Here is a 57671-nt window from a genome sequence, read left to right on the forward strand (position 1 = left end):
CACTCTCTTGGTGTTTGACGGAGTATTTCTACTCCTTCATCCAATAAGTGCGAGCTAAAAATTGCTTCGCGAATTCAGTCCTCTAAACCCGCTTAAATCTTCAGCGCCCGCTCTTATCGGTCGTCGATAAATTTTTAAAGAACTTTCTTGATTTCTCAAGCGCAGAATTGCTATTTTACAGAACTGAAAATTCTTGTCAACTGAAACAGGAAAATTCAATGTAAAAATTTGTTTCTGCATCTCGAACAGCGTCGCGCGCTGCTCAATGAGTGATGAATTCTACATAGTTTTTCGAAATTGTCCAATCGAAGGTTGGTAACCTTTCGTTAAACGTCAACGCTTTTGGGCTTTTTTGTTAACGGGATGGATAATTCACTGTAATATTCGTAGAGACTTTAAATTGGTGCCTTTTTTACATAGTTATATGGCTGTACACAATTCCCGTTGGTTTTTTCTGGCAATTGCCTGCCTAATTAATCTTTTCTCCGGATCGTTATTTACCTGGAGCGTATTTGCCGGTCCGAAGGCTGTTCAGTTGTCAGCACTTACGGGGGCAGATTTAACAGCGGTTGATTTAGCCATTACATTTGCTGTCTGCAATCTTATGGGGCCTATCCCTATGATCTTGAGCGGTTTTGTAAACGACAGAGTCGGACCGGCTTGGCTGTTAATCGGAGGAGGCTTAGTTGTCGGAGCATCTTTGTATGCTGCGGGAGTTTCAGCATCCATAACTTCCCTTGTTTTGTCTTATGGAGTCTTTTTCGGCATCGGTATGGGCGTTGTTTATGGCTCATTAATTAATACCAGCGTTAAGCTTTTTCCTGAAAGACGGGCGTTTGCAGCCGGGGCAGTTACTGCAGCTTATGGTTTTTGTTCCGTCATACTTCCACATATTGCATACCGAATGATTGAGTCTTCAGGAGTGGAGCTGGCATTCAAATATTTAGGTTTTGCTACCGGAGGTTTAATCGTTTTCGGCGGCGTGTGCAGTCTATTTTTACTGAAAGGGAAGTTCAGTAAACAAGAAATTCGGAAGGAGGAGCGCAATAGCATCTCAGAGATGAACTACAGGAAAATGGTCGTTACGCCGCGTTTCTGGCTAATGTTTGTTTTCCTCTTTTCAGGCGCGTTTTCCGGAATCACACTGATTTCACACGCTTCTTTAATTGCATCTAAACAGTTTGGATTTACCGCTGCGGCAGCTGCGACGGCAGTTTCATATATTGCTTTAGTCAATACTTCCAGTAGGCTTGTTATTGGTTATGTTGCCGACAAATTCGGTTATCTTAAAACTCTGACATTGGCCTGCGTAGTTGCGATTTTAGGAATGCTGTTATTTATTGTCGGCTCCAAAGGAGATAATGTGTTTTTCTTTATTGGAGCGACAACTGCGGCTTTAGCTTACGGTTCCTTCATGGCTGTTTATCCGGCCTATACTGCGCGCAATTTCGGATCACTTCATAACAGCGTCAACTACAGCATCATGTTTTGCGGTTTTGCTGCCGCAGGGTTTATTGGACCTATGGTTATGAAGCAGCTGACAATCGGAGATGACTTTCGCCTTGTTTATTTCGCTGCGATTGCTGCCTTAGTTATCGGTTTGCTTTCAGCTGTCGGTTTGTATCGTTTAGATAAACGAACACAGCGTGAACATGTTCACAATGGAGTTCAGAACTGAGTAAAAACTCTATTAAAAGAAAATGTGAACATGTTCACAGCTAGAGCAGAGAATCAAATACCGCAGTTGTGTGAACATGTTCACAATTGTTTTGATCTGTTGGAAGCCGGTCGTGCGAAAGCCTTAAGCTCCGGCGGCGCCCCACACGTCTCCCCAGGATCCAGTTAAGGCTCCCTTTGCATAATCGACGACACGGTTTTCGAAGAAGTTCGTATGTGTAACACCCAACATGGAGTCAACCCATGGAAGAGGATTGTCTGAAACATCGAAAATCGCTTTCATGCCCATCGCGGTAAGCCGACGATCACAAATCCAGCGTATGTAATTTTTAACCTCTTGCGCAGATAAATTCTGTTTGCTCATGTCATTTACGCCGAATGCCAAATCAATGAAAGCGTCCTCAAGTTCGACCATCTTCTCAGCAATGTCGTAAATCCTGCCTTTTAAACTGTCTGTCCAAAGAGAGGGATTCTCGACGATATATTCTCTGAAGAGTCGAATCATGCTTTCGGTATGCAGGGTTTCGTCATTGATGGACCAGGCGATAATTTGTCCCATTCCTTTCATTGTCCCGTTGCGCGTAAAGTTCAGCAGCATGACAAAGCTGGAGAAAAGCTGCATACCTTCGGTAAAGGCAGAGAAAGCCGCCATTTTTACAGCAATATTCTCTTCTTTGTTGTCCGCGAGGCCATGGAAGAAATCATGTTTTTCAGCCATCGCTTCATACTGAAGGAATTCGTTATAAACGGTCTCCGGCATCCCGATTGTTTCAATCAGATGAGAGTAGGCGGCAATGTGAACAGCTTCGCGCGCAGCAAAGCTGGAAAGCATCATCCTAATTTCAGGAGTCGGAAAAAAGGGAAGGTAGGTGTTCACATAGGCAGAGCTAACGTCGATGTCGCCTTGTGTGAAGAAGCGAAATACCTTCGTGAGAAAGTCACGTTCCCCGTCGGTAAGAACCATCTTCCAATCCTTTATGTCTTCAATCATGGGGACTTCAGTCCAGAGCCAATGCATCTGCTCGCTTTCCATAAAGGCGTCATAGGCCCAGGGATATGAGAACGGTTTGTAATAGTTTCTGCTTTTTACCAAACTGGATTTCATTACTTTTATCCTTCACATGCAAGACAAGTTGAGTTGTCTAAGACTTCACGCATATTGATTTGATCTTCAATACGCTTGCGTTCAATTTTTTCTCCGAGCTTATCGGCTTTTCTTAATTTATCGCTACGGCAGTAATAGAGACTTTTGAGTCCGGACTTCCATGCAAGGAAGTGGCAGGCATGGAGATAGGCAATAGAGACATCGGCCGGGAAAAAGAGATTGAGCGACTGCCCCTGATCGATAAATTCCTGACGATCGGCGGCTAAGTCGATAAGCCATCTCTGATCAATTTCCTGAGCGGTTTTAAAGACGTCGCGAATCTCCTGAGGAAGGGCAGTTAAGTGCTGGACTGAGCCGTCATTTGCTGTGATGCTGGACCATACTTCTTCTGTGTCTAAGCCATACTGCTGAAGAACAGGGACAAGCAGTCTGTTGCGAATAATATGGGCTCCGGAAAGCGTGTCCTGACGATAAAGGTTCGCTCGTATCGGTTCAATGGAAGGCGAAGTTGCACGCATGATTAAACTTGACGAAGCATTCGGTGCAATAGCATTCCAATGAGAGAATCTTCTAAAGACGCCCGCATCCTTTGCGTCAGGACAAGGGCCGCGTTTTTCACAAAGGATTTCATCTCCGCGCGCGCATTGTTCTTTAATGTGCGAGAAGATGCGGTAGTTAACCGATTTGGCGATAACAGATTCGAGCGGAATGAGCTTAGACTGCAGATAAGCGTGGAAACCGAGTGCTCCGATTCCAATGGAGCGTTCGCGGATAGCCGAGTATCTGGCTCTTTCTACTGAATCAGGCGCATTATCAATGAAATACTGAAGCACATTGTCGAGCATTTCCATAACATCCGGAATGAACTGTTCGTCGTTTTTCCAGGCGTCGAAATGCTCCAAATTCAGAGACGAGAGGCAGCAGACGGCTGTACGTTTTTCGTTCGTCGGCAAAAAGATTTCTGTGCAGAGATTGGAGCCGTGAATTTGCAGTCCCTTGTCGCTTAACCAATGAGGAAGAGCTCGATTTGCCGCATCAATAAAAACGATGTAGGGCTCACCGGTCTGCATACGCATTTCAAGAAGCCGCTGCCAAAGGTCTCGGGCGGAGACAACTTCCACAACACGATTGCTGTTGGGGTCTCGAAGCTCCCAGGAATCATCAGCATTCGCGTCTGTCATGCTCTTCTCAATTAATCGCATGAACTTATCGCTGACATTAACACCATGGTGCAGATTAAGGGTTCTTAAATTCTGGTCGCCGGTCGGTTTTCTCATTTCAAGAAACTGAACGATATCCGGATGATCAATGTCTAAAAATGCAGCATAGGAGCCGCGGCGAGTTCGTCCCTGACGATACGCGAGACAGGCGGCGTCATAAATTTTCAGGTGAGGCATGACACCGACGGATTTGTCATCAGCGGAACGAATATCCACATGAATACCGACTCCGCCGCCAAGCATGGAGAGCCAGTTGACTTCTGAAAGCGTATTAACAAGTCCTTCGGCGGTGTCCTGCATATACACTTCGAAGCAGCTGATGGGAAGTCCTTTCTTGCTGCGTCCGAAAGAAAGGATAGGAGTCGAGAAGGAAAGCCAATGCTTAGAGGCGTAGTCATATAAGCGCTGAGCGTGTGCAGGGTTGCTGCCAAATGCTTCAGAAACATAGGCGAAGCGCTCCTGAGGACTTTTCTCCTCGTCACGCATGTAGCTTTCTCTCAAACGCTTAAACGAGACGTCATTGATTAATTCATCCTGGCTGTAATCAATTTTAATTCCCATAAACCTAACCCATTGAATAACTGAATATTTATTGTTTTTCTAAACAAAATGACATTCCATTCTAATTAATGAACGGAAGAAAGTATTCGTTAGATCCGGTTTTATATGTAAGAAAAAGAACAGACAGATTTTTGAATCTGTCTGTTCTTAGGTGCAGCAATGTCTATTACAGGTGCATCAAAGCATCGCAACTACTGCGGAGAGAAGAGGGTAAGCCGATGGCTGAGGATGCGCTGTCAATATCTTTATATTGTTCGCAGAAACCTTGCCAGCGTCTGAAGGTTGCGGCGTCAGTTGAGAAGGTTTCTGTTTCAGCATCAAAAATAAAGTTGCTTGCATCAGCACTGTGAGAGATCAGTGATTCTGCATATTCCAAACGGTCCTGCCAGTCGATAAAACTAAGCTGACGAACTTCACCGGTTTCTGTAATCATTACAAACATTTTGAATCTCCTGTTGATTGTTTTATCTTGACTACGCGTTAATAATGACATTAATTTCTAAAATAATTTAAAAAAACAAATAATATTTGCAATAAACTAAGGATAATACTGATAATTAAATAATGAAATACTGCGTTGTAGAAAAAATGTTTCACAGTGCGAAAACCAAAATGCATTGATAATTTGGCTGTTGTTCTCAAACAACAAAGGCGGATCAATTCGCTGTACCAGGGGCTGTGTGAAGAAAAAAAGGCCGAAGCAAAAAGCTTCGGCCAAAAATTTGCTAGAAAAGTCTATTTAAATTGAAACTAGACAAGGAAGCGCATGATCAGCATGCCAAGGCAAGCCATCAGGACGCTGTTGACCATAAGAACGGGCCAGTATTTTTTGGGCACATCGGCAACACCAAGCAGGCGGCCCATATACTGAATCTGTGAAGCCATAAGAAGGAGGGCGGGGGCCATGATCGTAATATCATGTCCATTCAGAGTACCGCTCGCGATAAGGCTGGCAGCAACACCTACACCAGCACCGCAGGAAAGCCATGTGGCACACAGAACGGTAATTGCTTGACCCGGGAGGTCAAAAATTGCCATTACAGGGCCGCAGACTTTACCGAGAAAAGCCATTACGCCAAACAGTTCAAGGATGTAAGCCAGGACGAAAGCCATAAGGACGTTCGGCATCAGGTTGTTGATGGCGACATTAAAGCCCTTGCGAAGACCGATAATGAAGATATCAAACGGATTTTTTGTTGTAACAGTTGTGTTGGATGTATTACTCATTTTTGAAATCCTCCTTATAAACGGTGCTGAGAACGAAGCGGATTAAAGCGCCGCCGACAAATTTGAGGCAGAACATGACGGCCAGCGGGATCCACACCGGCACCAGGAAAGAGGCAAACAGAGCGGATGCGATGGAGAAGTAGTTATTGACCAAGCCAGCGCCGGCATACTGCCAAGCGGCGATGACTACCAGGTTTTTCTTAGTGATCGAGCCGGAATCGACAAGACCTTTTGTAAGCGCAGCACCCGCATCGGTACTCTGGAGGTCGGTGATCAAAGCCAGACCGGTGATACCGGGGACACCAAGGATCGGCTTCAGAAGCGGAGTCATCAGCTTCTGAGCAGCACGCAGAGCGCCGTAATGAGAGAGAACTTCAAGAAGACCAAGCGCAAGCATCACGCCCGGGACGAGAGAAAGAGCGAAGAGGAAGCCAGCGCGAGCGCTGACGCCGGCTTTACCGACGAATGTGCCGCCTCCTGTGACGGAGCCGAACTTACCAATCAAAGTAGTGAAGTCGAACGCGCCAAGCCATTTATAGGCTTCGGGCATTTTGTAAAAAACACCGGAGAAGAAGCAAATAGCGAAAAACAACGAAATGTATGCGCCGATGCCTACTTTCTCCTCCATCTGAGCCTGCTGCTCAGATGCAGAGGTTGCAGTTAGGGTTTGAGATGACATGGTTTCTCCTTTTCTAAAAATGAATCCACGGGGAAAGTATAGGAAACAAAAAGTAACGAAAACAGAAAGTATGAGATGATTTTTGTCAGTAATTACACTTAGTAGTCAGGAAGAATATTTAAATATTTACCAAAACTAAATTTCGAAACTCAAATACCTTAAGAACGTGAAATTTATTTTTTTCGTTTTTTTTGAGAAACGCTAAATTCGTTTGGATGCTTTGCGGCTGTAGGCATTTCAATTGATTTTTCCGGTATTGACAGATGAAGAATTCTCTTGTTCGAATTGTCAAATTCTCTTCTTCTATTCGGTAAGATTTGATTGAGTACATATTTGTCATTTATTTGTTCTTGATCTATCTGAAGGAAAAGAAAATGAAACTATCTCTTATCGCCGCAGGCTTGCTTGCGGCAGTCAGCGGAAGCGCTCTTGCTGCATCCAACGTTACCCTGTACGGTGTTATTGACGCCGGCGTTACAGTCAGCAAACAGCACGGCGGTTCTACTTTGGTGAATATGTCCAACGGCAACTGGCTTGGCAACCGTTGGGGCATCAAGGGTGAAGAAGAGCTCGGCGGCGGTAATAACGTATTTTTCAAACTCGAACAGGGTTTTGAGCTGAGCTCCGGCAAGGAAGCTTCTGAGGGCAAAGCCTTCAATCGTGAAGCAGCTCTCGGTTTGAACGGTTCTTGGGGTACATTTGCAATGGGTCGTTTTGGTGGGCTTTCGTCTGACAGCGGCTCCTACAGTATCTTAGGAGGCACACCCTATACGACTTCTTTTTATACCGTCGGCAACATGTACAGCGCCTTCTATCTGACAGACCGCTATGACAATTCTGTGGTTTATCAGACTCCGGAATTCAGCGGCCTGCAGGGGCATTTGATGTACTCCAATGGAAGAAAAGGTGATACCAATAAGTGGTCTCACAACGCGCACTACTATGGTTTAGGTCTGACCTATAACAAAGGACCTCTGAGTGTTGACGCAATCTATGAAGTTCTGGATTATGACGGGGAAGCAAACAAAGGCAAAGCTACTCAGCTGATTAACTTAGGCGCTTCTTACGATTTTGGAGCCTTTAAGCTCTACGGTGCATATGAATATGCAATGCATGCTCCGCTCCAGGACGGAGTTGGCTCTGAAGACTACGGCCTTGCAAATTATGACCAAGGCAAACGCAACAACTATCACGCTTTTGCTGTGTCTGCTTCCACAGAAGCTTTAGGCGGTGAAATTATGCTGCAGAGTCAGTTCGCTTTTGGGAAAAACAAGGGTGAATTAGACGTCGGGCAGGAAAAGAAATTCAATACATGGAGTGTGGGTGCAGCGTACTTCTATCACTTCAGCAAACGTACCCTCATGTACACTCAGGCAGGTATCGGCAGTGCCGGGAAAGCACTTAAAGCAGCAGACCAGCTTCGCGGATGGAATGCGACAATCGGTATGACACATGAGTTCTAATCTTATGTAGGTACGAAAAAAGCCCGCGCACTGCGCGGGCTTTTTAATTAGGCTAGCAACCTGATAAAGAAGTTAGGATTCATAACCGACAGATGCAGTGTCTCCTTTGCGTTTCTGACCGTCTTTGACCTCGATAACATTCTTACCGGAGGCAATTTCTTCATCTGCCCAATATCCCCAATGATATACAGCATCGGCTTCATTAACGCGACCGTTACCAAACATGAGGTTCGCTGTACCCCTGTACGGTTCGAAGATACCGCCGCCGAGATAGATGTGACCAAGACCGAACACGATAATTATGAGGAACGAAATATCATGGATCAGTTTGGCGACAAGCAGCGTTGCAGGAGCAAAGCGAACAGTCCACTCTCCGTTAGGCAGAAGACCTGTGTTTAGCCATAGGACGATGCCGGAGAGTGCGGCGAATACACCGGCGAACAGCAGCACACCGTCAGCAACACGCTGCATGGACTTCACTTCACGCTGAGGCGGCATATGGATTTTGCCGGGCGCAAAGAGATAAGGCATGAACAGTTTCGCAAATGTCCAGTCATCTTTGTCCCATTTTCCGAAGATATTATTCTTAAAGAGGTGAACAAAGCCTTTCGGAGAGATCAGAACCGCCAGAAGCGGGATTACGATGAACGGGATCGCAATGATGCGGTGAGCCCAGCGCATCGCGATGGAGAATTCGCTTCCAACTGCGTTGTTCCAGCTGTTAATGAACACGAATAAACCGGTAATTGCCAGCAAGATGCAGCAGATAGCCGCGGTTCCGTGAGTGATACGAGCCAGAATAGAGTGGCGCTTAATATATTTAGTGATCATAGTTCAACCTCATTTTCCGGCGTTGTCAGCTTTATCCTGCTCAGCATCTTCTTTCAAACGCTCCTTAACCAATTTTGCGCCTTCTTTACGCTGAGCTTCTGTCCAATGGACTTTAGCTTCTTCAACTGTCCGGTTCTTACGGCGATAGCCGAGAGCCGCGACGAAGGAAACAGCCAAGCCGGCGACAGTTGCAGCGGCAGCAAGGCCGGCAGCAGGCTGGGCAAGCTTGCTCAGAGATACCAGTGCGGACGGTTCGACGCCCTTCTTGAGGCCCTGAGCTTCGGCGCCGTATTTGCAGACCTGCAGAATATGCAGGCCGCCGCATTCGTTTTCACCGTAAAGCTCAGCTTTATCGTAGCCTCTGGCCTTAAGAAATTCCACGCGTTTTTTGCCGAGTGCAATCATTTCTTCGCGAGGTCCGAAATGAAGTGCGCCGGGCTGGCAGGTCTTCACACAGGCGGGAAGCATGCCGTTTTCGAGTCGATCCCAGCACATTGTGCATTTATCGATCTTCTGATCCGGACCGTAGTATTTAGGCACATCGAACGGGCAAGCCATTTCGCAATAGTGGCAGCCGATACATTTTTCTTCCTGAACAGAAACGACACCGTTGTCCTGATAGCTGAGCGCGCCGGTCGGGCAGACAGAGACGCAGCCTGCGTTGGAGCAATGGAAGCAGGATCTGCGGCCGAATGCCCATTCGATGGGACGCTCAAGGGTGTCGGTTTTCTTTTCCGAGAATGTCATGACGAGTCGGTTGCTGCCGTTAAGGTCCACCGGATTCTGATAGCTTCCGGAGAACGGGAAGGCGTTCATACCGAGATCGGTATACAGGACATTCCATTGTTTGCAGGCGACCTGACAGCCCTTACATGCAGTGCATTTGGAGGCGTCGTAGAGCATCGCCATTTCTTGATTGGTATAGATTGACATCTGCTATTCCTCCTTACTTGGCCTTTTCAACATTCACCAGGAACGCTTTGAACTCAGGGATGTAAGAGTTCGGATCGCCGACGTTTGGCGAGAGGTCGTTCATCGTATCGCCTGTCGCATAAGCCGAAGCCCAGCTCCAGTGGTGGATCAGACCGATTGTGTGTGTCTTCTGACCGTTGATGTTCAGAGGCTGATAGCGCACTGTCACCATGGCGAAGGCTTCAATAGAGCCGCGGTTATTCCAAACACGGATCACATCACCGTTCTTAATGCCTTTTTCTTTGGCAAGCTCTTCGGAGATTTCCACGAAAGGTCTCGGCATGATTTCAACAAGCCAAGGAATGTTACGGGTCTGAGTACCGGACTGCCAGTGTTCTGTGACCGAGTAAGAAGTCGCAACGATAGGATATTCCTTGCTGCTGCCTCTCTTAACAGATTCCTTCCACTGAGCGAACTGTACCATCGGGCTGTCCTGACGGCCGTTCATGATGTTCTTAGTGGGGGACTCATACGGTTCATAGTGTTCAGGCAGAGGACCGTCCTTCATCGGATAGCTGAAGAGACGAGCTTCCTGTTCCCAGGTCATGAAGAAGGCCTGATTATTCGGAGGAACCGGAACAACCTTTCCGTCTTTAACCGTGGTTTCAACGAAGTCACCGACGTCGTTGTTGATCCAGCGGCTGCCGTTCCATTCAACCAGCATCTTCTTCGGATTCCAGGGTTTTCCCTGGACGTCTGCTGAAGCTCGGTTGTACAGAATACGTCTGTTGGCAGGCCAAGCAAACGAGAAGTCTGAGTACAGACCAAGACCGGAAGGATCGTAGAGCGAGCGGCGAGCAGTCGGCTGAGTCATCGGATCCCACTTGGTGGCTTCATTGTTGTAGTAGCCGCCGTAGATCCAGAGACCGCAAGCGGTAGAGCCGTCAGCCTTGAGGTTTGCGTAGCTCTTAAGAAGCTTGCCTGTCTTAGCGTCATAACCGTTCATTGCGTGCGCAACAGCCTTGACATCAAGCTGGCCCTGAGGATTACGGTAGTACCAGTTAACCTTGGTCACCTGATCCGGATTGACACCACCTTCAGTGCGGTACAGCTGCTGGATACGGTTGAAGAGGCGAGTCATGATTTCAAAGTCGCTCTTAGCCTGTCCGAGCGGCTCAACCGCTTTCTGTCTCCACTGAATCCATCTGCCGGAGTTGGCAATGGAGCCTTCTTTTTCGTAGATCAAGGCTGCAGGCAGCATGTAGACGGTGGTATTGATCTTTGTCGGATCCATACCGGGGGCTTTCCAGAAGCTGGCGGTTTCTGTTTCGAACCAATCAGCTACGAGCATCCAATCGAGGTTGGACATCACTTCGCGGCAATACTTAGTGTTCGGTTCAGAATGGGCCGGGTTCATACCCCAAACCAGATAACCCTTGATCTGCTTATCCTGCATGTAGTGGAAAGTCGGGATCGTGGAGTCATTGTGTTTGAGAGAGCGCTTCGGGAGCAGATCGTAGCAGTAGTTGTTTTCCGCAGTCGCATTGTCACCGTACCATTCTTTCAGCATGGATACCATGAACTTTGGTTTGTTCATGTAGTAGCCGGCGCTGTAAGTTTCCTTAGAGAGGTAAGCGCCAAGTGTCGGATGATTTTGCTGGATCGGCCATGCCAGATAGCCAGGGGCGAAGTCCATTGTGGCGCCGACGTCTGTGGAGCCTTGAACATTCGGCTCACCGCGGAGCGCATTGATACCGCCGCCAGCAACACCGACGTTGCCAAGAAGTAACTGGATGATACACATTGCGCGGCAGTTCTGGCTTCCGTAGGTATGCTGTGTCTGGCCGAGCGCATAAAGGATTGTGCCACTCTTTTCAGGAGCGCCGGAAGCGGCGTAGGTCTTGTAAACGACCTCAAGCAGTTTCTTATCAATACCGGTGACTTCGCTGACCTTGTCTAATGTGTAGCGGTTGTAGTGTTTGGCGAGCAGATTCAGCACGCAGTGCGGATCTTTAAGACTCGGGTCTTTCTTCGGGACTTTAAGTGCAGGCGGATTGAATTGTGGTACACCAGGGTCATTCACCCAAGCGCCCGGCTGACCCGGTTCTGTTGACCACGGAACAACTTCTTCAGTCTGGTACATCCAAGAGTTGTTCTTGTATTGCTGATCTTTTTCATCCCAGCCTGTGAAGAGGCCGTCAGCGACGCTGAAGCCGTACTCCGGGCTGATCAGATATGTAGCGTTGGTATAGTTTTCAACATATTCTTTCTGATAAAGCTTGTTGGCAAGGATGTAGCGAATAAAGCCGCCGAAGAAGGCGATATCTGTACCTGGTCTGATCGGGGCGTAGATATCGGCCTGTGATGCAGTACGAGTAAAGCGGGGGTCAACTACAATCCATTTTGCACCGCGGTCAACCGCACGATGTACCCAGCGCGAAGACAGCGGGTGATTTTCTACATTATTGGAGCCGATTGTCAAAACAACGTCTGCGTTCTGGAAATCGCACCAATGACTAGTCATAGAGCCACGACCAAATGAAGGAGCGAGTCCGGAAACAGTCGAAGAGTGGCAGACACGTGTTTGATTATCGATCTGAACAATACCGAGTGAGCGGGCAAATTTTTGAACAAGCCAAGCTTCTTCTGTGTTGAGCTGGGCGGCTCCATAGCTTGCGATACCTTCACAACGGTTAACAATGACTCCGTCTTCCGTAGAAGTGTAACTTTCATCACGCGTTTTTTTGATCTTTCTAGCTAATTCATCGATTGCTTGGGACCAAGAGATCGGTTCCCATTCTGTTTTACCAGGGCGGCGAACCAGCGGCTGAGTCAAACGATGCGGATGTGAGATGAGACGTCTATCTTTAGTGACAATGTCTCTTAAGCCGGTCAGAGCTGCGCCTTTGGGGCAAAGGCCTCCGATATTGCAGGGGTTGTCAGGATCACCTTCGATATTGATCAACTGACCGTTTCTTACTGAGCAGATTGTGCCGCAACCGCCAGAGCAGTAGCAGCAAATATTTAAATACTCTTTGGTGTCATGCAGTTTCCACTTGCCAACAGCCCCTGGGAGGAAGCGGTCGGCGGACATGACATTAAATGCGGAGGCGGAGCCGGCGAGGCCGACAGCCGCCTTCATAAAATTTCGTCGAGATGTTTGCATAAGATTTCCTGTAGCGACGATTAATGGCTTAACTAATGGGGTGGGCCATATACATACATTGACTTCAATCAATCCGATCGATAATCTAAGCTATTGTGCAAAGAAAAACAATCGTTTGTAAGTATTAATGTTTGAAGTAAAACCAATTAAGATTGAATTAATTGTAGATATAACAGTGTAATCAATTGAATTTGAATAATAAATCAATTGGTAATATTATGTAATCTAAGCAGATCGGAGGAACGTATTAATCCGTCTATATTCGTTATAATTAATTTATACTTAGATTTTTTTACAAAATAAATCAGTCTAAATGAGCTTATTTAATAACGGATTATTAGGTTTGGTAAATATTTATTAACGGCAATATTAATATTTCAATCGAAATTTAAATAATATTTTCCGAATTATAAAAAATATTAATGGATAACGACGATGTAATCGCCTATTTTGAGAATACTATAGGGTAAAAATATATAATAATGTGTCTTTATTATTTTAATATGCTAAATAAAAAACATTTATGGCATGAAGTAAGTTTATAAGTTTAGAGTTCGCTGATCTGTTGTTGTATTTTTATGGACTTTCAGTAAAAGGATTTTCCTCCTGTGAAGAAGATACTGGTATTGAAGCCCATTGCTGAGTTACCTGAGAAAGATTCTGAGTGATTGAAACGAGGGAGACAATCAGAGCTCGAATGTCGTAATTGTTTTGCGCGACCATACGATTAAAGTCAGCAGTTGTATCAGAGAGCTGTTTGACAAGAGACTGACTTTGCCGGTTTCCGGTTGCTTCACTGATTTCTTTTGCCGCCGAGGACAGATGAGTAAGAAGCGAATTGATTTTTTTTACGTCGACTTCGTCAAGGGTTTCGGAACTTGTTTTTATCCAGTCTTCTGCTGAATTAAGCAGCGTTTTGATGCTTTCCGGGCTTACGCCTTCGACAATTTCATTGAGCCGTACCAAGGAGAGGCGCAGATCAGCTAAGCCGTTTCTGCTGGTGCCAATATTCATGTCCTTTTTGACTGACTGCAGGGTTGAGAAAAACTGTTCGAGGTTATCAAGAATTTCGTTTGTAAGACTGATAGCTGACGGTATATATAAGTGAGCAGGCTTCCATGGGAATTCTGTTACTTCGGGCGGATAAAGTCTCGGGTCCTGATATCCGGCAGAAAGAAAGAGAGTCCCGGTGATTCCGGAGAGCTGTGTCTGGATGCGTAAGCCGTCCTCGATCATTTTTGGGAGCTGTTCTGCTAACTTGTTTTTATCCAGGTAGACGGTCATTCGGACCACCGCGACAGAATTTTTATCAGAAAAAAGGTTGATGTGGTTCTGAGGGTAAGCAGAACTTGAGAGGAGGATCTCGTCGACCTCTCCGATCTTTACACCCTGAAAAGAGACAGCCGAACCGACGGAAAGACCGTTAATGGATTCCTTGAAGTACGTTTCGACAGTGGTTTTCGGTCGGAAAAAGTTAGGAGTAAAGACCGTACACAGCATGATGATGAGTACGGCGATAAGAAGGATTACCGCACTTCCAACCCAGAAATGTCTTTGCGCCTTAGTCATATGATCCTACCGAGTATTTTTCCTTGAATTATATGAAAAACACGCAGAGGACTTCTTTGTGCCGACCTGAATTACGCACTGACAAGAAGGTCCGGATCACTTAAAAGAAGGATTCAGCGCTGTTAATTCCTCTAAATGAGACTATCCAAATTTCGACAACCCCTCTATGTTCTTATATTTTAATCTTGACTTGTGCTTGGGGTAATTTGGTATTTAATTAGGGCATTAAAGAGATGGCATGATATTTTTAGTGTCTTTAAAAAAATATTCCGAGGGTTAAAAATTTTAATTATGTCAGGGGATGACTTTTGTAACCCGTTGTCTGCAAAAGAAAAAGGTATGAGAATCAAAGTGAACTTATATATTAGGAGGATTCAAATGAGAATTCGAAAGGTTCCGCTCATCCTTTTGTTGACGATTGGAGCCGCTACCTCTGCTTTTGGCGGTCAATTTGACTCGATGTATGCAGTCCAATCTCGGCTAAGTTCTACGGACTTGCTGCAAGTTTGGAAGGATAAATTTCCGGGGCTGTATGAGAAGATTATTGATGCATCCAATCAGGCCCATGATACGGGGAACTACTATTTGACCGGAATTCAGACTCCTGTTGCCTGGAGTGTGACAGCTTCTAATGATGTTGTTGTGAACTCTATTAATGCAGGCTACTTTGTCAATCTTAGAGGTCCGGACTATCAACCTCTGTTTCCCGGACTAACGGCAAGCAATCAGGGAGTCACGGTTGACGCCGGCAATGATTTGATTGTGATGCCTAATGCGACTTCTGTGGGCGGCTTCGGTTATGGGATTTCTGCGGATTCGGGTACGGAGGTTAATGTAACCGCCGGCAATCGAATTATTTTGATGACAGCGGCAGACAAAGGCAATTATGTTCATTTTGACGGAACCTCGATTTTTTCCGGGGAAAGTGCCAAAGTCAATTTGAACGCCTCAGAGATTTATATCTATGGCTCGGTGATCCAGAACCCTTACAGTCTGGTTGATTTGTCAGCGACTAAGGGCGTATATTTAGTCACCCCCACCAATGGCGAGGTGTTGGGAGATGAGACGGTGAACCTCATGCTGGCAGATATGGAGATTGATGCTCCGACGGTTCTTTTGGAAAGAACCGTTAGTTTAGGAATGCTCCTTTTTGGAAGTAACCATCCAAGTAATCTGTTCATTGGCATGGATAATTCAGAAGGGATAGAAACCCAAGACGTATATTTCAGCAAAAACGTCACCGTTGAAACTCAGAGCAAGCTAAGGGTTAATGCCTCGAGCTCGGTTATTTTTGCGAAGAAGCTGTCGCTATTGACGAGTGGGGACGCTGTTATTATATCTAAGCAGATCGGTATTAATAATTTGTTTCTTGGCAATATCGGCGCAACCGGAACATTCAATGTTATAGGCGACGGTTCAATGTTTGTGAAAGAAACGGCAAGCGTCGGTTCAAACTCCAAGCTGAATGTCAACTTAGGAGAGGGGGCCGGGCTTTCCGCCTCATTTAATACGAATGACAAAGGATCGACCGTTATCAATTTAGAGAAAGGCGCCTATTGGTATTCTCCGCGGAGCAGCACAATCAGCCAGCTTTCACTTCAGTCGGGAAGTTTTGTTGATCTTGGTCCAATGAACGAGCAGATGACGATTACAACAAAGCGACTAACTGGTGATCAAGGCATTTTCCGGCTGGTGAGCGGCTCAAGAGGCAGTATTCATATTACAGAAAGCAGTGAAGGGAACCATCAGGTACTGCTTGCCTCCAGCGGTAAATCGATTCAGGATACTGGCTACATGTATCACATTGTGGCGGCCGACTCGTCGCCATCAGGGCAGGACAATGCTACCTTAAGCCTGGCCAATAAAGGGGTTGTTGATATCGGACCTTATGAATATAAGTTTGGCCTTAAACAATATGGAGACAAGAGTACACGAGACTGGGTCATCACTTCTCAGGTTTCTGAGCGTCCGGAGCCGGATTTGCCCGCAATGCCGGACAGCCCGAATCTTCCGACGCCAGGCGTGCCGGGGGAATCCGGTTCAACGTCTAATAATCCCGCGCTGATTCCAAAGCCGGACTTAAAGCCGCTGCCGTTTGATCCGAGCAATCCGCCTATTGTTCCGTCTGAAGAGGTGAAACCTATCGGCTTGTCCGCGAGCGCTAAAATGGTACTAGCGGGAGTAAATTCCGGAGCTCAGGTGATTCAATATCTGGGTTCGCTCGATGACATGAGAGCGAGAATGGGCGAAGTCCGCGACGGAGCGGATGCCGGTCCCTATGTGCTGTACAGATACGACAGAAGCCGGCTGAATTCATATCCCAGCATCAGCAGCAGAGTGAGGTTCAGTACTTATTCTTTAGGTCTTGACAGTAAAGTGACGCCGAACTGGATTGTTGGCGGCTCCGTTGTATTTACGGACGGGGACATTAAGCTTTCGGACGGATTCGGCAGCAAGACCGATTCGAATTCTGCCGGTATCAAGCTATACAGTACCTGGTATAACACTGCAGGAACATACGCTGATACAGTCCTGACATTTAACCATTATTCGACTCGCATACATGCGGAGATGCGTGACGAGCTTTCGTCGCATGCGAATTACAGCAATATCGGGATTGGTCTTTCGCAGGAGGTCGGTCACAGATTTATTTTCCCGACCTCATCGGAGACACACGAATGGTTTGTTGAGCCTCAAGCTCAGCTTTCTTATTACTTCATGGATGGGAAGCGTTTTGCCATGAGCAACGGGATGAGCGTGAAATTACGCAGCAACAACAGTCTTAACGGTCGTTTAGGTGTTGTGGCAGGGCAGAAGTTCAGCGGAAAGGAAGGCAAGAGCGCCGGTCAGCTTTATGTCAGAGCCGGTGTGGATCATGAGTTCCTCGGCAAAACCAAGATGGATATGAATGAGTTCTCCTTTGAGGATCGTTCCATTGGAACCCGTGTTTATTACGGTCTTGGCGGAGAAGCTGTAGTTAACAAGTCGTTTAAGGTATTCGGGCAGGTTAACCGCGAACACGGAAGCCGTATGAAGACGGATTTTCAGTTTAAAGCCGGCTTGAAATACATTTTCTAGACATTTTGATTCTGTATAGCCAGTTCGGTGCGAAGGAGTGCCGGCTGGCTATAATTTTTTGGAATAAAACTATCGGGAGAAGACGTGTCAGACACTATGCAGGAACTCTTTTACCGGGACCCTTACGCTCGTGAATTTACGGCGGAAGTGGTCTCCTGTACTGAGGGGAAGAAAGGTTTTGAAGTCATTCTTACGGATACCGCATTTTATCCGGAAGGGGGCGGTCAGCCGACTGATCTTGGAGAATTAGGAGGTGTGAAAGTTAATTTCGTTAAGAGAATTAACGAAAGCATTATTCACTACACGGACCAGCCGTTGGCAGTCGGGAATTTGGCGACAGGCAGGATTGATTGGGAACGGCGTTTTGACAATATGCAGAATCATACCTGCGAGCACATTTTTTCCGGTCTGGTTCATCAAAAATTCGGATTTGAGAATGTCGGATTTCATATGGATCCGGAGGACATCACCGTTGACTTTAGCGGAGAGGTTCCGAAAGAAGAGCTCGATAAAATCGAGCAAGAGGTTAATGATGCTATTGCCGCGGACATTGAACTCTGTGTGACGTTTCCTTCGCAGCAAGAACTTGCCTCAATGGATTACCGCAGTAAAAAAGAGCTTAGCGGTTTGGTACGCATTGTTTCTGTTCCCGGATTTGACTGCTGCGCGTGCTGCGGAACACATGTCAGAAGATCAGGTGAAATTGGCATATTTAAAATTTTAGAGTCTGGTAAGTACCGCGGAGGGACTCGAGTTCGGTTTGCCGCAGGCAAAAGGGCTCTTAGAGACTATGCATGGCGTCTGAATGAAATCTCAAAAGTTTCTGTACTGTTATCAGCTAAACCGCATGAGATTTCCGCAGCAGTTGAGAAAGTTCTGAATGACGGGAAGACTCAGGAGCAGCTTCTTGCAGAGCGCACTCAGCTGTGGCTGAAATCCGTTGCGGATCGTATTGAGAAGCCTCAAGATTGTGTGATTATCTTTGAGAACGGATTATCACCTTTTGAACTGAAGAAATTCGCCTCCATTCTGAAAGAGCGGCTTGTCGGGATTCCGTGCGCCGTACTTTCGGAAGTCGGAGAGAACGTTTTTAATTATGTGTTGGCTTACGAAAGCGAGAAGTTTTCTGAGATTTCCAGAGAGTTAAACAAGAAACTGAACGGTCGCGGAGGTGGGAGAGACGGAGTAGTCCAGGGTACTTACAGAGTCGATCGTGCGGTTATTGAATCAGCGGTTCGCGATGTATTTAAAGGTCTAATAAAGTAAAAAAATTCGAATCTTCCGCGGCATGGTGCGATTGCGATTTAGTTCCTTAAAAAAGCAGTGTGAACAAGTTCACGCGATAGTGAAAAAGTGATTTTGGAGATCACATTTGTGTTTCGGTGTTTTCTTCGCTGAACTAGAAATAACTTTAATAGCTATCGTGGGATTCCTTATCGTATATGCGGCGGAGGGGGCTTCTTTCTAAAAACACCTTGAATGTTTTTGAAATTCTTTAGTTGTGCTCGCCTCCGCTGACATTTACGTCCATATAACTTCAAAGCAGTATCTTAGTGTGAACCTGTTCACACTAAGATATTGAAAAGGACACTAATAGTCAGAACGTTTCTTTAACCTAAATATCCGTCATGAGTCTTCTGAGCAATCATCTTGGCAGAGTCATTCAGTAGAGCCTGCTCTTTAGGAGTTAAAGGAATTTCATTAATTTTCTCGACTCCGTTTTTCCCGATAACGGCTGGATACCCGACGTGGCACCCGTATTGTTCGAGATAGACAGAAGCGGGGCAGGCGAGTTTGGCATCCGAAAGAACCGCCTGTACTAATTTAACCGCACAGGTCGCAATTGCATAGCTCGTGTACTTCTTACCGTTGAAAACCAGCCAACCCCCTTCTCTTGCCGCTTTATCCAAAGCGTCAAGATCCAGATCTTGTTCTTCGGCAAGTTCGAACATAGGGATGCCGCGCACAGCGATGGTGGACCATGCAGCAAACTGAGATTCACCGTGTTCGCCAAGGACATAGCCGGAAATATTATGAGGATTTTCATTAATTCGATGACTGATCGCTCGCTGCATACGGGCAGTATCAAGAAACGTTCCGGTGCCGAAGACTCTTTCTCGAGAAAGACCTGTGTAGCGCTGAAGCAGTCCTGTGATAACGTCACAAGGGTTGGAGATGTTGATGAGGATTCCATGAAAGCCAACCGCCTTTAAAGCTTTTCCGACTGCCGCAGCCTGACTGCAGTTGTATGTATATTCTAGAAATCGGTCGCCTCCGTCCGCCAGCAGTTTGATGTCGCCGAAAGCCGTGACAACAACGTCTGCAGCAGAAAGTGCTCTGTAGTCCTGCTTGATAATTTTTGTGTACGTATCAAGCCGCCCAAGCGAATCTGAGTAGTCATAATACTCAGCAGTGCATAACGCATCATTCTGATCAATTAAAACCAGCTCGTCGGCGATCCCTTTTGTGATCAGTGTGTATGCTACCGTTGATCCGACATGGCCAAGCCCGATAATTCCTATCTTTCGCATCTGATTCCTCGTAAGGGTATTTTCTTTGGATAAAGATAATTTTTACCGCAAAATAATAAGTCTCGATCAATTGTAAAATTTTTCAATACGTTTAGAAACGAAAACAGTTGCTAACCTAATAAGCACAATGCTTTTCAAGTTTTCAAAATTCTCTCCGTTTTAAAGTTAGACAAATTTTGCTAGTTTTCATTGCCACAAAATTTTGTAGCAACAGATGTTGCAATTTTTTGGCTCCGAGATAGCAAACACCCTCGAAAAACTATATCAGTTTATCGAGGGTGCGGAAGGTCAAAACGGAAACAAAATTTAGCTATCAGCCTTGGATTCTGAATCAGCTTTTTCTTCAGGCTTCTTTTTGCTTTCCAGTTCTTTAATTTGCTTGAATGCTTCGTCGAGAATTCTGAGTTGCTCAGCATCTAATGTTCCGTATTTAAGCCCCTTCTGATTAGCCCGCTCCATAATTGCGACACTCATTGGGAAAACTTTCTTTGAGTACAGATATTTATGTTCGTCAGCGAAATACTCAGGTTGGGCTTCCGCCATTACTTTATTACGTAAAAGCAAAGGGTCAATTTTTAAAAGATCAGCTACAGGATAGATTTTGGCTAAAGAAAGCTTTGAGCGCCCGCTGGTTAACATGCTGAAGTAATTAGGGCTCCATCCTAACTGCTGACTTAAGCCAACAGCTTTTTCTTGATTGATAAAAATGTAATAACGGAGAAGGTCTTTGACGCTGGCGTTTTGAATCCATTGTGCGTCTACCTGGGTAGGGTTTTCAAAAGTCCATGTTTTCATAATGCGTAACACCGAATAAAGTTCTGGATACATATTATCACAATGAATTAACTAATTACTTAATTAATAACCTTTAATCCCATAATAAGTAATCATTTACTTAGAAAAGATATATCTAAATCCTATATGACAACATGTAAAAAATAAGCGTACAATTTTGTCAGAATCAGAGTTTGAAAGTTGTTTATTTATCTTTCGGTTTGAAAGATATTCAATGGGAGCTGTCCAATGACTGAGACTTTAAAAATCGATATAAAATCAATCCAAGTAATTGATGAAAAAGCATATTTTCAAATTGTTGAGGTTGAGAAGTCAAACAAAATAATGAGGTTAAACAACAATGTAAAAGTTGAATTTATCGAGACATCAACTGACGCAGACCACCTTATAATAGAGGGTGCAAGCGGAGAAATGATCTCTATAAAGATAACTAAGTGAATCCTTAATTAATTTAAGCGGTCCGAGAAGTTTAACGTTAAAATATTTCTACATTTTCATTTCAGTGAGAGGTAGCAATGAGAAAGAACATGTTGAGCATCTCGGACTTTCAACGTTCTGTAGAAGTCGTCACACAAGCGATTTCACAAAAGAAAATTCCCGTTTCATTTATGGGCACAGAAGCATTCACTCAATATAAAGAGGGCGTGCCTTCAAGAATCGTGTTGCCCGTGGTGACAGAAACCACGAGTCAAGAAGCAAAGAAAAACATTCAAGGTTACTTAGACCACGAAGCGGCTCACGTTTTGTATTCTGACGGTACCGAACTTGAAACTTGTCATAAACGAATCGTGTCAAAGTTTGGGCGTGAAGTCGGGCAGGCATGTCTTCATGTTGTGAATAGATTTGAAGACGCCCGCATTGAAAAACTGCTGGGTCAAAGATACAAGGGCAGTGTTGAAAACCTTGATGAGCTTTTAGAATCCCTCACAAATCAGAGCTTGCAAGAAATTAAAAAATTGCCCGCCGATGACCCTGAACTTATTCAACGTAATTGCTCTGAACTTTTGGACTTTTTATACCCCCGTTATTTAAGGGGTTCGCTCAAAGCAAAACAGTTGATTTTCGACAATGAAAAACTCTTCAAAGAAGCAATCAAAGAAGCAGAAGAGGGAAAGAAGGGATTTTTGAACAGAGCACTGACAAAAGCAAATAGCGTAGCTGAAATGTTTGCGGTGTTGGAAAAACTTCTTGACGACTTGAGGTTCGACCCGTCAAAGATGTCTGACTCAATGGGTGACGACAACGAGAGTAAAACTCAAGGGGAAAAAACCGACAGTTTAGAAGAGATGCTTTTGGGTGATTCTCAAGAAAACTCTGATACTGAAAATAAAGAGAGCAAAGAGAAGGGCGAAGACGAGAAAGGACAAAATTCAGAAAAAGACGACAAATCGTCAGGGAAAGACGCTGGCGGGAAAGAAGAAAACAGCCAAGAAGACAGCGAAGAAGAGAGTGAAGAAGCGGGGAAAGGAGAAAAGGGCTGTAAAGAAGAAGAGATAACAAAAGCCCTGCGAGAACTAGCTCAAGCCAAAAATATTTCCGAAATGCTCAAAAAAGAGATTTCTGACAAACTTCGCAACGAAGTAGAAGAAGACATCGAAAAGGCCTATCGCCCGTTCACAACTGACTATGACATGATTGAACCATATGACACAAAGACGGTAGAGGAATTCGCAAATCAATACTATGAGAGTTTTGACGAATTTGTGAATTCAGCAAAGCGCTATGCCCCTGTTGTTCAGAAACAATTAGAGCGATACATGAATGCAAAATCTGCAAGTCTATGGGAATATGGGCACCGCTCGGGCAGACTTTATGGAGCGGGTCTTTCAAGGTTAATGACGGGTGACGAGCGAATCTTTAGAAAAAGAATTGTCAGCACGTCAAAAGATGTAGCAGTAACTCTTCTTATAGACATGTCAGGTTCAATGTGTGGGAGTCGCATCACTAATGCTTGTAAGTCTGCCTATGTCTTTGGGAAAGCACTTTCTGCAATGGGAATCAATTTTGAAATTTTGGGATTTACAACTCAGTTCACCCCTCCAGAACTGTACTCTCTCAAAAACAAGCACTTATCGAGCACCCCTCCCGACAAATTTGCCTATCGAATTGAACCGTTGTTAATGCCCGTAATCAAGTCTTTCGGGGAAAAATTCACTACTCAAACGGTGCAGTCCCTGTTTTACACCTCTTATGAGTACGATCAGATGAGAAACAATGTTGATGGAGAAGCGGTTTACATAGCCTCTCGCAGATTACTTGCTCAACCGCAGAAGCGCAAGATTTTATTTGTTTTCTCAGACGGGATGCCCGCATTTGATACCGTCCCTTCATATACAACCGTTACAGACAGTCATTTAAAAAGGGCGATAAAAGACTGCACAGAAGCAGGTATTGAAATTTTCGGACTGGGCATCGAGTGTGTATGTGTCAAGGAATTCTATGAACATTGTGTTGTGATCAATGACATAGAAGAGTTAGGCGATAAATTGTTAAGCGAACTCAAGAAGTTTTTATTCAAGTAAAATTATAAGTAAGTAATTAGTTAATTAAGAGGTTAACATGAACATTGAAAAACTCAAATCTGAATACATCACTTGCGAGCTTTGCAAAGGGCAGTTTCACAGCATTTCTGCTCATCTGAAGGACGCCCACCCTGACATCTCTGTAGAAGATTACAAAAGAATGTTTCCCGAAGCTCCTTTGCTGAGCAAGTATGGTGTTGCGAAAATTGAGGAGTATCGCAAGTCGCTTGAAAAAATAGAAGCTGAAAGCAAAATCACTGTAGTTTCTACCGAGTCTGAAGACTCGGTAAAGAAGACTGTTCGTTCTGTTTTTGGCATCAGTGTCAGCAATAAAAAGGGAGAAGAAATTAAGGTTTCGGTCCTTAATGACAGCAACAACACAAAAACACAAGCGCTCATTCCCGAAGTCTCTGATAATTACATCTTCAGCCCCCAAGAGCTGAAGTATCAGCTTATGGCGCTTGAGATGAATCTTCCCTGTTTGGTTTGGGGGCACAAAGGGACGGGCAAGACCGAGGGCATTGAACAAATCTGCGCACGTACAAACCGTGCATTCATGCGAGTACAACACACTGCGAACACCGAAGAGGTTCATATTGTTGGTCAATGGATTGTGAAAAACAAGGAGACCATTTATCAATTGGGCGCCCTTCCCCTTGCAATGATGCACGGGTGGGTTTATGTGGCTGATGAATATGACTTTGCTACACCTCACGTATTGTCGGTTTATCAGTCTGTTTTAGAGGGCAAACCTCTTGTTATTAAGGATGCACCAGAAGAATTGCGCATCATCAAACCTCATAAAAATTTTCGCTTTTTTGCAACTGGGAATACGAATGGGACGGGAGACGAAACGGGAAGTTATGCAGGAACGCTCACTCAAAACTCCGCTAACTATGATCGATTCGGTATTGTCGTTCATAAAGACTATTTGCCCGCTAAAAGCGAAAAAAATATTCTGATCAAAAAAACAGGTATCACAAAAGAAGACGCAAATAAATTAGTTGACTTCGCTTCAAAGATTCGCAAAGCGTATGCGAGCGGGAAGGTCAATGACACGATTTCTCCAAGAGCTTTGATTAATGCTTCGCAGATTGGTATTTGTCTTGGTGATTTTATGCAGGGTTTAAGACTCAGCTTCACAAACAAATTGACAGCTGTTGACGAAGAAATTGCACTTCAAATTGCTCAGAGAATTTTCGGTAATGAATCAACCGACTCGTCAGAAACAGAAATAGAGGTAGCAGGTTAATGACAAGAATGTGTTTCGGTTTGATTTCGACATTCGATTTCGAGTCCAAACATTGTCAAGCGTGCGAGCAGTTTGAATCATGCTCGCACGAGGTTCTCAGAACCGCTTGTCGAATTGAGGATGCGATTGATATTCGACCTGTTTTGCAAAAGCACTTAGAGCTAAAGAAGCGTTTCCCGACAATTAAAGACGCTGAAATCTCATACGACTTTGAACCGTCAAAGAAAAGAACCATGGCGCAGGACCTGAAAAGCGTCAGTGGTCTTTCCTATCAAGATCAAAGAAAACTTCTTGGCTTAACAAGTGTCCAACGTTCTTGGGCTTCGAGATTGTTGGGAGCAGACTTGCGAAGCGGGAAAGACTTTTTGGAAATCTCGAATGTAAAAAAGGTTCCAACGCTAAAGATTATCTTTCAGATGGCGATCGCCATTAAGCACGGGGTAAACACCTCGAAAAAATTACAGCTCTATTTACGAAAGTACAACCAAGACGTTACTGACACAACGTTCAAAAATAAATTTACCAACGCTTTAACAGTTCTTAAAGCGCTGAAGATTGTGACGGGAGAACATATTTATGAATTGCAGGATCGGGATTAAAAGCGACTTCAGCATTGGACGATCGCTACTCACAATTGAAAAAATTGTCAAGAATGCAGTAGAAGCAAAGTACGACGGAGTTGTGGTTACGGACGATATGACAATTTCTGCGATGCCCTTTTTGTCTAATGCGCTGAAGGACAAGGGCATCAAGATGGTTTTTGGCGTAACACTGTTTGTTTATGAAGACGCTACCTATCGTCCCCCAAGAAAATCAAGCGGGGAAATAGCTAAAGAAAATCAAATGTACACCTTAAAGGTGTACGCAAAGGGAGAAAAAGGAATCAAATCCATCTTCAAACTGCTGACTTTGGCGAACACAAGCTCTCACTTTTACTACAACCCGAGAACTCAATTAAGTGAGGTGTTAGAACTTGAAGATGTTGTTATTTCAACGGGAGACTTCTTCAATCTTTTCTCTTATGAAAAATACGAAGAAGTATTGGTTGCTTTAATCAACAAGTTTGGCAAAGAAAATGTGTTTCTTGAACACGTTTTGACTGATAACCCTTTGTTTGAAAGAACGAACGTCAGAGCTATTCAGTGTTGGCAGAAATATCACTGTCCAGTGTTGGGTACGTTGCCCGCCTTATATGAGTCAGACAAACAACTTGATTCTCTGAATGTTTATCAAGCGGTTTACAAGAACATGCCTATAACCGCTGAAAAATGCGTCATGCTGAACGTTCAAAAGATAGGCGAGTACTCCTTCAAGATTGACAACGCTCGTCTCACTAGCGACGTTTTGGAGCCGCTAGTGAGGATTTATTTAACTGAGGGGGAAATATCCGAGTACATCTCCCAATGTATGGATAAATCAGCTGAAAAATTGTTCAGTGACTGCGAGTATGAATTTCAGAAAAAGGCACCCTGTTTGCCAAAGTTGGCCGATAACGAATTCGCAGAAGTTGTCAGACAGTGCAAAGAAGGTTGGAAAAAGAGATTTACAAAGCCAGTCTTGGGTTATCTTCCTCCAAAAGAGAAGCTCCCTGAATATGTTGAGCGTTTGAAATACGAGCTTAGCGTTCTTCAAAAAATGAATTTTTCTGGCTATTTTCTTGTGGTTTCTGACATGGTTAGATGGTCGAAATCTCAAGGGATTGTGGTCGGTCCTGGACGAGGCAGTTGTGGAGGCTCTTTAGTTGCTTACTTGATGGGTATTACCGAAGTTGACCCGATTAGATTTAATTTGTTCTTTGAACGCTTTATCAACCCTGAGCGACACGATCTTCCTGATGCCGACTTGGACTATCAATCAACAAGAAGGCAAGAGGTTATTGATTATCTCCAAGAGAAGTATGGGAAAGATTGTGTGGCTGGAATTTCAAACTATGGAACTCTTGGTTCAGCGAGTGCAATTCGTGACGTGGGAAGAATTTTTGGCCTGCCTCTAAACAAGCTTGAAGTTTCAAAGCTTGTGCCCAAAGAACATGGTTTTTCTTCAACCTTAGAAGAATGCGTTGAGACGGTCCCCGAAATCAAAGAGTTTGCCAAAGAAAACCCAAAACTTTGGAGTCATTCTTTAGCGCTTCAAAATGTGAAAAGAAGTTTGGGCAGACATGCGGCGGGAACAATTGTCGCAGGAGAGCCCTTGAAAAACAGAGCGGTTGTAGAAACTCGCTCAGGTTCAGCGGTGGTTAATTGGGATAAGAGAATTGTAGAAGACATGGGGCTGATTAAGATGGACATTCTTGGTCTGTCTACGCTTGATACTTTGCAGATTGCCTTGAATTACATTAAAGAAAGACACGGTAGGGAAATTAATCTGCTTGACATATCTTTAGATGACGAAGCTACGTTAGACGCTTTTGGACGAGGAGAAACGACAGGAGTGTTTCAGTTTGAGTCGCCAGGAATGAAGAATCTTTTAAAGAATCTTGCGACAAGTTCCAGATTAACCTTCGAGGACATCACTACAGCTACTGCGCTTTACAGACCTGGCCCTATGGATTCGGGTCTGTTGGATGATTTTGTGAGAATTAAGAAGGGCTATAAAACTATCTTTTATGACCATCCAAATATGGAAAGGGCATTAAAAGAAACTTGCGGCGTGATGGTTTATCAAGAGCAAGTTATGCAGGTCGCAAGAGATTTAGCAGGGTTCACTATGGGTGAGGCTGATTTATTGCGTCGAGCAATGGGTAAGAAGCAGTTAGACAAAATGAAGCTAATAAAGGAAAAATTCATTAAAGGCGCCAATACTGTTTCTGGCATGTCCGAAGACCAAGCAGAAGAAATATTTAATAAGATTGAAAAATTTGCCTCGTATGGATTTAATAAATCTCATAGTGTCGAATACTCCATCATTTCTTATTGGTCGTGCTTTCTCAGAACGCATTTCCCCGCTGAATACTTCGCCGCAAGTTTGAGTATCATCGACGACGATAAGTACGAATCTGTTGTAAAAGACGCAGGTGAGGCGGGAATTGAAATTCTTCCACCTCAAATCAATCATTCGTCTGATCGTTTTGAGGTGCTGAATAAGCATCAGATATTGGCGCCGTTTTCTTCGGTGAAATTCATCTCTGGCAACATCGCCAAGAAGATTGTTGCTCTTCGGAAAAAGAATGGCCCGTTCAAATCAGTTGAAGAGTTCAAACGTTACGCCGCCATGACGGGGTCTGGCGTAAATAAGCGTGCGGTGACAAACCTAGAACTTGTTGGAAGTTTCTGTGAAATTGACTCGTCGCTCCCTCCCGTTGACGACCCGTCACGCATCAAAGATCAGAAGGACTTAATGGGCGGTTTGATTCAGCGGGTGGTTAAGTGCAATAGAACAACCACGCTTGATACAGACTTACGTGCTCAGCTCAGAGACACAATCAAACTGACCGCAACATGCAAGGACTGCGATCTGTGCTCCAAGAAACACTGCGCCCCGTCTATTGGAGGAACCGACATTAAGTACATGGTCGTCTGTGATTGTCCTAATTGGGAAGAAGAAAAGAAGGGAAAGATGATGACGGGCAAGGGCGGGAAAATCATTTTTCAAGCCCTAACTTCAGCGGGAATGTCACTGGAGAATGGATATTTCACATCGCTTGTAAAAGCCAAAAAAGAAGACAAATTTTTGAGTGCTGAACAAATCGCTCACTGCTCGAAATACTTAGATAAGGAAATTGAACTTATTAAGCCTTCGGTCATCATTGCTTTAGGCTCTGCAAGCATCAGAAAATTTGTACCAAGCGTAAAAGGAGCAGAAGCTGACGGGCAGTCTTTTTATGTGAACGGGACAACTGTTGTTGGAGGCATCAATCCCGCTCAAATTTATTTTGATGGCAATAAGATTGATAATTTGATATCAACCTTTAAAAGCGCAAAAGAAGTGCTATCATAGTATTAAGTAATCAATTACTTATTTACAGGTGCAAAATGACACTTAAATACAAACCAGACATGGTTAAGTTCTCGAACGAGATTCTTGTTACCGAAGAGAACTTGGATTCATGCGCAATGAACCAGTCAGGTCTCACAAGCTACTACTCTTCGCAGAAAGCGAGCGCAGATCGACAGCTCAATCTCTGCAAGCTAGCGCAAGAGATCACGTATGCAAATCTCTACAAAGAGTTCAAAGAGAAATTGATCTCGTCAGAGGAGCGTTACACCGACAAAACCATTGACTCAATGATTAAGACTGAACCGAAGTACATTGCAGTCGCTCAGAGAACAATCGATGCACAAGAAATTCGTGACCAGCTTCAAGCGTGTGTCACTGCGTTGATTGACAGAAAGAAAAACATTCAACAACTTTTGGATTCAAGAACCATTCAAGCGGGAGGTGCTGTAGGACTAACGACCAGGAATAATTTTTAACTCACTTAATAACTAACTAGTTACTTAATTACTTAAAAGGAAAGAAATGAATAACGAAAGACTTTTAAATCTTTTAAACAAGAAAAAAGCAGAAAAGAACCGCTCTCAGCTCAAATTTGTCACACCGAAAAAGGGTACAACTCATTACGTGCTCTTGCCAGGATGGAATCCCCTTGATCGCGAAACTTTCTGGCACGACTATGGCGAACATTGGTGCAAAGACATGACAAAGGTCAGTCCGAAGGGCACCCCTTCTATCGCCGCCAGAGTAATTTGCAATGCCAAAACTCACGGTACTGCTTGCCCGATCTGTAACGCTCTTCGTGAAGCTCTTGATACGTGCGAAACAGACGAACAAAAGAAGTTCCTGACATCGAACTTCGGCTCTTCAAAGCGTTTCTTGATGAATGTGCTTGCGCTCGACAGTGAAGAACCTGACGAACCGCAGATTCTGTCTATTGGCACTAAGGCCTTTGACCAGCTGATTGAGTTGGTTGCGAAGTGGTCAACTCAAATGTTTGACCCAAACAACGCTCAAAAATTCTCAATCACTCGAACAGGTGAGGGTTTTGACACGAACTACATTGTGTCTATTGACCCTAGTACTTACCCGCTTAAGGATAACGTTTTGACAAAACTTCATGATCTTGATGCGATTTGTGAGCCAACTGATCAAGCTCAATTGACTAAAGCGCTTCAAACTTTCAGACCTTATGGAGTTTCTGTACCTGCATTAAGCGCACCTGCATCAGCGCCGAAAGCGGCGTTATCTGCGCCTACAACTAACGTCACGCCTCCTGTTGAAGAAGTTGTTGGAACGAAAGAAGTAGCGAAACCAACAGACACGATTGACGTTGGCACAGATTTAGATTCCCTTTTGAAGGGCATCAACGCTGAAGTTGTCGAAGAAGACGATATTCCTTTCTAAAAATTGAACATAGGGTGGGAGGGATAACCGACCGCCCGTTCTTTATGCAGAACTTAGTGTTGGTTGACAAAAACAGCATTGCACGAGCTTGGCATGCCGCTACAGTAATGAAGACAGATGAAGGTTTTCAGACGCAAGCGGTTTTTGGCATTGTCATAACAATGATGCGTCTCAAAGAAAAGTTCAAAGACCGTCAAATTATCGTTCTTGATGATGGACGGGCAGACTTTCGCTACCAGCTGTACCCGCAATATAAGGGGAACAGAAAACCAAAAGACGCAAAAGCCCAAGCCCAAATGGAGGCTTATTATGCACAAAGAGATTACATCAACAAGATTCTTTTCGCTTTGGGCGTACCAAAGTTTAAAGCTCCTAACTATGAAGCAGATGATATTGCGGGGTATATCTGCACAAACAAAAAAGATCGTGAAGTAGCGCTTATTACAAGTGATAAAGATTGGCTTCTTCTGATTTCAGACGGCGTTGAATGGTTTGATCTTCGCAAACACGCCTATGTAAACAAAGACTGCTTTTATTCAGCGACCAAAGTATTCACTCCCGAGCAGTTTTTAATGAAAAAGTGTCTCATGGGTGATAGAAGCGACAACATCAATGGCGTTGGTGGCATCGGAGAGATGAGAGCGACAACGTTGGCCATGCAGTATTCAACGTTTGAGAACTTTTTAGCCTCATTTTCTAAAACACCAAAACATTCAACTTGGGAAACAAAACTATTTGAGAGCAAGGAGGCTCATGAAATTTACGCAAGAAATCAAAAACTGATGGACTTGCGTCATAAAACTATCGATCTTAATCAAATCCAAAAAAGTGTCAGCAAATTCAATGAGGACGAGTTTTTTAACTTGTGCTCTGAACTTCAATTCAACTCACTGATTGCTGAACTCAAAAAAATAAAGGAATTATTTAAATGACAAAAGAAACAACAAAAGATGCAGTTGCCATTTTGGAAAAAGAAATCGGTCCTAATTCAGAAATCTATGGTTTTGACAAATTTATTGACACGGGTTATGCCCCGCTCAACAAAATCATCTCCAATAAGTACAAGGACGGTGGTCTTCCCTATGGTCGAATCATTGAGATTGTTGGCGAGTCCAGTTCGGGCAAAACTCTGCTCGCAACAAAATTCATGATTGAAGTTCAAAAGCTTGGTGGCGTTGCCATCTTCATTGATTGGGAAAGATCATTCAGCATCAAACTTGCCCAAGACTTGGGACTGAACATTGAAAGACCTTATTTCTTTTACTTCACTCCTGACACATGGGAAGCGGGTAACATGATTGCGACTAAAATTTGCGCAATCATAAGAGAAAAGAAGATCATTGACGAAAGCGCTCCAATCATCTCGATTTTCGACTCAATGGCGAGTGCTGTACCCGCCCAAAGCATTTCAAAAGAAATTGATGCTTATGGCATGAATGACACAACAGCTCTTGCACGAGTCGCATCAACAACTCTAAAGGTGATGAATCAGAGAGCTTGGAAAACGAATGCGACCTTTGTGTATCTGAATCAGGTGAGAACAGTTCCTGGCGCATACGTCCCGACGACAAGCACTCCTGGCGGTAAAGCAATGGAGTACCAAAGTTCAGTTCGTCTCTTTGTCTCTAAAAAGAAACTTGTGGACAAAGAAAAGAAGTACTGCGGTCAGAGAATCATGATCGAAGCACGCAAAAACAAAATGACCAAGCCATTTCAGACGTGTTGTATCGACATGTATTACAACGACGAAAACGTACCTGAATTTGATTACGTCAGCTCGATAATTGATGAGCTGATTGCTCAAGACAAACTCGAAACCTCTGGAGCTTGGATTGTCTTTGATGGCAAGAAATACTACAAGAGCCAGTTGGTTCAGAAAGTCAATGAAGAGGGTTTGTATCAAAAGCTGTGTGACATTTTAGAAAACGACAAGCAAGAGGCTTGATATGAAGGGCATTATTTCTGGAATTAAGGTACCGAAAGAGCCGTTTGACGCTAGCAAAGTACCTCTCGATTTAAGGATAATGCCCCTGCGTGAAGCAGAGGACCTTAGAGATTCTTATTTTTATGAGAGGTACATCGGCTTTGAACTTGAAGCCGAACTGACACACGAACATTATATTGAAGGTGTATCGCCCTTCAGAATTGGCTACAAAGAACATACTTCAAAGGAAGAGCTGAAGCGTCCTCCTCTCAGTGTCGCAGATTATCTGTTTAGACGTGAATACATTCAAGAAAGAGGAAGAATATATGAAATGTGGCCCGAAGCCAAACACCATATTGCAAGCGCCTTCTTGATTGTTTTGAACGAATGCCCTCTGAAAGACCCTCTTGGTACCAAGGAGTTTTACAGTCGAGAATTGGCGTCCCCAATGAACTTGGGGGAGTACAGAAGAAGGTACAACCTAAACATTCTAGTTCCTTATTTTCTGTACTACTACAGCGCTACTGGCGAAAAAGCTGAAAATCTCGCTGGGGTGTTGGAATTTATAGACCCAAATTATGCGTGTCTTTTCGCCGAACTAGAAGAGATGAAAAAACTCAAAAGTTTTTATAAGAATCTTTTCAAAGAGCTGACAAGGTACAAACGGCAACGAGACGAAGGACTCTTTACAAAAGTAATGATTGAAATCGGGCGTCTCATGAGTCAGAAAATGCTTGAATTCGACGTTTACAACGAAAGTGAAAACTCATACAGCATGAGTGCAATCAAAAAATTGTGTTTGAGTTGCAGGATAGATTTTGGTGCAGTTTCAGAAGAAACCAAAACTGAGAAATACTCCTTTCATCCTTTGTGGGGGACTTGGTAATGAGAATTTGCATCATCAGCGATACACATTTACATAACTGGACTCAGTTTTCAACGATTGATAAAAACGGCGTCAACAGTCGCTTGAAAATCATCTTAAAAGAGATGTATTCAGTCGCAGAAAAAGCAAAAGAAGCAGGTTGCGAAGCGTTGGTTCATTGTGGCGACCTTTTTCATGTAAAAGGCAAAGTGGACACAAGCGTGCTTGTGCCAACCACATTTCTTCTGGAGAAGATTAACTCGCTTTTCCCGAAAGGTATTGTTTTGATTACGGGGAATCACGACATCGATTTCTCAGAAAACTCAAATGTGGCGGGAAATTCTCTCTTCATCCCGAAGTTACAGAAAGTTGTGTCTAAAGTCGAAAACGGGCGTCTTCTAGCGAGCGATGACGATATTTTATTTATCGCTTGGCATAAAGACATTGACACTTGGAAGTCTGTCTTTGAAAAAGCTATTGAAGCCCATCAGCCAAGATTTGTCTTTACTCATGCGCCAATTGATGGTGCGGTCAAAGGCGTACCTGCTCATGGATTGACGCAAGAGTACTTAGATTCAATAGGCTTCAAGGGAAAGATTTTTGCAGGTCACTACCACAATCACAAGAGAATCAGTGAACAGCTCATTTCTGTAGGTGCCTTATGTCATCACTCTTGGTCTGATGTCGGTTCAAAAGCGGGTTTTGTTATTTTGGATACCGATACGGGAGAGTGGAATTTTCGCGAGAGCAAAGCCCCGAAATTTGTTGATTTGGAAGGTGTTCCAGAAACCGTAGAAACGACGAAAACCATCGCAGAAGAGGGAGGGTTCCGCATAGTCGTCGTTCAAGAACCCGAAGAAAAGATGAAATCTCTCATCAGTGGCAACTATGTGCGTTTGACCACAGATAAAGAAATTAAAGACGCCAAAGAAATTCGTGATTTCTTGATTTCTCAGTACGGCGCTAAAGAAGCGCTAGTCAATATCAAAGCGAAGAAAGCAGAGGTTATTCGCACAGAAACGGTTTCGGGTATCACAAGAAACCCACTCAGCGACTCAATCTGCGTCTATTTGGATGAAGTATATAAGTCTGAAACTGAAGAGTTCAGAAAGAAAGTAAAAGTTCAAGCTCTTGATATTCTGGGCTTAATAGGAGCTGAAAAATGAAATTTGGCGAATTGAAAATAAAGAATTTTCTCATTATTGGCGAAGCTACTGTATCTCTTGCAAATCGTGGTCTTTTACTCATAGAAGGTCAAAACGATGACGACGAAAGCGCAAATAGCAATGGTGCAGGGAAGTCCAGTCTAGTTGACGCCCTCTGTTGGTGTTTGTTTGGAGTGACAGCCAGAGGTGTTTCTGGCGATGCGGTTATCAATAAGAAAGCCAAAAAAGAGTGTGTGGTGGGAGTAGAAGTTTGGACAGAAGATTTGAACTGCTACTACATTGAAAGAGGGCGAAAGAGCAAAAGATTAGGCAACAATCTGATTGTTCAGCACGTTGTTATTGACGGTCTTGACGTTGGTGGAAGTTGTGAATTAACAAAGACAACAGTGTCAGAGACTCAAAAGGTTGTTAATGGCATTCTTGGTTGCTCTTATGAAGTGTTTACATCTTCAATTTATGCCGCTCAAGAAAAGATGCCCGATCTTCCTTCTCTGACCGACAAGATGCTCAAGACACTAATTGAAGAGGCGGCTGGCATTGATCGACTGCAAAAGGCAAGTGAAATTGCAAAGGACATGTGCGGCAAGGCCCATGACCAAGTAGAGTCCATTCAGACAAAAATTGGTTTTGCTGACAAGACACTGAGTGCTAGTGAGGAAAATATCAAACATCTGCAAGAGCAAGACGAAGACTTTGTTAAAAAACAGCAGTCCAAAATTGCAGAATTGACTGCTGAAAAGAATGCCATTGAAGCTGAAATTGCCAAGATTGCTTTGCTTTCAAAGTCAGAAACTGACACTCTTGAAGATCGAGCGAATCAGATTAGAGAGCATCTAAAGAACTATTCAACATTAGAGGCTCAGAGTAGAAAGCTTCAAAACGACTTCAATCTTGAACAAAATAAATGCGTCATGTTGAAGTCTGACATTGAAAAGACAAAAAAGAAAGTCGAAGGCTTAAAGCAAGAGACGACTAATCTCGATTCAAAAATTGGAACTCGTTGCGGTGAATGCGGAAAAATTTATCAAGCAGAAGACTTGAGCACAGCTAAGAAAGCTATTGAATCTCAGATTGCTAAGACAAATGAAGAACTGATGTCTCAGATGCGGGAATTCATGGCTCAGGTTGAACAAGCTAAGCAGTTTGCGAAAAACGTTGCGGAGTTTAAGAAAAAACTACCCGACGTAACGGCTTTAGCTACCGAGCTCTCAACCATAGAGAATAAGTTTAAGAAGAACCAGAATAGCGTCTTTGAAATCAGAAGTAAAAAAGAACGGGCAGAGTTAATTCAGAAAAACATTTTGGAATGCGAAAAGACTCTCAACGAAGAAAGCCCTTACAAGAAGTTTCTTGCCGAAGAGACTGAGAAAATTTCGGAAGGCGTTAAAGAAAAAGCTCAGCTTGAACAACAGCTATTAGAGGCTCAAGAGGCTGAAAAAGTAGCTGAAAGCGTTCAACAGCTTTACTCGGTTAAAGGCATTCGTGCTCATATTTTGGATACGATCACACCGTATCTCAATGAGCGTACTGCCTTCTACTTAAACACACTTTCAGACGGCGAAATTACAGCAACTTGGCAGACGCTTACGAAGACTGCTAAGGGCGATTTCCGAGAAAAATTCTCAATTGAAGTTCAAAGCGTGAAAGGCGCAACCTGCTTTGCAGGATTGAGCGGTGGCGAAAAGAGAAAAGTTCGCATTGCTACTTCTATGGCTTTACAAGACTTGGTAACGTCGAGGGCAGAAAACCCGATTGGTCTTTATATTGCAGACGAGGTTGATCATGCCATCGACGCCAGTGGTCTTGAGCGTCTTATGACAATTCTTGACGCTAAAGCGAAAGAACACGGCACAGCACTTGTCATTTCTCATAACTCACTGAGAGATTGGATTGACAACACTATTACTGTCGTTAAAAAGGATGGCACAAGTTCTCTTGTGGAGAGCAAGTGATGAAAATCGATGAATCTCTGATTTTCCCTACCTGCATTAATGCCAAAAAAGACGACATAAGAGAGGTGGGCATTCGTTGGGCGCATTTTTATGAGGCTCAATATCTTGCGAATCAGACTCGTGATAAATGTTCACTGCACCCGAGCGGCGCAAAAATTTACGGTCAAGACGGCATGACAGAATACAGTTTGCTAGGCGGTGAGGAATTTGAAATCACAAGTTTTAAATGCGGTATTCTCAAATATGCCACGACTGAAGAATTGCAGAAGAACGAAGATAATGAATTTATTTTTCGTGTAAAAGTCACGGGTCATCTCGACGGCCCGACAATCTCCAGTTATCAGAAACTAGACGACTACACGTTTACGTATGAGATATTTGTAATGCCAATCGATAAGAAAATGAGCGGTGTCAAAGCGAAATATTTAATCGAGTTGAACAGCGTCATTCCTGTTGGTAGGAAATCTTCAGAACGCTTAGACAGAACACGAGAGAAAGTTGACAGTTTTATTAAGTGGGATGACGCTTTAGGCTTGGATGAATTTTCTCATAACTACATTTTCCCAATTATTTACAACACATTGAATGAGACGTTTAGAAGCGAAAAAGCAACGCCCATTGCGTCATCAACTCATCCTAATTTTGGTACATGGTAATGAAAATAAAAATAATAGGCATTGACCCTTCATTAAGGAACTTCGGGATTGCTATCGGTGTGTACGACAGCGAGACGAAAAAATTTGACGTTATAGACTTGAAATTAGTGTCTACAAGCCCTTCAAACGAAAAGAGAGTACGCAAGAACTCCCAGGACTTGGAAAGCGCTAGAGCGCTTTTTAAGGGCGTTTGTGAGATCATTGAAAGCTATCGTCCGACGTATGCTTTTGTCGAGGTTCCGCATGGTTCTCAAAGCGCTCGTTCAATGGCTAGTTATGGGATTTGCATTGGTTTGTTGGCTTCTCTTCCAATTCCAATTATTCAGGTAACAGCTCAAGAAAATAAGGTTAGGGCAGTTAATCACAAAACAGCAAGCAAAGAGGAAATGATTCTTTGGGCTTCAAAAAAGTTTCCGAAAGCACCTTGGATTAAGCGGAAACTTAAGGGGGAAGAGGTTATGGTCGAAAAAAACGAACACTTAGCAGATGCTATAGGGGCTATAAATGCAGGAGTTCAAACTGATGAGTGGAGAAACATCTCGTCTTTTATGAGTTCGATAGGGAAATAGAGGATTATTTCAACCTTGCTCTATAAGTAATTAGTTACTTATGATAAGATTGATTCATCTGCTTAGAGGGATTCTTATGAAATTAAAGCAAATGAAAAATTGGTGCATTGAACGCTTGATGTCAATAAATTTGCATACTGAATATAACAAAGAAGTTGATGAGTTTATAAACAAATTAATCGAACACCGTGATGAATTGATTTTCTGTGAAATTGAATACTCTCATTTGTATTTTATTTTTGAAGGGAAAATATTTTCATTACGCAAAGACAAAAGTATTGCTTCTAGGTCTTGGTTTAACTACGACTATTATTTAACCAGCTGTAATCTTCGGTCGTTAGAAAAAGTACTGCAAGACATACGTAACAACCCACATATATTGGAGAAAGTCACTGTCCCGCATTGGCTTGCTATAAACGCTTACGCAGGGCTAGAAGCCTATTTTTATCTGAGACCCTCTTGGGAAACAATGAAGCGGTTTGAAACTTTGGTAGAAAAACCTGCTATTCACGCTTTCTCAGTTTTTGGGATTCCTACGGGCGAAGAAGAGCACAGTGTCTCTTTTGAATGCGAAAGGGATAAATCTAAGTTTTCAAACATGCTGATCAAGATTGGCGATAAGGCCAGTCGTGTTGACTTTATTGATAACAAATTTGTTCATTATTTTAACGACACACCTACAGAGCTGAAATGACAATATATAAAGAAATGAAATATCACTGTGGTCGTCGTCTGATCGAGACATTAGCTGAAGGGGAAGTCGGGGAATACAAATGGAAGGTTGTATCTTTAGGAACACACCCTTGCGGCTATGTTTCTGTGCCAGAAAATCATCCGTTTTATGAGAAGGATTGTTGGGAAATAGACGATCAGATCGAGGTGCATGGCGGATTATCTTTCAGCGGAAGGATTGAAGACTCCAACGATTTCTGGTTTGGCTGGGATTACGCACATTGCGAGGACTATACCTACTTGCCGATGTACGTGGGGTGCGGAGGCAAAAGATGGTCGACTTCAGAAATTGTCGATGAATGTCTAAAAGTGATTAAGCAATTCCGATTCTACGAAAGAGTGAGTTCGAAGACGATTGTTAGGTTAACTTACAACGGCGTAATTCCCAAAGACACATTTAAACCCCAACAAGCATTTTTAGCTCAGTCCTCAAAAAACGACACTTTTCATCTTGTCAAACTCATTGGCGGAGAGCTTTACGACTTTACTACTCGTGACATCGTTAGTGAAGTCAGTTGGTATGCATGGGAACCAATATGCGTTGAGGTAGAGGTTAAAGAACAAGGAGAAAACTTATGAGAATGATTTTTCGCTTTTTCTACCATCTTATAAGTTTTGTTGTTTTCTGTGGAGGGGTGTTTGCTTTTGCTGTAATTGTAAGGACTGTTTGGAACGAAAATTTTTGGCTGGCGATTTCGCTGTTATTGATATGTGTTATCGCCGCATTGCTTGCAACTTTCTTGGAGTGGTAAATGTATCAATATTTAGAATTAATGCAACAAGTTCTTGACAAGGGTTCTTTTCGAAAAGACAGAACAGGCGTGGGCACAAGGGCACTGTTCGGCGGTCAAATGAGATTTGATCTGAAAGAATCTTTCCCGCTTCTGACCACAAAGAAACTTCATTTGAAATCCATCATTCACGAGCTGATTTGGTTCTTAAAAGGCGATACAAACATTAAGTATCTGCAAGAAAACGGTGTCACCATTTGGGATGAATGGGCAGACAAAGACGGAAATCTTGGCCCTGTTTACGGGAAACAATGGAGAGGTTTTTCTGCTGAGGGAACATATGCGACGATTTTAGGAAACACAGGCTACGAAGACGGGCTTGTTATAAACCCCGATGATCATGACAATAAAGAATTAGGTTTTAAAAACCTAGAAACCACTAGCATTGATCAAATTGGCAAAGTTCTTTGGTATCTGAAAAAGTTCCCGTTCTCAAGAAGACATATTGTTTGTGCTTGGAACCCATTAGTGATTGATCAAATGGCGCTTCCGCCTTGTCATTGTCTATTTCAGTTCTTTGTAAGAGAAGAAAACGGCAAGAAATATCTGTCTTGTCAGCTTTATCAGAGAAGTTGTGACTTCTTCTTAGGTGTGCCGTTCAACATCGCAAGTTATTCCTTACTGACGTACATTTTTGCTGATTGTTTGGGCTACGTCCCTGACGAATTTGTATGGACGGGCGGTGACGTTCATCTCTACGACAATCACATTGAACAGGCGAAGCTACAGCTCAGCAGACATCCTTTACCCCCGAGTGCACAATTATATATAAGAAATCATCACGAATTCCCTTGGGAATATAAATTCGATGATTTTGAGATTACGGGTTATGAGTCGCATCCCGCTATTAAAGCGCCTATTGCAGTTTAAGGAGCGAATTGTGAAAAGCAACTTCTACGAAGAAGGTGGCGGTCGAGATTGGGGTATTTGGAATTCGATAAAGAAAGAGTTTCAATTCGGTATTCGAGAAAAATCTCCCATGCTGGCTGAAGCGAAACTGTTCAAAAAGATTCGCTATAACGCTTACAAATATCGGTTTGAAACGAGACCGTATCCCACAGAGAAAGAAAAGGCTCTTGGTTTTCAGTATGGCCCGCAATACGGAGGTGGCGGACCTCCTATACCCGAGAAAAGAGTAATAGAGCTTGTCGAAGCAGGGATTTTTAAACCACATTTAAATAAAAAAAGGTGATTTCTTATGTCGATAATTAGTCAAGATTTAGTCGAGCTTTTGAAGGAAACCTGCGAGTCTTCTGAGTGCGAAGACATCTCGTTCAGTGTTCGCAAGAACTATAGCGGGCGATTTATGGACGGCAAAACATGTTTGGGTTTTTGTGTTGGGAGAAATGCTGACTGGCTCGATCTTTTCGATATGTTCAAAAACGTCAATTCTTATCTGTTTGAGAAAGTAGAAAAAGAACTGCGTGAACTTAAAAGTTGCGCTCGCAGTGATTCAATGGGTTTAAACCAGATTTTCTATTTTCCTAGCAAGCAGTTTCCGAAAAATTTTATTGAAGAGGAATAATATGGCAGTGAGTAAAATTGCTGAAGCAACATCCCAGAACGCAACGTTGATTGCAAAAGCTGAGATTGGAAGCTCTATTGTCAAATTTAGAGCAAACGACAAAACCGATCATGAGATTGAAATTGAACTGTCGGTTCGTGATTTCAAAGAGTTCATCGCTCAGTTGATGGCAATGAAACCCTTTGTGAAAGAAAATGTCGTCGAATCGTAAAAAGGTTGTCTCTCAGGCGCTTCAAATTTCTCACAAGAAGCGTCTGAGAAGCGAATGCCACCGTTATTTTGACAAATTGTGGAAATGTAAGGGAGGCATGACTCGCATTCAAGCATATACATGGTTAGCAAAGTGTCTAAAAATGCCCATTAGCGAATGTCACTTTTCTACAATGACACTGTCTGACTTGATGAAGGCAAAACTATTCATTTTGAAGAAAAGCGCAGAGTGGCAAAAGAGAGGGAAGAGGTCTTTGACTCGAAGGCGACGAGCTAATCTATGCGGTTTAAGTGCGGCGAATGAGCGTGGCGAATATTTATCGTGTGAGGATATCTGATTGCCAACAACTTAATTACCAAAGGTCTCTTACAATTATCAAAAATTGTGGAGATCAAAAATGTTAATTACGGTTGTTGGCCCAGGTTTCGGTACTGAAAAAACTGACTTTTGTCGTGCATTGGCTCAAGAGTTAGGGTATCGATTTGTTTCCCTAGACATTGATGAATTTTCAGATGTTGACTTTGACGAGACCAAGAATGATGACTTGAAAAATTTCTTCAAAATGAATGAAGATATTTTGAGAGGGATTGAGCAAGCCATCTTAGATGCAAGAGACGAAAACGCCATTCTTGACTTTGGCCCGTCAGATGTCTATACATCGTTGCTGACTTACAGCACGTCGTGTTTTGACGCAAGCAATGGTTCCAAATTCGACAAAAAAGAAATTGCTTCTTTCGAGAGGCGATTAAAGCAAATTGAGGCGAAGTCCGTTGAGCTTACGCAAGAGCTTATTGACTTTACGGTTCATTTCCCAGCAAACACGAACTGCGACTATTACGCAGGTCTTTTAGACATTTTGTCACTGACAACATATGGCTTTCTGTCGAAAATCAAGGTGCCCGCAGTTTCAGTACCTAGGGAACGATTAAGCGCAGAAGAATATGTGGCGCCAGTCGCACAAGAGATAAGAGAAATGCAGAATAATGCAGTTGACCCGAACCGAGAGTTGATGGACAAGTTAAAAGTAACAATCAACTAAGAATCTCGCCAATGCTGGGGCGGGGTTTAGATAAAGGGCGAAAACAAATGAAAATTGTTGGACTAGACCTAGAAACGACAGGCATTGGCGAGGGCCACAAAATCGTTGAGTATTGCGGAATTGTGCTCGGAGCGGATTTGAAGGAAATTCCTGAAGAATCAATTCTGCAAAGATTCAATCCAAAACGTGCGATTGACGCAAAGGCAGAGGCGGTGCATCACATCTCTTTGGCAGACTTGATGAAAGAGCCAACGTTCGAAACAAAAGCCGAAGAAATTCACAAACAGCTTTCAACTGCAAAACTAATTGTTATTCATAATGCCTCGTTCGATACATCGTTTTTGAATCAAGAATTTGAAACGTTAGGATTATCGCCGATAACAACACCAACACTGTGCACAATGCGTTCAACACGTTGGGCAACGTTTAGCGGGAAAGTTCCAAGATTAAAAGAGTTGTGCTTCGCTCTTAATGTCGATTACAACGATTCTGAGGCACATGCCGCAAGGTACGACGTTGAAGTTATGCTGAAGTGTTTTGGAAAACTGGTTAAATCCAAAAGAGTTGATAGGAACTATATTTTCCCCTTCAACGAGGTGATTGAAGAGCTTTATCTCAAAGCTGACGGACTGTCTTTAAATCCCAAGCTATCCTGAATTACCCCGTGTAAGATCGACTTAATGAATTTATTTAAATTCAGATAGTTAATAACCTTAAACGAGGTTCTATATGCAAATTAAAGAGCAAAATCTCTACCAAGCGATTGAAAATTGTCTGCTTTTGTCTGATTCAAAAAGCAGAATCGTCACTGTTCCGACAATCAAGAATCTACAGCTTGTATTCGCTAAAGCAACCCAAAAGCGTACTGTCACTGTTATGGCGTACTATACAAGGAATTTCAAAATCGGCAATGTTAAGCGTTCTGCGTGGGTTCGTATTGGTGATATATCGTCTGACAAACTTGAACATCTTAAAGATGCGGAGTGGAAAATTTCAAGCAAAAATCCTGTTTCATTAGACGATGTTAAGAACATCATCTCTAAACTGAATCAGTTATCTTCAAGCGAAATGCAGAAACTTGTTTCAATAAGGAAGCATGGGGATATCGCAGAAGATCTATTAGATAGAGTCAAAACTACATCAACTCTGTCGGTTCAAGTTGCTGGCGCATCTAAGATTCAGAAAATTACACCAACAAAAGAGATTACACTTAAGAGTCTTAGAGACGAATTAGAACTTGTCGATTTGAAGATACGAAGAATTGAACTGATGCAAAAAATTCGTTCATTAGAAAACAACTAACAGCAATTAGCCCTGTTCAATACTTTTGGTTGAACAGGGTTTTATTGTCTCTTGTAAATAGGCGCAAAACGAAGAAAAGAAGCGTTCCAATGTTAAGTGGTGTAAACTTATATAAAAGTAAATAATTACTTAATTAAAAAAAAGAGGTAAACATGACACTTTCGGTTGCAGAATGCAGGTTGTACGAACCACAAAAGCTCGCAGAGATCGCTTTAGAAAGCGATGACAATCTCACCAAAACACTCGGTGAATACGTTCTTAAGACAAGCGGTATTGAAATGCAAGTTGGTGAAGTTAAATGCGCAATTCAAGAAATACAGGAAACTATGAACGAAAAGCTCAAAGATATTTTATGGTGTTTGGAAGGAGAGTCTTCAGACGATGTTGAAGAACTTTTTGAAGAGATACAAGAAAAGCTAGATGAAACATTAAATTACTTAGCGGCGCTTGAAGAGTCTTATTAAAACACTATTTTGAGGTTTTATTATGAAACTAGCACAAACATTTGCTCACATTGTTAATCAGTACGATGAATATGATCAGCGTGGAACGCTGGAATTTCCATACAGTGTTATTGAAGCATGGCGGGCACGAGCAGTAAAAGTTGAATACCCACTAGGGACCGACTCCCTAGACCCAACTGAGCTATGGCGCTTTGAAGACGGTTCCGTAGTCTCAGTTGACAACCCTAGACAGGTTGTATTTAGCATAACAGTTCTGATTCTCACAGAATAAAACAGTTGCGAACCACAAATCCAGTCTTGCAACTGGATTAAAACAACAAATCCTAGGATAAAGAATAATAATGAAAACTCAGATTGGACATCAAGAAGCGATTACAAAAATCGCCAATGCTCATACAGAAGAAGAACAGCTTAGACAGATGGAAGAAGAAGCGGTCGAATGTGCATTAGCCATCATCAAAATGCGACGACACGGAAATAATTCTCTCACTCGCAAGGATTTAGTGACTGAACTTGCGGACTGTTTAATCATGATTGAGCAACTCGTTTGGCGCTTTGGATATAAAGACGAAGTGTCCATTGAAATGGTCAACAAAATCAATCGGGAATTAAGTCGTACTAATCAATCAAACTTCTATATTACTGACGTGATTATTTAAATAAGAAGTTGATCGATTTTCAAAAGGTTGGATAGATTTTTCAATATCATGCAGTCCTAAATTACCTCTAATAGAATGAGCTTATTGAAATTCAATTAACCGAAGAGGTGCAAACATGAGCATTGAAACAATCAAAAGCATCGACGAACTGATGGTCGAAATTAACAAAGAAGCTCCTTCTGCTGAAGAAGAGATTGTTGTCGAACGTCCCACAATCACCATTAACAAAGAAGTCGTTGAGAAAAAGATTGAAATTCTCAACGCTGAAGCTGAAGAAGCTAAGAAAGAAGTAAAATCAATTGCTCCCAAAGCTAAACACGTCACCTACAAAGACGGTTACGCAAAAATGCTTGAAGAGCGCATGAAAAACTCTGCTAAGGTTTTTTCTCTCACAAAAGACCTGAGTGAAGAAGAGCAGAAAAAAGAACTTGATGAGCTTCGTCTTGCTTTAGATGACAAGTCTAAATTCTCTCAAAAGAAAGTTTGTGAAAAGGTTGTCGGTTTGTTTACATACTTAAGCGATAACGCATCTCTTAACCCCGTGTTAAAAATTGCTTTTAACGTGCTGAAAAACGATGGTTTTATTGAGAGCGGTAAAAAGGGCAATCTTTATCAAGCTCTCTTGAAGAAACCATACAGCCCGCAGACAGCTACCGCCCAGCTTGGTCAGGTGATGAATATGCTCCCTCGCTTGGGCATCACGCTGAAAGCAGGTCACAAAATGACCCCTAACCCTGAATCTAATCTTCTTCCCATGATTTACTCTAAGATGGGAATCTAAAGAAACGAAAAGCCCCGCAAAAGCGGGGCTAAATTTTTACTCTATTATCAATAACTTCGGCTTGTAATCTAAGCTCTCCTGACCGTAATATCCAAACGAATTTTCAACCAGCTTTACTCCGCCAATCTCAAGCTCAGCTTTGACATGGGTATGACCGAATACCCACGCTTTAATATTCGCCCGAGAAAAAAACATTCTTGTAAGGTCAGTACAAAAAGCACTTTGAAGCTGGCTGTCTTTGTACATTGTCGTTGTATAGAAGGTCGGTGCGTGGTGTGTTAAAACTACGCATTTTTCATCTTTGTACATTTCAAGCTGTCTATCAAGCTCAAGCAATTCAACGTCGAATCTTTTTCGATAGTCTTTTGGTGTTAAACCGTGAATCAGTCGAAAGTCATTAAGCCGATGAACAATATCAAGCTCATAAGTTGGATCAAGCTCAGACCATAGCGTTCCGCCAATAACCGTAATGTTATTAAGACAAATTGAACTTGGAGCGTTGCTAAGGCTTAAGAAAAAGACATTCGGGAAATCATATCGCTCCCGATACAAAGCTACAGGCGACGGAGTTTCATCTAGGCCGAAGGAATAATAGTCGTGATTTCCTAAGACGCAAATAACATTTTGATATTTATGTCTGACTAAGTTGAAAAAGTAGTCTGTATAAAACAAAGCGTGTTCGCTGTACCAGTTGCCAATATCTCCCGCCACCAAAAGATTGGGAGCGGTTGGCTTAAGAAAAACGCTTTCCAAGAATTCTGTACCTGCTTCACCACTTCCTATGAAGTGATCAAAATGCAGATCGGATACGACTTCAAACTTAGTCATTTTGTCTTAAAACATTTACATGAAGGCAAAGAAACATGATTTACATCACAATCTTCGTCTTTCATTTCATAGGGCCAAGAAGGGGCGAAATTCCCGCTATCAGCACGGGCACCCATGTCCAAAGAACGACCGAGTTTTTCAGCACGACGTTCGACAACTTCCATCATTGCATAGTTTGCCAAATCCAAAAGTGTATCCTCGATGCTTTCATCTTTTACCTGACGATCGGTTTTCTTGTAAAGGCTTTTGATGCGCTCAAACTTGTCTGAAAGACGAACCAAGATGGATTCGGGAAATTCGAGACGGGTTTTCGAAAAGGAATCGCCATAATCAGAATTTTTAGCGACATAAGTCTGATGGAGAGCAGAGCAAATTTCCTTGTGAATTTTGTATTTATTGATTTCTGTCATTTATTGCCTTTTACAGTAAAGAAATGCGTTCTTCTAAAATTTTTTTATAACTGGACATGATGGAAAGTTGCTTTTTGAGCAAAGAAAAATTTGCAGGTTTTGCGACCTTTCCTTTCTTAATCATTTGAATAAATCCGAACAATTTGTCTGCACGAATAGTCAATTGCTGATATTCAGCATTCAAGCGCTCTATTGGGTCTTCGGAAAGCATTAAATCAATAGTGTCTTTAAGTTCAGCCATTTTTGCTTTTTTAACGATAAATTATTTGAGAAAGGACGAATATTGAACATTCTTTACCAAGCTTTGTACATGTTGTAGAGAGCATCGCCGCTTGGTGATAGAGCTGAAGATAAGAACAAACAGATGCTAAGAAAATAAAGCGACTTTCTGTTATTCATTTGGGCAGTTGCCAGACATACAGTCCCGCTAGTCATACAAAGAAATTTTATCCAAACCCAAACGCTGTCATACCAAAAAATCCACCACGGAGTCATCTTTTTCTCCAAAACCAACCAGAAAAGCATCTGCCTGAATATTCCCAGAGAAAAAGGCAAAACGCGATCGGAATCGGCGCCCAAACTGCCCACTCGCTAGGCATTGATGCAATCGTGTACAGCACGGCCCCGAGTAGGGAAAAGATCAAAACAACCTGAATCATTCCGAAAACAAACTTCCACGAATTTTCTGAAAATGTCAGATAGTAGCCATGCAGATTTTTGATTTTTTCGTCACCCTCGGCTTCTTTTTCCCTAAGTTCAGCAAGCTGATTACGCCAAGATTCTTCAAACTCAACAACTCGGTCAGGCCCTCGCAGACCCATGCCGTTTGGTCCTTCAAACTTCTTTTTCAATTCAAAAAAAATTTCTTTTTCTTTTTCGTCTTCGGCTCGAACATATCGACCAAGAAGGACATCATGAATGTACCGACAATCCTTAGCACTTAATTTCATAAGCTATTTTCCTTCAATTGATTCTTTTCAGTTTCAAGCTGTTTCTTGATATAGGCTTCAGCCCACATCAATACGTCTTTTGAAATGTTCTGAATCTGCTCGTTGTTGACCACAGCAGGAACCACAACCATTGCGGCGACTGTGCTTTTAGATGGCAGAAGAATACTGCTCAAGAAGCTGAACACAATAACTGGACATATGATCTTTATGACCTTGTTATAAAATTGAAGATAGTCGTCGTACCTTTTCTTATCTTCGTGATCGTAAATCGAACATACCAATATTGATCTGACCATCATCAGGATGCCGAAGGAAATCAGTGAAAGACCGAGAACAGATGAACTGGCATCAATCAGAGTGTCTAATTGTCCAATAAAATAGATTAATAAGGGGCTTATTTCTGTCATATCTATGTGTTAAAGGTGCAATTCATCGTACCGTCTGGGCATTTCTCTGAATGCAATGACAGGACACTCCAGCTCACTGATATTCCAACAAGCAGGCGAGCAATCATTGGGAGACGGTCCGTAAATCGCCTTTTTGAAAAGGCAGTTTTGGATTTGTCCGTTGCTCAATTGGACTAGATATTCTCCGCTTTTAGGCGGCTCCACATTCGGGAAGGGATTCCATTCGTTTGGGTTATATTGCGCTTTAAATTCAGAGACAGGAATTTGAATTGCAATACAAATAGAAGAAAGCTCAGGCTTGTTTTCGGGGTTTGTGAATTCGAGATAGACAAAACTTTCCTTCTGATAGAGCAGAAAAAAATTATGAATCTCCTCATCAGTGAAAAATTCATTGACTTTTCTCTTCAGTTCAGGGTTTTTAATTATCCACATATACATTCTCCTTAATTAGAACCGACAGGGGATGGATTTGAACCACCGACCTTCGCCAATTTTGCGTTGCTCTACACCTGACTGAGCTACCCTGTCTTTAAATGAGGCCTTTGATCTAGTGCGCATATCAACGACCTCACGGGAGAATTGCTGTGCACCCGACAATACCCCTTCACAGATGTTCGCTACGCATCTGCACCCTGCAATGACCTTGCACGGATTCTGTACACAAGTCTTGCGAGACCTATATGTACAGATAGTGCAAGGGCGACCCTTTACATGCTTGTTAAAGCAAATATGGAAGAGCTGTCTGGAATCGAACCAGAATCAAAACGAAATGCGCCAGTCACGTCTAGCGGTGCGTCCACCGTGCATTTTCGCTTCGTTTTTCCCTCTGAACTTCTGCCCGTGATCATCGATAAGTTCTTAAAACTACAGCTCTAATAAATCTCTATGGTCGGAAGGGATGGATTCGAACCACCGAACCTCCGTTAGGGGAGCGGATTTACAGTCCGCCGCTTTTAACCACTCAGCCACCTTCCGAATTTAACTTCAAAATCATCTATCTCTAAATGACTTTGAGGCGAGGTCTGAAATTATTCAAACCTCTTGTCACTTTTCATAAACACTTTGCGCTTTAGACCACATGCTTATGATTGGCTGACCAGACCAAGAGACTTTAATTGGAAGAAGTCCCCAACTCCCGCACTGCTATGGTTAAGTGCGCAACCTCACTTCTTCTGGACAAAAGTGATAAAACCGCTACAGCTTAGACTCTGGAGCACAGTCTCTAAAGATGGTCAGGGCAGTTGGACTCGAACCAACGACCGCTCGGTTCCAAACCGAGAACTCTACCAACTGAGCTACGCCCTGAAAGCAGGGTGATGTACAGGGGCTTGAGAATTCTAAGGTTCTAAAACCCTACTCCCATTCAGGAACTCAGCACTAATCCTTCGCTACATCACCCATTGGTCTAGGTTTGTTTAGGGAGAGACCTTTCCCTTTGAGATTCAGAGGGTGGATTTGCACCACGTTTACTCAGTTTATGATTCTGAAAACCTTGGAGTTGTTTGCAGACAACTCGCTACTGCTCGGTCACGCTCTGAATCTGACTCGTTCACGTCTTGTTTGTCACCTTACATTCCCCATTGAACGTGAGACTTGAAAGTCTTAATTTCAAGTCTCACTTGCTACGCATGAAACATAATGAACTTTATTAAGTACATTATATCAGCAATAAATAACTAAGCGATTACTTAAATTAGTCTCGACATAAGGATTTATACCTAGTCAATTTCATTAGTCAAAAAATAAGGGCTTGAACAGGGTAGTCTGTTAAGCCCAGAAAATCCAGGTGGTTAAGTAAGGAATAAAACATGCAGTTCTTTTTTTTATAGAGCTAATTATATCATTTAAAGATAACTAATCGATTACTTAAATATTGGTAATTGTACTTAGACGATTTGAGGCGCATCTTTATCTAATCACAGCAGTCCAACCCGCTATGCTTTAAGATCGAAGCAGATAGATTTAAGAGAGGTAACTTAAATGAGAAAAGCGAGTTTAGAAGAGGTTGTGCAAGACAGAAGCGACCGAATTTTTAATGGTGTTTTTCAAATTAAAAGCATGGAAAACACGATAGTAGATGAGGGCGCAGACTCTGAAGCGGGCAAGAATGCGATCAATATCATCAAAAACTACACGATTGAAGACGTGTTTAATGATATTGAAGAGAGCTTACAGTCGAGTCCCTTTGCGCAGTATCACTGTTCATTAACAGCTTCAGAAAAGATGCTCATCACGCCCTTTATTTTGCAGGTGCTCAGCAAGTTAAAGAGCGAATATTAACCGTTCATTTTTTTCTAAACAAACCTGTCGGTTTCCCACCAATCCCGACAGGTTTAACTTTTTGTCTTTACTTTTAAAGATTCATCGATCTAACTATTTGTTTTTAAAGAATAATTTAATTTTATCCTCTCTAAAAATCCTAGGCAGAAACTACGAGAAAAAGAAGTAATTATGTTTTGACAAGTTTTAGAGTTGTAAAGCAGTCCAGACTTACAAAAATTATAATAGGTTCATACGAAATTCTTTTAAGAGGTATTCTATGAATCAGCAAATGAAGCTTAGCCAATTGAAGCATTTAATGGCTCAAGACAATTGGTCAATTTCTCAGCATTTTGAAATCGATAAAATCAATGAGAAAGAAGCCATCGGTATTGCGGTGGTAACAGCGGTTAGAGACGATATCAGAGTCAATTACAATGAGGGTTTTCTTTTCAATCGCATTACTAAAGAGATTGAAGTCACAAAAGAAAATCTTTATGGCGTCTGGTGGATTGAGTCTTTGCCCGATGTCAATGAAATTGATGTTATTGATGAAGAAAACGAGATTATCGATTCTTTTGATTTAGATGAGCAGAATTTTCCATCTAAATTTTCACAGATTGACTATTCAAAAATCATCTCAAATTATTTTGTAATCGATAATTTTTCACTGACTGATGATTAAATTCAGTTAAAAATTCACATTCAATCAAACAAAACCGCAAGAACAAAATTCTGCGGTTTTTATATACGCCTAAACGTTTCAATAAAAGAGCTGTCAAAAACAATTCACACCAACAATAACAATTCAAACGAATCCTAGGCCTACAAAATGATTAACTCAATTATCAGAATAGAAAACAAACAATCTAATAACACCAATAACAGAATGAACAATAGTCGGGATATTAAAGATAAAAACAGGCAATTCAAGGCAAGTAGAATAGTAAATGCAGAATCGACAAACAAAGACACAGAAGTAGCGGGATAGAAACAGAGGCTAGAACCGAAAGAGCGGGAATGACTAATGGCAAACAGAGATAACACACGGCAATTAGAAATGAAGAACAGAAGCTAGGAATAGCGGGAACAAGAACTAGAAACAAGTAATTAGGGATAACAAACAAAAACTAGGGATAACAAACAAAAACTAGGGATAAGGAGCAGAAAATAGGCGGGGCGATGAAGCGGATTCGTCTTTTTGAGACATTGTCCCACTTTTACCATTATTTTAACTCATTTCCAGCTTCAATTTCCCACTTTTGTATCAAAAATAACCCCGTTTTCCCACTTTTAATTCACAATGGTTCAATCCTAGGCTAAGGGTCAATGGCATAGAGGCTTTCCAGTCCTTCAATTGCTGGCAATTCCATAATCCTCGGAAGTCTGTGATTCCTAGGCTGTCTTTTATCCATAGGCAAGTTATCTGACTGAAAGACAATGAGTCTTCAAAGCCTAGGCTCATTGCTGGAAATTTGAGTTAGAAAATTGATTAATCCGAGGCTCATTTTTCAAAATTGTTATAGTCGGAATTTTTTGAAAATTTTTTGATTAACGCTATTGGGACGAGTTTTCCTAAACGCCCGTCGTTATTGGGTTTGTAAAAATGGTCATTTTTGGGAAAAGTGGGGTTTTTCCATCAATTTTGAGTGAAAATTAGCTCAATTTTTTCAAAATTGTTATAGTCATGGCGTTCCTTTTGCCAAGTTATGCCGAGAGTTTCTGTGAATGCCTTCGGCAATACACAAGAAACGCATTAAACGGGGCTATAGACGCATTACAAGACTATCTATATAGAGAAATAGAAGTCTGGGAATATGCCGCATGGTGCGTTTTCTATGCTTATTTGCCACTAGCATAGAGTAAAGTGGGAAATTTCAGTGAAAAATGGCAGATTTTGAATAGCCTCATCCCATTTTGGCAAGGAATCTCTCAGCAGATTGATTATATATTTATGGGAATCGAACTGGCTTCAGTCTTTCATCAAAAAGAGGCAATAAAAGGCAAGAAATCGCCCAAAAATGCGTTTTAACTGCAAGGATTTTTGAAAAAGTCGATTTTTGAAACATCAATATCCACGGGGCTTGAGGAATGATCGTCCCTATAGGATTAATCAAAACTCATCTACGACATTTTTATCCAGCAGATTTTTCAGAATCCAAGGAAATCTTGATGAGAAATCCTCGGCTTTTATGAACGGAAATTATCCTCCAAGCACATATTGCCTGCGAAGAAAAGCCTCGGATGACAATTCCATGGCGAAGTTTATCCTCCAAGCACATGTGTGCGCACATGAGCCACGGATGCACAGAAAAGACAAAAGAGAAGAGAAAACACAATTGATTGAGTTCAAGCCAAGGATTGAGCTTTAAGAAAAATGAGTTTGGCGGGGTTAAAAGATTTCAAGCGTGCCATTATTAGCTGATTAATAATAACAACATGTTCAATAATTTTTAGAGAGGCAAAACATGACACTGCTAAGTTTAGAAAAGACTAAAGCCCTGTGGGAAAAAGACTATGAAATAGTCAATCTTTTGCATGAGCTTGGTTATAGCGAAGATGATGACGATGAAGATCTTGAAGCGCTTCGCAACGAGCTTGAAGCTATCTATAACGATGGTTGCTCTTCGGGTTGCTGTCTCGCACTCACGTACTACTCTGATACAACAGCATTCTATGAAAGAAACGAAGAAGTTGCTGAGCATATCGAATGTGTTGCGCAAGAGGTCGGTCTTGATATGCTGTGTGATAGTCTCGGTTTAACCTATGGTGATATTCTCACCTGTTCAAAATACGCAAAGAATGCGTATGTATGGGCTTATGTTGAAAATCTAGTGAGAATCATCATAGAAGGGGAATAAAACCCAGACAAGGGGCGGGAGTCAATCCCGCTCTTTTCGTCAGCAGTCGCATTTTCCTACAAGTATTTCGATATCCCTAAATCCTAGGAAATGTTCAAAACAAATCCGAGGAGTGTCAAACAAAAACGCTGGAAATCTTATTCATAAATCCTAGGCTTAAAGCGCATGTGCGCACGTAGGACGAATGGCACGATGAAAGAGAGACGGCGCAGTTGACGCAAAAATAAGCACAATCCGAGGCGTGACTTGCACGCTTATCATTGATGGCGGGGTAAAAGAATTGTAAGCAATCCATACTTAGATGTTTCATAATTCAATTATAGAAATAAATTTTGATAGAGGTAATTGAATTATGAAATTAGCTAAATTAAACCCTGAAATCATCAGAGAACACAACATTCTGCGTCAAAAGAGCAAGATAACCTGCGCTGATTACGTGCGCTTCTCCTACTTAGTGGGAGACCTTCGGTCCCTGACCAAACGCAGTTTTTCAACTTCTCAAAAAAAATACTACCGCTTCTGCGGTAAGTGGTTAGAAAAAGACCTGTAAGTTGACACAACCCACCCTGCTAATCAGCGGGGTTTATTTTTGCTCAATTTCGCTGGAAATTTTCATGCTAAATCCTAGGATTTAATCAAAAATTATTCATAGGAAACAATTAGTTAGCTTAAGTGTGCCAATGTTACTTCAATTACGATATTTACATATTCAATTGTTTTATGAGAGGTTTTAATTATGTTTACTGCTTTAAACCCGACCGATTCACGCAAGAGCTTTTACGGTAAAGCTCAGGTTATGACGCTAAACGGAGTGGAATTTTTGATGTCTTATTCAACGTTCGTCGCTTATGTGAAAGACGGTAAGCTCTTTAAAAATGACGAAAGATGGTCAATGACCACGGGGCGTCACATAAAAGCGTTCTCAGACCGCTTCGCACTGGAAGGGGAGTACAAAGGAAAAAGGGATTGGGACGCACGTCCCGCAAGCCACATTAACCCCGTTTTCTTGATAGTTGACCCCGCTTATCTCGACAATGACAAGTAACAAATCAATATTTGAAGCCCCGCAATAAGCGGGGTTATTCTTCAATAATTTTCGTTGGATAGTTATATCACAAAATTGAAGGTATCCAGCGTTATTCACTTTTGGGCAAATCCTCGGAATTATTCGCAAGTAATCCTCGGAATATTACTGAAAATCAATAAGATATTGGTATTGGCGCTGTTTTCAGATTATAAGTGCGCCAACAACCACTCTGATAAAATATACATATCGAAACAAGAAATTCAAGGGGTTTAATGATGAATGAAATTATCGCTATTTACTATGAGTATGCGCTTGCATACGAAAGAAATAACATGGGTTCTCTTTGTTTTGACGACCTTCAAATGCTTGCTGAATGGGTTGAAACAAATAAGGTTAAAGACGTTAGAATTCTGAGAGATAAGTATGGTAATTTTTCTGTCACAGAAAAACGTTGCCCTGTTTGCAATGAGTATGCAACTTGTTTGCTTGTCTCAGTAACATACGAATAACAGACAAATATTTGAAGCCCCGTAAAGGGGCTTTTATTTTGCTTATTAGATAACTAACTGCTTACTTCTAATTCATGAATACCGTTTAAACCGCTATAGAGCGTTTATAGGGCGTTTTCTAATCGAGCATGAGTGATTTATCGTCTGAGAAAAGAAAACCGCTCAGAAAGCGTTTTAGGGCGTTTCTGAGCGGTTGACTAGTTGCGAATTAGAGCTCTAATGCTCTGTCAGTAAGAGCAAATAATGCCTTAGAATACTTGTCCCACAAGGCGTTAATTTCGTTTTTACAAGTGCCAGTTTTATCCAAAAACAAAATTGCTTTGCGTACTTCCTTCAGAGCTTTTAATTGTGCCTTGATCAACTTGCATTCTTCGATTTTGCATAAAAGAACTTTGTTCTCGGCAAGTGTGGGGGTTTCTGTCATTTCATTCTCCAGTTTTGTAATTGACGGCTACAGATTCGTTCAATCTGCAATTCAATTATAAACACAATAACAGTATTTTGGTCTTGGATATATAAGTAATTAGTTACTTGCATATTATAAAAATTTGTGTTAGCATCGCACATGAAAATTTTCCAGATGTATCATCTGGGCTGTTTCGATCTTTGCCTTTGTGGGGGCTTTCGCTGTTTCTGCACTCAGACATTGAGGACTTGTCAGTGAGGTTAGAACTACACGAATGTTTATTCGGTTGGTTTAAATCTTGATAGGTCAGCGGTTGGCGGTTTCTCTATCTTTCAGACCTCTGTTACTTATTAAGGAATTAAGTAGCAAGTCTGGGGGGTAGGGGGGCTTTCCCAATTTCTGCTGACTTGATTCAAGGTTTTCCAACCGAATGGGATAAACCCTAAGAAACAAGAGACTTAAACAAGAATTAAGAAATTAAATTTAATGGGGAAGTTGCATCCAAAGTAAACAGAAAATCAAAATCAAAAATCAGATAAATCCAACAAATTAACAGACAATTTCAATCAGAACTAAGGCATACAAGATGTAGTATGTCAAATGAGACTGTTTAATTCTCAAAACCATCGAAACGACACAACATTTCTAATCTCTTTGAGTGTTTCCAACTATCTTCTCACTAGTCATTAGTGAGATACTTATTGTTAAGCCCACTACTACCAATAGTGGGTTTTTTGTTGGCGTCAGAAAATACGAAACAAGTGACTTCGGTATAATTGAGTCAGTTTAAGAAGGTTCTTATTTCTTAGCCACTCCGTTTAGGTATATACGGGCGTATATGCTGTCCTTCGGGACGATAAAGCAAATGCCCCGTTAGTTGCGATAACGGGGCATACAAAACTAAAGGTTTTAAGAAATGAGTCAAAAAGTCTTTCTTAAACTCAGGTGTATTTTAACACACCGAAAGTTCAGGCGATACCTAATATGGTTATTTAAAGTAATAGTAGCTATAGGCAGTAGAGTAGGGATTAGTAAGTTGTTAGGCTACATTTGCGATTGTCGATAATATTGACAGTCTGCCCCGCTAAGGCAAAAGCTGAGGCGGGGTTTCTTTATTGCTGGCAAGTGGTCTTTGAAGTCTCACAATCCTCGGCTTACACAATAGTCTTTCAAACTCTGGCGCAGTCTTTCTTGTATAGGCGAGTCTTTTAGGCATAGGCGCAGTGATTATGCTGTAGGCTAAAACCTTGCGGCTTAGGCAATGAAAGTGCTTTAGACTCTGGCAAAGGAGGTCTATAAGACTCTGGCACTGAGAGGAGTCTTTTGGAATAGGCAAGAGTGCGGATTTTAAGCTCATAGCTGGATTTTTATAGTGTTTATATATGCTAAAGCGAGCAAAATAAAAGCCCCTTGCGGGGCTTCTGACAGCGTTGTAATTGATTACACTTCAAGGTAATCAATCATCCCACGGTCTGTAAACTCGGCACGACCAATATCATCTTCGCTACCGATTAACCAGTCTGCAATTGTCTCAGCAGGTGCGTTACCGAATTCTCTTGAGTAATCAAGAGAATTTTTGCGATCAAAATGAAGAAAGTTGACTAAATCATCACTGTTTTTAATGAAAGTGAATACCAATACAGTGTTTTCTTCTAAATTAGTTGGGAAACTGTTTTGATAATCTTCTTTGCTCTCGAATACGAGAGCGGGATGATCGTCAATAATCGTATGTTTCATAATTACCTCTCAATTAATGAATTACCATATAAGTATTATATCACTATCTGTATAAAAATAATCAATAAAAACAGAGAATTCCTGAGTTATTGAGGGTAAGATTTCCTTCAAAAAACGCAATAAATCCGAGGATTTCTGATAGTGGTGAAAGCGATAAATCCGAGGATTTTATATTGCATACCGCCAGCAAACGACAAGCGAGTGACGGAACGACGGAAAAGGAGAAGGACGGAAATGAGAGAAATCCGAGGATTGACGTACAAGAAACAAGCGGGCCGCAAGCGTCGGTTGTAGAATCAACGGGTGACAAGCGGTAAACCCGAAGACATCATCGACGGAAATGCGCTATAATGGGCGCATTGTCGGGGCGAATTTTATCCTCCACGCGCACGCATCGTCTCGTGCGCCAGTCGCAAAGCAAGCTGGCGATTGCGAAAAGTGCGGAGCAGGGGTGGGTAAAGTGCAAAATAACCCACCTGTAACGTGAAAGCGGGGTGGGTTAATCTCGGTAAAAACCCTAAAAGCAGCAGGTCTGAGTTTAGGGGTAAAGATATTTGCTAATGGGCTATGGGAGTGATGACCCGTATGGGGTGATTGCGGTTGACCTATAACGCAATTATCCCGCCCACCACTTTAGGGAATACTCTTATTAGGGTTATTCTTTATTGACAAGTTATGTTTGAGAGTGATAGGGAGTAGTGACCTGAAAAATTAGCGAGTTTTTTTTTCATAATTGCTAGCTCGTCTAATTTCACTCTCAAACACCATCTTAGGGACTTCCCTGTATGGGGTTTGTCCCTATTGGTGTTTCTTGACATTTTCAAAAATCAGTGTAGAATGTGAAGCGTAGAGATTAGTTCACTACCTAATCGCTACAGTAAATCACTAACTCTTTATATATAGCAATTATGAAAAGATCTACTTTTATTTTCAGTCAACCGACTGCTGAGCAAATTAATGCTCTTAATGAAAAGACCGCTAATCTGGTTTCTCAAAAATTAGTAAATTTCCCTGAAAATGGGAAATGTCTCAAAACTAAGAACCCCGCCCGCAAAACAACAGCTAAACAGCTGAGCGCCCTTCAGTCTGCAAATGAACAACGTTCATTAACCGCTCAGGTTGAAAAATTCGTTTCTATTGCACGTTTAAATTACAAATTGAGACTTGACAGAGCAAACGAGCTTAAGCCCGTTAATACGTTCGTTCGTGATTCTCGCAGGTTTATGAATGAGGTAAAAAACAATCCCGAGCAACTGTATTCTAATTTAGTCGCAGTTGGGAAACTGACCAATCACCCCGATCCCGCTGGTTTTGCTCTTCAGTTTGCAAAAAACATCGCTATCACAAACGAGAGCGACCCTAACTATGTAGCGCAAAAAGAATTAGGGAAACTACCTGAGTTTATTTCTGCACTTGCAGAGAACCGCCCCGCCCGTAATACATACCTCGCAATATTCTTCATTGCGATGTGCGAGGGAATGACTGATTTGTCTCGTTTCAGTTTGATGTATTACGCAAATAATAAAAAATACCACCTCTCTACAGAGGTCAGGGAAAAACTGAGAGAGCGGGACGCTAGCAGTTATACCATTGGTACAGCTAAAGCTCAATCAGGGCAATGTAAAAAATTAAGTAGAGCGCTCGGGCTGATTAACTATAAAAAATTCGAGAAAAACACCCCTGTGGTGATTCTCTCTCACGCCCTCCCGTTAT

General features: G+C 42.4%; 58 protein-coding genes and 3 tRNA genes (1 of these 61 running past the window's edge). 39 read left to right on the top strand and 22 right to left on the bottom strand.

Translation table 11 applies throughout. From position 1 onward, the window contains the following. Window positions 1–403 precede the first annotated feature (403 nt). On the top strand, window positions 404–1678 hold the full coding sequence (locus E5987_RS06175) for an MFS transporter (protein WP_251569661.1): 1275 nt from the start codon (window positions 404–406) through the stop codon (window positions 1676–1678). Between the two features lie 123 nt (window positions 1679–1801). Here E5987_RS06175 and E5987_RS06180 read toward each other — a convergent pair whose 3' ends face one another. The 5 genes from E5987_RS06180 to E5987_RS06200 form a co-directional block, all read right to left on the bottom strand. Then, complete coding sequence (locus E5987_RS06180) at window positions 1802–2782, bottom strand: ribonucleotide-diphosphate reductase subunit beta (protein ID WP_160335228.1); 981 nt, start codon at window positions 2780–2782, stop codon at window positions 1802–1804. Window positions 2783–2787: 5 nt separating this feature from the next. Further along, window positions 2788–4563 (bottom strand): ribonucleoside-diphosphate reductase subunit alpha, encoded by a 1776-nt coding sequence (locus E5987_RS06185; RefSeq protein WP_160335229.1) that lies wholly within the window; start codon window positions 4561–4563, stop codon window positions 2788–2790. Window positions 4564–4729: 166 nt separating this feature from the next. Continuing rightward, on the bottom strand, window positions 4730–4996 hold the full coding sequence (locus tag E5987_RS06190; RefSeq protein WP_237178750.1) for a hypothetical protein: 267 nt from the start codon (window positions 4994–4996) through the stop codon (window positions 4730–4732). 317 nt (window positions 4997–5313) lie between these two features. After that, on the bottom strand, window positions 5314–5790 hold the full coding sequence (locus tag E5987_RS06195; RefSeq protein WP_160335231.1) for a YjiG family protein: 477 nt from the start codon (window positions 5788–5790) through the stop codon (window positions 5314–5316). Beyond that, entirely contained in the window at window positions 5783–6469 is a 687-nt protein-coding gene (locus E5987_RS06200) for a nucleoside recognition domain-containing protein (RefSeq protein WP_160335232.1), read from the bottom strand. The genes E5987_RS06195 and E5987_RS06200 overlap by 8 nt, the downstream gene beginning before the upstream one ends. A 374-nt stretch (window positions 6470–6843) precedes the next feature. Between E5987_RS06200 and E5987_RS06205 the strand changes: the two genes are divergently transcribed. Beyond that, the gene (locus E5987_RS06205) at window positions 6844–7932 is read left to right on the top strand and encodes a porin (RefSeq protein ID WP_160335233.1); all 1089 of its coding nucleotides are present in this window, start codon (window positions 6844–6846) and stop codon (window positions 7930–7932) included. A 72-nt stretch (window positions 7933–8004) separates the two neighbouring features. Here the strand turns inward: E5987_RS06205 and E5987_RS06210 are convergent, their stop codons facing one another. The 4 genes from E5987_RS06210 to E5987_RS06225 all read right to left on the bottom strand — a co-directional run bounded on the left by E5987_RS06210 (window position 8005) and on the right by E5987_RS06225 (window position 14410). After that, complete coding sequence (locus tag E5987_RS06210) at window positions 8005–8763, bottom strand: cytochrome b/b6 domain-containing protein (protein ID WP_160335234.1); 759 nt, start codon at window positions 8761–8763, stop codon at window positions 8005–8007. A gap of 9 nt (window positions 8764–8772) precedes the next feature. Next, on the bottom strand, window positions 8773–9696 hold the full coding sequence (locus E5987_RS06215) for a 4Fe-4S dicluster domain-containing protein (protein ID WP_160335235.1): 924 nt from the start codon (window positions 9694–9696) through the stop codon (window positions 8773–8775). 13 nt (window positions 9697–9709) lie between these two features. Continuing rightward, on the bottom strand, window positions 9710–12841 hold the full coding sequence (locus E5987_RS06220) for a molybdopterin-dependent oxidoreductase (RefSeq protein ID WP_160335236.1): 3132 nt from the start codon (window positions 12839–12841) through the stop codon (window positions 9710–9712). Between the two features lie 576 nt (window positions 12842–13417). After that, window positions 13418–14410 carry an MlaD family protein gene (locus tag E5987_RS06225; RefSeq protein WP_160335237.1) on the bottom strand — a complete coding sequence of 331 codons (993 nt, stop codon included), beginning with the start codon at window positions 14408–14410 and terminating at the stop codon, window positions 13418–13420. 378 nt (window positions 14411–14788) lie between these two features. Here E5987_RS06225 and E5987_RS06230 point away from each other — a divergent pair, with 378 nt between their 5' ends. Next, on the top strand, window positions 14789–17488 hold the full coding sequence (locus E5987_RS06230; RefSeq protein WP_160335238.1) for an autotransporter outer membrane beta-barrel domain-containing protein: 2700 nt from the start codon (window positions 14789–14791) through the stop codon (window positions 17486–17488). Window positions 17489–17572: 84 nt separating this feature from the next. Further along, window positions 17573–18754, top strand: coding sequence for an alanyl-tRNA editing protein (locus tag E5987_RS06235; RefSeq protein ID WP_251569656.1), 1182 nt, complete (start codon window positions 17573–17575; stop codon window positions 18752–18754). A gap of 344 nt (window positions 18755–19098) precedes the next feature. On the opposite strand, the gene E5987_RS06240 is transcribed toward E5987_RS06235, so the two are convergent. Together E5987_RS06240 and E5987_RS06245 are read right to left on the bottom strand one after the other, a co-directional pair. Continuing rightward, the gene (locus E5987_RS06240) at window positions 19099–20019 is read right to left on the bottom strand and encodes an L-lactate dehydrogenase (RefSeq protein ID WP_160335239.1); all 921 of its coding nucleotides are present in this window, start codon (window positions 20017–20019) and stop codon (window positions 19099–19101) included. A gap of 306 nt (window positions 20020–20325) precedes the next feature. Further along, window positions 20326–20814, bottom strand: a complete 489-nt coding sequence (locus E5987_RS06245) for a metallophosphoesterase (RefSeq protein ID WP_160335240.1) — start codon at window positions 20812–20814, stop codon at window positions 20326–20328. Window positions 20815–21042: 228 nt separating this feature from the next. Between E5987_RS06245 and E5987_RS06250 the strand changes: the two genes are divergently transcribed. The 28 genes from E5987_RS06250 to E5987_RS06385 all read left to right on the top strand — a co-directional run bounded on the left by E5987_RS06250 (window position 21043) and on the right by E5987_RS06385 (window position 44564). Beyond that, the gene (locus E5987_RS06250; protein ID WP_160335241.1) at window positions 21043–21252 is read left to right on the top strand and encodes a hypothetical protein; all 210 of its coding nucleotides are present in this window, start codon (window positions 21043–21045) and stop codon (window positions 21250–21252) included. Between the two features lie 77 nt (window positions 21253–21329). Further along, window positions 21330–23336 (top strand): cobaltochelatase CobT-related protein, encoded by a 2007-nt coding sequence (locus tag E5987_RS06255; protein ID WP_160335242.1) that lies wholly within the window; start codon window positions 21330–21332, stop codon window positions 23334–23336. 37 nt (window positions 23337–23373) lie between these two features. Continuing rightward, complete coding sequence (locus tag E5987_RS06260; RefSeq protein ID WP_160335243.1) at window positions 23374–24588, top strand: AAA family ATPase; 1215 nt, start codon at window positions 23374–23376, stop codon at window positions 24586–24588. An 8-nt stretch (window positions 24589–24596) separates the two neighbouring features. Beyond that, on the top strand, window positions 24597–25187 hold the full coding sequence (locus E5987_RS06265; protein ID WP_160335244.1) for a hypothetical protein: 591 nt from the start codon (window positions 24597–24599) through the stop codon (window positions 25185–25187). Continuing rightward, window positions 25165–28524 carry a DNA polymerase III subunit alpha gene (gene dnaE, locus E5987_RS06270; RefSeq protein ID WP_202074564.1) on the top strand — a complete coding sequence of 1120 codons (3360 nt, stop codon included), beginning with the start codon at window positions 25165–25167 and terminating at the stop codon, window positions 28522–28524. The genes E5987_RS06265 and dnaE overlap by 23 nt, the downstream gene beginning before the upstream one ends. Window positions 28525–28559: 35 nt before the next feature. Then, window positions 28560–29000, top strand: a complete 441-nt coding sequence (locus tag E5987_RS06275) for a hypothetical protein (RefSeq protein WP_160335245.1) — start codon at window positions 28560–28562, stop codon at window positions 28998–29000. A gap of 46 nt (window positions 29001–29046) precedes the next feature. Further along, entirely contained in the window at window positions 29047–29928 is an 882-nt protein-coding gene (locus E5987_RS06280; RefSeq protein ID WP_160335246.1) for a hypothetical protein, read from the top strand. A gap of 59 nt (window positions 29929–29987) precedes the next feature. After that, window positions 29988–30860: a 5'-3' exonuclease H3TH domain-containing protein gene (locus tag E5987_RS06285; protein WP_160335247.1), complete on the top strand. Its 873-nt coding sequence runs from the start codon at window positions 29988–29990 to the stop codon at window positions 30858–30860. Continuing rightward, entirely contained in the window at window positions 30857–31873 is a 1017-nt protein-coding gene (locus tag E5987_RS06290) for an ATPase domain-containing protein (protein WP_160335248.1), read from the top strand. The genes E5987_RS06285 and E5987_RS06290 overlap by 4 nt, the downstream gene beginning before the upstream one ends. A gap of 1 nt (window position 31874) precedes the next feature. Next, entirely contained in the window at window positions 31875–32738 is an 864-nt protein-coding gene (locus E5987_RS06295) for a hypothetical protein (RefSeq protein WP_160335249.1), read from the top strand. After that, window positions 32738–33883 (top strand): metallophosphoesterase, encoded by a 1146-nt coding sequence (locus E5987_RS06300; RefSeq protein WP_160335250.1) that lies wholly within the window; start codon window positions 32738–32740, stop codon window positions 33881–33883. The genes E5987_RS06295 and E5987_RS06300 overlap by 1 nt, the downstream gene beginning before the upstream one ends. Beyond that, on the top strand, window positions 33880–35835 hold the full coding sequence (locus E5987_RS06305; RefSeq protein ID WP_160335251.1) for an AAA family ATPase: 1956 nt from the start codon (window positions 33880–33882) through the stop codon (window positions 35833–35835). Before E5987_RS06300 ends, E5987_RS06305 begins: the two co-directional genes overlap by 4 nt. After that, a complete protein-coding gene (locus tag E5987_RS06310) occupies window positions 35835–36491 on the top strand; it encodes a hypothetical protein (RefSeq protein WP_160335252.1) in 657 nt (218 codons plus the stop codon). The genes E5987_RS06305 and E5987_RS06310 overlap by 1 nt, the downstream gene beginning before the upstream one ends. Beyond that, window positions 36491–37060, top strand: coding sequence for a RuvC family protein (locus E5987_RS06315; protein ID WP_237178751.1), 570 nt, complete (start codon window positions 36491–36493; stop codon window positions 37058–37060). Before E5987_RS06310 ends, E5987_RS06315 begins: the two co-directional genes overlap by 1 nt. 76 nt (window positions 37061–37136) lie before the next feature. After that, window positions 37137–37754 carry a hypothetical protein gene (locus E5987_RS06320; protein WP_160335254.1) on the top strand — a complete coding sequence of 206 codons (618 nt, stop codon included), beginning with the start codon at window positions 37137–37139 and terminating at the stop codon, window positions 37752–37754. Then, window positions 37751–38371, top strand: a complete 621-nt coding sequence (locus tag E5987_RS06325) for a hypothetical protein (RefSeq protein WP_160335255.1) — start codon at window positions 37751–37753, stop codon at window positions 38369–38371. Before E5987_RS06320 ends, E5987_RS06325 begins: the two co-directional genes overlap by 4 nt. After that, window positions 38368–38544 carry a hypothetical protein gene (locus tag E5987_RS06330; RefSeq protein WP_160335256.1) on the top strand — a complete coding sequence of 59 codons (177 nt, stop codon included), beginning with the start codon at window positions 38368–38370 and terminating at the stop codon, window positions 38542–38544. Before E5987_RS06325 ends, E5987_RS06330 begins: the two co-directional genes overlap by 4 nt. Then, window positions 38545–39453 carry a thymidylate synthase gene (gene thyA / locus E5987_RS06335; RefSeq protein WP_160335257.1) on the top strand — a complete coding sequence of 303 codons (909 nt, stop codon included), beginning with the start codon at window positions 38545–38547 and terminating at the stop codon, window positions 39451–39453. Window positions 39454–39463: 10 nt separating this feature from the next. Then, entirely contained in the window at window positions 39464–39775 is a 312-nt protein-coding gene (locus tag E5987_RS06340; RefSeq protein ID WP_160335258.1) for a hypothetical protein, read from the top strand. A 114-nt stretch (window positions 39776–39889) separates the two neighbouring features. Continuing rightward, window positions 39890–40108, top strand: coding sequence for a hypothetical protein (locus E5987_RS06345; protein WP_160335259.1), 219 nt, complete (start codon window positions 39890–39892; stop codon window positions 40106–40108). A gap of 1 nt (window position 40109) precedes the next feature. Further along, window positions 40110–40319: a hypothetical protein gene (locus tag E5987_RS06350; RefSeq protein WP_160335260.1), complete on the top strand. Its 210-nt coding sequence runs from the start codon at window positions 40110–40112 to the stop codon at window positions 40317–40319. Beyond that, a complete protein-coding gene (locus E5987_RS13470) occupies window positions 40303–40656 on the top strand; it encodes a zinc-finger-containing protein (protein WP_160335261.1) in 354 nt (117 codons plus the stop codon). The genes E5987_RS06350 and E5987_RS13470 overlap by 17 nt, the downstream gene beginning before the upstream one ends. A gap of 60 nt (window positions 40657–40716) precedes the next feature. After that, window positions 40717–41358 (top strand): hypothetical protein, encoded by a 642-nt coding sequence (locus E5987_RS06360; protein WP_160335262.1) that lies wholly within the window; start codon window positions 40717–40719, stop codon window positions 41356–41358. A 47-nt stretch (window positions 41359–41405) separates the two neighbouring features. Continuing rightward, window positions 41406–42014: a 3'-5' exonuclease gene (locus E5987_RS06365; RefSeq protein ID WP_160335263.1), complete on the top strand. Its 609-nt coding sequence runs from the start codon at window positions 41406–41408 to the stop codon at window positions 42012–42014. Between the two features lie 73 nt (window positions 42015–42087). Further along, window positions 42088–42660, top strand: a complete 573-nt coding sequence (locus E5987_RS06370; protein WP_160335264.1) for a hypothetical protein — start codon at window positions 42088–42090, stop codon at window positions 42658–42660. Between the two features lie 152 nt (window positions 42661–42812). Beyond that, a complete protein-coding gene (locus E5987_RS06375; protein WP_160335265.1) occupies window positions 42813–43124 on the top strand; it encodes a hypothetical protein in 312 nt (103 codons plus the stop codon). 341 nt (window positions 43125–43465) lie between these two features. Beyond that, a complete protein-coding gene (locus E5987_RS06380) occupies window positions 43466–43783 on the top strand; it encodes a nucleoside triphosphate pyrophosphohydrolase family protein (RefSeq protein ID WP_160335266.1) in 318 nt (105 codons plus the stop codon). Window positions 43784–43898: 115 nt separating this feature from the next. Continuing rightward, window positions 43899–44564 carry a hypothetical protein gene (locus E5987_RS06385; RefSeq protein ID WP_160335267.1) on the top strand — a complete coding sequence of 222 codons (666 nt, stop codon included), beginning with the start codon at window positions 43899–43901 and terminating at the stop codon, window positions 44562–44564. Between the two features lie 36 nt (window positions 44565–44600). Here E5987_RS06385 and E5987_RS06390 read toward each other — a convergent pair whose 3' ends face one another. From E5987_RS06390 to E5987_RS06430, 9 genes are all read right to left on the bottom strand, one after another. Further along, window positions 44601–45392, bottom strand: coding sequence for a metallophosphoesterase (locus tag E5987_RS06390; RefSeq protein WP_160335268.1), 792 nt, complete (start codon window positions 45390–45392; stop codon window positions 44601–44603). Beyond that, window positions 45389–45802, bottom strand: a complete 414-nt coding sequence (locus E5987_RS06395; RefSeq protein WP_202074565.1) for a nucleotide modification associated domain-containing protein — start codon at window positions 45800–45802, stop codon at window positions 45389–45391. Before E5987_RS06395 ends, E5987_RS06390 begins: the two co-directional genes overlap by 4 nt. 10 nt (window positions 45803–45812) lie before the next feature. Next, window positions 45813–46043 carry a crAss001_48 related protein gene (locus tag E5987_RS06400; protein ID WP_160335269.1) on the bottom strand — a complete coding sequence of 77 codons (231 nt, stop codon included), beginning with the start codon at window positions 46041–46043 and terminating at the stop codon, window positions 45813–45815. A 250-nt stretch (window positions 46044–46293) separates the two neighbouring features. Beyond that, on the bottom strand, window positions 46294–46752 hold the full coding sequence (locus E5987_RS06405) for a hypothetical protein (RefSeq protein ID WP_160335270.1): 459 nt from the start codon (window positions 46750–46752) through the stop codon (window positions 46294–46296). Continuing rightward, on the bottom strand, window positions 46749–47159 hold the full coding sequence (locus E5987_RS06410) for a hypothetical protein (protein WP_160335271.1): 411 nt from the start codon (window positions 47157–47159) through the stop codon (window positions 46749–46751). Before E5987_RS06410 ends, E5987_RS06405 begins: the two co-directional genes overlap by 4 nt. A gap of 9 nt (window positions 47160–47168) precedes the next feature. Beyond that, a complete protein-coding gene (locus tag E5987_RS06415) occupies window positions 47169–47591 on the bottom strand; it encodes a hypothetical protein (RefSeq protein ID WP_160335272.1) in 423 nt (140 codons plus the stop codon). Between the two features lie 22 nt (window positions 47592–47613). Then, a tRNA-Phe gene (locus E5987_RS06420) sits at window positions 47614–47687 on the bottom strand. A 358-nt stretch (window positions 47688–48045) separates the two neighbouring features. Beyond that, window positions 48046–48134, bottom strand: a tRNA-Tyr gene (locus E5987_RS06425). Window positions 48135–48388: 254 nt separating this feature from the next. Beyond that, window positions 48389–48464: transfer RNA gene (locus E5987_RS06430), tRNA-Pro, on the bottom strand. Between the two features lie 675 nt (window positions 48465–49139). On the opposite strand from E5987_RS06430, the gene E5987_RS06435 reads away from it, so the two are divergent. The 6 genes from E5987_RS06435 to E5987_RS06460 all read left to right on the top strand — a co-directional run bounded on the left by E5987_RS06435 (window position 49140) and on the right by E5987_RS06460 (window position 53815). Further along, window positions 49140–49439, top strand: coding sequence for a hypothetical protein (locus tag E5987_RS06435; protein ID WP_160335273.1), 300 nt, complete (start codon window positions 49140–49142; stop codon window positions 49437–49439). Window positions 49440–49698: 259 nt separating this feature from the next. After that, a complete protein-coding gene (locus E5987_RS06440; protein ID WP_160335274.1) occupies window positions 49699–50103 on the top strand; it encodes a hypothetical protein in 405 nt (134 codons plus the stop codon). 1783 nt (window positions 50104–51886) lie between these two features. Continuing rightward, on the top strand, window positions 51887–52279 hold the full coding sequence (locus E5987_RS06445) for a DUF7222 domain-containing protein (protein ID WP_160335275.1): 393 nt from the start codon (window positions 51887–51889) through the stop codon (window positions 52277–52279). 352 nt (window positions 52280–52631) lie between these two features. Beyond that, window positions 52632–52829, top strand: coding sequence for a hypothetical protein (locus E5987_RS06450; protein WP_160335276.1), 198 nt, complete (start codon window positions 52632–52634; stop codon window positions 52827–52829). A gap of 186 nt (window positions 52830–53015) precedes the next feature. After that, window positions 53016–53324: a DUF8033 domain-containing protein gene (locus tag E5987_RS06455; RefSeq protein ID WP_160335277.1), complete on the top strand. Its 309-nt coding sequence runs from the start codon at window positions 53016–53018 to the stop codon at window positions 53322–53324. A 257-nt stretch (window positions 53325–53581) separates the two neighbouring features. Beyond that, window positions 53582–53815: a hypothetical protein gene (locus tag E5987_RS06460; protein ID WP_160335278.1), complete on the top strand. Its 234-nt coding sequence runs from the start codon at window positions 53582–53584 to the stop codon at window positions 53813–53815. Between the two features lie 208 nt (window positions 53816–54023). On the opposite strand, the gene E5987_RS06465 is transcribed toward E5987_RS06460, so the two are convergent. Both E5987_RS06465 and E5987_RS06470 read right to left on the bottom strand, forming a co-directional pair. After that, on the bottom strand, window positions 54024–54239 hold the full coding sequence (locus tag E5987_RS06465; protein ID WP_160335279.1) for a hypothetical protein: 216 nt from the start codon (window positions 54237–54239) through the stop codon (window positions 54024–54026). A gap of 1422 nt (window positions 54240–55661) precedes the next feature. Beyond that, the gene (locus E5987_RS06470; RefSeq protein ID WP_160335280.1) at window positions 55662–55958 is read right to left on the bottom strand and encodes a hypothetical protein; all 297 of its coding nucleotides are present in this window, start codon (window positions 55956–55958) and stop codon (window positions 55662–55664) included. Between the two features lie 908 nt (window positions 55959–56866). On the opposite strand from E5987_RS06470, the gene E5987_RS06475 reads away from it, so the two are divergent. Next, on the top strand, window positions 56867–57671 hold the 5' portion of the coding sequence (locus E5987_RS06475) for a hypothetical protein (protein ID WP_160335281.1). 29 nt of this gene lie beyond the right edge of the window; 805 of the gene's 834 nt are visible here — the first part of the coding sequence; its start codon is at window positions 56867–56869; the stop codon falls past the right edge of the window.

It is taken from the genome of Parasutterella muris (assembly GCF_009767915.1).
GTDB lineage: Bacteria > Pseudomonadota > Gammaproteobacteria > Burkholderiales > Burkholderiaceae_F > Parasutterella > Parasutterella muris.

What these genes read in the sequence shown, in the direction of transcription:
- dnaE (WP_202074564.1), top strand. Translation starts at nt 25,165, where the DNA reads ATGAATTGCAGGATCGGGATTAAAAGCGACTTCAGCATTGGACGATCG.
- E5987_RS06180 (WP_160335228.1), bottom strand. Translation starts at nt 2,782, where the DNA reads ATGAAATCCAGTTTGGTAAAAAGCAGAAACTATTACAAACCGTTCTCA.
- E5987_RS06210 (WP_160335234.1), bottom strand. Translation starts at nt 8,763, where the DNA reads ATGATCACTAAATATATTAAGCGCCACTCTATTCTGGCTCGTATCACT.
- E5987_RS06365 (WP_160335263.1), top strand. Translation starts at nt 41,406, where the DNA reads ATGAAAATTGTTGGACTAGACCTAGAAACGACAGGCATTGGCGAGGGC.
- E5987_RS06255 (WP_160335242.1), top strand. Translation starts at nt 21,330, where the DNA reads ATGAGAAAGAACATGTTGAGCATCTCGGACTTTCAACGTTCTGTAGAA.
- E5987_RS06325 (WP_160335255.1), top strand. Translation starts at nt 37,751, where the DNA reads ATGACAATATATAAAGAAATGAAATATCACTGTGGTCGTCGTCTGATC.
- E5987_RS06300 (WP_160335250.1), top strand. Translation starts at nt 32,738, where the DNA reads ATGAGAATTTGCATCATCAGCGATACACATTTACATAACTGGACTCAG.
- E5987_RS06375 (WP_160335265.1), top strand. Translation starts at nt 42,813, where the DNA reads ATGACACTTTCGGTTGCAGAATGCAGGTTGTACGAACCACAAAAGCTC.
- E5987_RS06435 (WP_160335273.1), top strand. Translation starts at nt 49,140, where the DNA reads ATGAGAAAAGCGAGTTTAGAAGAGGTTGTGCAAGACAGAAGCGACCGA.
- E5987_RS06230 (WP_160335238.1), top strand. Translation starts at nt 14,789, where the DNA reads ATGAGAATTCGAAAGGTTCCGCTCATCCTTTTGTTGACGATTGGAGCC.
- E5987_RS06240 (WP_160335239.1), bottom strand. Translation starts at nt 20,019, where the DNA reads ATGCGAAAGATAGGAATTATCGGGCTTGGCCATGTCGGATCAACGGTA.
- E5987_RS06440 (WP_160335274.1), top strand. Translation starts at nt 49,699, where the DNA reads ATGAATCAGCAAATGAAGCTTAGCCAATTGAAGCATTTAATGGCTCAA.
- E5987_RS06260 (WP_160335243.1), top strand. Translation starts at nt 23,374, where the DNA reads ATGAACATTGAAAAACTCAAATCTGAATACATCACTTGCGAGCTTTGC.
- thyA (WP_160335257.1), top strand. Translation starts at nt 38,545, where the DNA reads ATGTATCAATATTTAGAATTAATGCAACAAGTTCTTGACAAGGGTTCT.
- E5987_RS06470 (WP_160335280.1), bottom strand. Translation starts at nt 55,958, where the DNA reads ATGAAACATACGATTATTGACGATCATCCCGCTCTCGTATTCGAGAGC.
- E5987_RS06400 (WP_160335269.1), bottom strand. Translation starts at nt 46,043, where the DNA reads ATGGCTGAACTTAAAGACACTATTGATTTAATGCTTTCCGAAGACCCA.
- E5987_RS06280 (WP_160335246.1), top strand. Translation starts at nt 29,047, where the DNA reads ATGAATAACGAAAGACTTTTAAATCTTTTAAACAAGAAAAAAGCAGAA.
- E5987_RS06305 (WP_160335251.1), top strand. Translation starts at nt 33,880, where the DNA reads ATGAAATTTGGCGAATTGAAAATAAAGAATTTTCTCATTATTGGCGAA.
- E5987_RS06250 (WP_160335241.1), top strand. Translation starts at nt 21,043, where the DNA reads ATGACTGAGACTTTAAAAATCGATATAAAATCAATCCAAGTAATTGAT.
- E5987_RS06275 (WP_160335245.1), top strand. Translation starts at nt 28,560, where the DNA reads ATGACACTTAAATACAAACCAGACATGGTTAAGTTCTCGAACGAGATT.
- E5987_RS06225 (WP_160335237.1), bottom strand. Translation starts at nt 14,410, where the DNA reads ATGACTAAGGCGCAAAGACATTTCTGGGTTGGAAGTGCGGTAATCCTT.
- E5987_RS06265 (WP_160335244.1), top strand. Translation starts at nt 24,597, where the DNA reads ATGTGTTTCGGTTTGATTTCGACATTCGATTTCGAGTCCAAACATTGT.
- E5987_RS13470 (WP_160335261.1), top strand. Translation starts at nt 40,303, where the DNA reads ATGTCGTCGAATCGTAAAAAGGTTGTCTCTCAGGCGCTTCAAATTTCT.
- E5987_RS06220 (WP_160335236.1), bottom strand. Translation starts at nt 12,841, where the DNA reads ATGCAAACATCTCGACGAAATTTTATGAAGGCGGCTGTCGGCCTCGCC.
- E5987_RS06195 (WP_160335231.1), bottom strand. Translation starts at nt 5,790, where the DNA reads ATGAGTAATACATCCAACACAACTGTTACAACAAAAAATCCGTTTGAT.
- E5987_RS06380 (WP_160335266.1), top strand. Translation starts at nt 43,466, where the DNA reads ATGAAAACTCAGATTGGACATCAAGAAGCGATTACAAAAATCGCCAAT.
- E5987_RS06465 (WP_160335279.1), bottom strand. Translation starts at nt 54,239, where the DNA reads ATGACAGAAACCCCCACACTTGCCGAGAACAAAGTTCTTTTATGCAAA.
- E5987_RS06445 (WP_160335275.1), top strand. Translation starts at nt 51,887, where the DNA reads ATGACACTGCTAAGTTTAGAAAAGACTAAAGCCCTGTGGGAAAAAGAC.
- E5987_RS06370 (WP_160335264.1), top strand. Translation starts at nt 42,088, where the DNA reads ATGCAAATTAAAGAGCAAAATCTCTACCAAGCGATTGAAAATTGTCTG.
- E5987_RS06200 (WP_160335232.1), bottom strand. Translation starts at nt 6,469, where the DNA reads ATGTCATCTCAAACCCTAACTGCAACCTCTGCATCTGAGCAGCAGGCT.
- E5987_RS06385 (WP_160335267.1), top strand. Translation starts at nt 43,899, where the DNA reads ATGAGCATTGAAACAATCAAAAGCATCGACGAACTGATGGTCGAAATT.
- E5987_RS06330 (WP_160335256.1), top strand. Translation starts at nt 38,368, where the DNA reads ATGAGAATGATTTTTCGCTTTTTCTACCATCTTATAAGTTTTGTTGTT.
- E5987_RS06245 (WP_160335240.1), bottom strand. Translation starts at nt 20,814, where the DNA reads ATGAAAACATGGACTTTTGAAAACCCTACCCAGGTAGACGCACAATGG.
- E5987_RS06320 (WP_160335254.1), top strand. Translation starts at nt 37,137, where the DNA reads ATGAAATTAAAGCAAATGAAAAATTGGTGCATTGAACGCTTGATGTCA.
- E5987_RS06215 (WP_160335235.1), bottom strand. Translation starts at nt 9,696, where the DNA reads ATGTCAATCTATACCAATCAAGAAATGGCGATGCTCTACGACGCCTCC.
- E5987_RS06290 (WP_160335248.1), top strand. Translation starts at nt 30,857, where the DNA reads ATGACAAAAGAAACAACAAAAGATGCAGTTGCCATTTTGGAAAAAGAA.
- E5987_RS06315 (WP_237178751.1), top strand. Translation starts at nt 36,491, where the DNA reads ATGAAAATAAAAATAATAGGCATTGACCCTTCATTAAGGAACTTCGGG.
- E5987_RS06450 (WP_160335276.1), top strand. Translation starts at nt 52,632, where the DNA reads ATGAAATTAGCTAAATTAAACCCTGAAATCATCAGAGAACACAACATT.
- E5987_RS06460 (WP_160335278.1), top strand. Translation starts at nt 53,582, where the DNA reads ATGAATGAAATTATCGCTATTTACTATGAGTATGCGCTTGCATACGAA.
- E5987_RS06350 (WP_160335260.1), top strand. Translation starts at nt 40,110, where the DNA reads ATGGCAGTGAGTAAAATTGCTGAAGCAACATCCCAGAACGCAACGTTG.
- E5987_RS06190 (WP_237178750.1), bottom strand. Translation starts at nt 4,996, where the DNA reads ATGATTACAGAAACCGGTGAAGTTCGTCAGCTTAGTTTTATCGACTGG.
- E5987_RS06205 (WP_160335233.1), top strand. Translation starts at nt 6,844, where the DNA reads ATGAAACTATCTCTTATCGCCGCAGGCTTGCTTGCGGCAGTCAGCGGA.
- E5987_RS06415 (WP_160335272.1), bottom strand. Translation starts at nt 47,591, where the DNA reads ATGTGGATAATTAAAAACCCTGAACTGAAGAGAAAAGTCAATGAATTT.
- E5987_RS06405 (WP_160335270.1), bottom strand. Translation starts at nt 46,752, where the DNA reads ATGAAATTAAGTGCTAAGGATTGTCGGTACATTCATGATGTCCTTCTT.
- E5987_RS06185 (WP_160335229.1), bottom strand. Translation starts at nt 4,563, where the DNA reads ATGGGAATTAAAATTGATTACAGCCAGGATGAATTAATCAATGACGTC.
- E5987_RS06390 (WP_160335268.1), bottom strand. Translation starts at nt 45,392, where the DNA reads ATGACTAAGTTTGAAGTCGTATCCGATCTGCATTTTGATCACTTCATA.
- E5987_RS06455 (WP_160335277.1), top strand. Translation starts at nt 53,016, where the DNA reads ATGTTTACTGCTTTAAACCCGACCGATTCACGCAAGAGCTTTTACGGT.
- E5987_RS06345 (WP_160335259.1), top strand. Translation starts at nt 39,890, where the DNA reads ATGGACGGCAAAACATGTTTGGGTTTTTGTGTTGGGAGAAATGCTGAC.
- E5987_RS06395 (WP_202074565.1), bottom strand. Translation starts at nt 45,802, where the DNA reads ATGACAGAAATCAATAAATACAAAATTCACAAGGAAATTTGCTCTGCT.
- E5987_RS06360 (WP_160335262.1), top strand. Translation starts at nt 40,717, where the DNA reads ATGTTAATTACGGTTGTTGGCCCAGGTTTCGGTACTGAAAAAACTGAC.
- E5987_RS06310 (WP_160335252.1), top strand. Translation starts at nt 35,835, where the DNA reads ATGAAAATCGATGAATCTCTGATTTTCCCTACCTGCATTAATGCCAAA.
- E5987_RS06295 (WP_160335249.1), top strand. Translation starts at nt 31,875, where the DNA reads ATGAAGGGCATTATTTCTGGAATTAAGGTACCGAAAGAGCCGTTTGAC.
- E5987_RS06410 (WP_160335271.1), bottom strand. Translation starts at nt 47,159, where the DNA reads ATGACAGAAATAAGCCCCTTATTAATCTATTTTATTGGACAATTAGAC.